At 47.5% G+C, this 57,671-nt stretch carries 54 protein-coding genes and 1 tRNA gene (2 of these 55 only partly in view); 9 read left to right on the top strand and 46 right to left on the bottom strand.

Annotated features, from left to right (window positions below; genetic code table 11):
• The 4 genes in view from BO18_RS01235 to tsaD are tightly spaced (at most 1 nt apart) and all read left to right on the top strand, a layout consistent with a single transcriptional unit that may run on beyond the window.
• Positions 1-431 carry the end of a peptidase U32 family protein gene (locus BO18_RS01235; protein WP_034442575.1) on the top strand. 1,948 nt of this gene lie to the left of the window's left edge, so the window shows 431 of its 2,379 coding nt (coding positions 1,949-2,379); its start codon lies off the left edge, out of view; the stop codon is at positions 429-431.
• On the top strand, positions 424-921 hold the full coding sequence (dut, locus tag BO18_RS01230; RefSeq protein WP_034442572.1) for a dUTP diphosphatase: 498 nt from the start codon (positions 424-426) through the stop codon (positions 919-921). Before BO18_RS01235 ends, dut begins: the two co-directional genes overlap by 8 nt.
• A complete protein-coding gene (locus tag BO18_RS32235) occupies positions 922-1,950 on the top strand; it encodes an alpha/beta hydrolase (protein WP_051688409.1) in 1,029 nt (342 codons plus the stop codon).
• Position 1,951: 1 nt separating this feature from the next.
• Positions 1,952-2,968, top strand: a complete 1,017-nt coding sequence (tsaD, locus tag BO18_RS01220) for a tRNA (adenosine(37)-N6)-threonylcarbamoyltransferase complex transferase subunit TsaD (protein ID WP_034442570.1) — start codon at positions 1,952-1,954, stop codon at positions 2,966-2,968.
• Between the two features lie 20 nt (positions 2,969-2,988).
• Here the strand turns inward: tsaD and BO18_RS01215 are convergent, their stop codons facing one another.
• Positions 2,989-3,948, bottom strand: coding sequence for an N-acetylmuramoyl-L-alanine amidase family protein (locus BO18_RS01215; RefSeq protein WP_051688408.1), 960 nt, complete (start codon positions 3,946-3,948; stop codon positions 2,989-2,991).
• A 138-nt stretch (positions 3,949-4,086) separates the two neighbouring features.
• Between BO18_RS01215 and smpB the strand changes: the two genes are divergently transcribed.
• Together smpB and BO18_RS01205 are read left to right on the top strand one after the other, a co-directional pair.
• Positions 4,087-4,560 carry an SsrA-binding protein SmpB gene (smpB, locus tag BO18_RS01210; RefSeq protein ID WP_034442566.1) on the top strand — a complete coding sequence of 158 codons (474 nt, stop codon included), beginning with the start codon at positions 4,087-4,089 and terminating at the stop codon, positions 4,558-4,560.
• Positions 4,561-4,647: 87 nt separating this feature from the next.
• Entirely contained in the window at positions 4,648-5,223 is a 576-nt protein-coding gene (locus BO18_RS01205; RefSeq protein ID WP_034442563.1) for a VanZ family protein, read from the top strand.
• A 383-nt stretch (positions 5,224-5,606) separates the two neighbouring features.
• Here the strand turns inward: BO18_RS01205 and BO18_RS32230 are convergent, their stop codons facing one another.
• The 24 genes from BO18_RS32230 to BO18_RS01090 all read right to left on the bottom strand — a co-directional run bounded on the left by BO18_RS32230 (position 5,607) and on the right by BO18_RS01090 (position 30,133).
• Positions 5,607-7,067, bottom strand: coding sequence for a PP2C family protein-serine/threonine phosphatase (locus tag BO18_RS32230; protein ID WP_051688407.1), 1,461 nt, complete (start codon positions 7,065-7,067; stop codon positions 5,607-5,609).
• 190 nt (positions 7,068-7,257) lie between these two features.
• Positions 7,258-8,538: an O-acetylhomoserine aminocarboxypropyltransferase/cysteine synthase family protein gene (locus tag BO18_RS01195; protein WP_034442560.1), complete on the bottom strand. Its 1,281-nt coding sequence runs from the start codon at positions 8,536-8,538 to the stop codon at positions 7,258-7,260.
• A 21-nt stretch (positions 8,539-8,559) separates the two neighbouring features.
• The gene (locus tag BO18_RS01190) at positions 8,560-9,927 is read right to left on the bottom strand and encodes a TldD/PmbA family protein (protein ID WP_034442559.1); all 1,368 of its coding nucleotides are present in this window, start codon (positions 9,925-9,927) and stop codon (positions 8,560-8,562) included.
• A 14-nt stretch (positions 9,928-9,941) separates the two neighbouring features.
• Entirely contained in the window at positions 9,942-11,327 is a 1,386-nt protein-coding gene (locus tag BO18_RS01185; RefSeq protein ID WP_034442557.1) for a TldD/PmbA family protein, read from the bottom strand.
• Between the two features lie 136 nt (positions 11,328-11,463).
• Positions 11,464-13,173: an AMP-dependent synthetase/ligase gene (locus BO18_RS01180; protein WP_034442555.1), complete on the bottom strand. Its 1,710-nt coding sequence runs from the start codon at positions 13,171-13,173 to the stop codon at positions 11,464-11,466.
• Between the two features lie 3 nt (positions 13,174-13,176).
• Complete coding sequence (locus tag BO18_RS01175; RefSeq protein ID WP_034442552.1) at positions 13,177-14,025, bottom strand: orotate phosphoribosyltransferase; 849 nt, start codon at positions 14,023-14,025, stop codon at positions 13,177-13,179.
• A gap of 30 nt (positions 14,026-14,055) precedes the next feature.
• Positions 14,056-14,970 carry a dihydroorotate dehydrogenase gene (locus BO18_RS01170; RefSeq protein WP_034442550.1) on the bottom strand — a complete coding sequence of 305 codons (915 nt, stop codon included), beginning with the start codon at positions 14,968-14,970 and terminating at the stop codon, positions 14,056-14,058.
• Entirely contained in the window at positions 14,970-15,740 is a 771-nt protein-coding gene (locus BO18_RS01165; protein ID WP_051688406.1) for a dihydroorotate dehydrogenase electron transfer subunit, read from the bottom strand. Before BO18_RS01165 ends, BO18_RS01170 begins: the two co-directional genes overlap by 1 nt.
• Positions 15,740-16,699 (bottom strand): orotidine-5'-phosphate decarboxylase, encoded by a 960-nt coding sequence (gene pyrF, locus BO18_RS01160; protein WP_034442546.1) that lies wholly within the window; start codon positions 16,697-16,699, stop codon positions 15,740-15,742. Before pyrF ends, BO18_RS01165 begins: the two co-directional genes overlap by 1 nt.
• Positions 16,683-17,942, bottom strand: coding sequence for a dihydroorotase (locus BO18_RS01155; RefSeq protein ID WP_034442544.1), 1,260 nt, complete (start codon positions 17,940-17,942; stop codon positions 16,683-16,685). Before BO18_RS01155 ends, pyrF begins: the two co-directional genes overlap by 17 nt.
• The gene (locus BO18_RS01150; protein ID WP_034442541.1) at positions 17,939-18,868 is read right to left on the bottom strand and encodes an aspartate carbamoyltransferase catalytic subunit; all 930 of its coding nucleotides are present in this window, start codon (positions 18,866-18,868) and stop codon (positions 17,939-17,941) included. Before BO18_RS01150 ends, BO18_RS01155 begins: the two co-directional genes overlap by 4 nt.
• Positions 18,869-18,870: 2 nt before the next feature.
• A complete protein-coding gene (locus BO18_RS36250) occupies positions 18,871-19,050 on the bottom strand; it encodes a hypothetical protein (RefSeq protein WP_330379368.1) in 180 nt (59 codons plus the stop codon).
• Between the two features lie 56 nt (positions 19,051-19,106).
• Positions 19,107-19,418 (bottom strand): bifunctional pyr operon transcriptional regulator/uracil phosphoribosyltransferase PyrR, encoded by a 312-nt coding sequence (locus tag BO18_RS36245; protein ID WP_330379367.1) that lies wholly within the window; start codon positions 19,416-19,418, stop codon positions 19,107-19,109.
• Positions 19,419-19,608: 190 nt separating this feature from the next.
• The gene (locus tag BO18_RS01140; protein ID WP_051688405.1) at positions 19,609-20,535 is read right to left on the bottom strand and encodes an alpha/beta hydrolase; all 927 of its coding nucleotides are present in this window, start codon (positions 20,533-20,535) and stop codon (positions 19,609-19,611) included.
• Between the two features lie 96 nt (positions 20,536-20,631).
• Positions 20,632-22,413 (bottom strand): adenine deaminase, encoded by a 1,782-nt coding sequence (gene ade / locus BO18_RS01135; protein ID WP_034442538.1) that lies wholly within the window; start codon positions 22,411-22,413, stop codon positions 20,632-20,634.
• Between the two features lie 181 nt (positions 22,414-22,594).
• Positions 22,595-23,698 carry a DUF5067 domain-containing protein gene (locus BO18_RS01130; RefSeq protein ID WP_034442535.1) on the bottom strand — a complete coding sequence of 368 codons (1,104 nt, stop codon included), beginning with the start codon at positions 23,696-23,698 and terminating at the stop codon, positions 22,595-22,597.
• A 210-nt stretch (positions 23,699-23,908) separates the two neighbouring features.
• The gene (locus tag BO18_RS01125; RefSeq protein WP_034442533.1) at positions 23,909-24,544 is read right to left on the bottom strand and encodes a class I SAM-dependent methyltransferase; all 636 of its coding nucleotides are present in this window, start codon (positions 24,542-24,544) and stop codon (positions 23,909-23,911) included.
• 78 nt (positions 24,545-24,622) lie between these two features.
• Positions 24,623-25,534: an ABC transporter permease gene (locus tag BO18_RS01120; protein WP_034442530.1), complete on the bottom strand. Its 912-nt coding sequence runs from the start codon at positions 25,532-25,534 to the stop codon at positions 24,623-24,625.
• Positions 25,534-26,436 carry an ABC transporter ATP-binding protein gene (locus BO18_RS01115; protein WP_034442527.1) on the bottom strand — a complete coding sequence of 301 codons (903 nt, stop codon included), beginning with the start codon at positions 26,434-26,436 and terminating at the stop codon, positions 25,534-25,536. Before BO18_RS01115 ends, BO18_RS01120 begins: the two co-directional genes overlap by 1 nt.
• Positions 26,437-26,995: 559 nt before the next feature.
• On the bottom strand, positions 26,996-27,436 hold the full coding sequence (locus tag BO18_RS01110; RefSeq protein WP_034442524.1) for a DUF3021 domain-containing protein: 441 nt from the start codon (positions 27,434-27,436) through the stop codon (positions 26,996-26,998).
• Complete coding sequence (locus BO18_RS01105; protein ID WP_034442520.1) at positions 27,433-27,867, bottom strand: LytTR family DNA-binding domain-containing protein; 435 nt, start codon at positions 27,865-27,867, stop codon at positions 27,433-27,435. The genes BO18_RS01110 and BO18_RS01105 overlap by 4 nt, the downstream gene beginning before the upstream one ends.
• A 149-nt stretch (positions 27,868-28,016) precedes the next feature.
• Positions 28,017-28,101 (bottom strand) — tRNA-Leu (locus tag BO18_RS01100).
• Between the two features lie 118 nt (positions 28,102-28,219).
• Positions 28,220-29,278 (bottom strand): alpha/beta hydrolase, encoded by a 1,059-nt coding sequence (locus BO18_RS01095; protein WP_051688404.1) that lies wholly within the window; start codon positions 29,276-29,278, stop codon positions 28,220-28,222.
• Between the two features lie 57 nt (positions 29,279-29,335).
• Positions 29,336-30,133 (bottom strand): alpha/beta fold hydrolase, encoded by a 798-nt coding sequence (locus BO18_RS01090; RefSeq protein WP_034442517.1) that lies wholly within the window; start codon positions 30,131-30,133, stop codon positions 29,336-29,338.
• 208 nt (positions 30,134-30,341) lie between these two features.
• Between BO18_RS01090 and pckA the strand changes: the two genes are divergently transcribed.
• From pckA to BO18_RS01075, 3 genes are all read left to right on the top strand, one after another.
• Complete coding sequence (gene pckA, locus BO18_RS01085; RefSeq protein WP_034442515.1) at positions 30,342-31,955, top strand: phosphoenolpyruvate carboxykinase (ATP); 1,614 nt, start codon at positions 30,342-30,344, stop codon at positions 31,953-31,955.
• Between the two features lie 152 nt (positions 31,956-32,107).
• On the top strand, positions 32,108-32,674 hold the full coding sequence (locus tag BO18_RS32225; RefSeq protein WP_051688403.1) for a TetR/AcrR family transcriptional regulator: 567 nt from the start codon (positions 32,108-32,110) through the stop codon (positions 32,672-32,674).
• A 164-nt stretch (positions 32,675-32,838) separates the two neighbouring features.
• The gene (locus tag BO18_RS01075; RefSeq protein WP_034442513.1) at positions 32,839-33,414 is read left to right on the top strand and encodes a TetR-like C-terminal domain-containing protein; all 576 of its coding nucleotides are present in this window, start codon (positions 32,839-32,841) and stop codon (positions 33,412-33,414) included.
• A 186-nt stretch (positions 33,415-33,600) separates the two neighbouring features.
• Here BO18_RS01075 and BO18_RS01070 read toward each other — a convergent pair whose 3' ends face one another.
• From BO18_RS01070 to BO18_RS00965, 21 genes are all read right to left on the bottom strand, one after another.
• A complete protein-coding gene (locus tag BO18_RS01070; RefSeq protein WP_034442511.1) occupies positions 33,601-34,047 on the bottom strand; it encodes a hypothetical protein in 447 nt (148 codons plus the stop codon).
• Positions 34,048-34,637: 590 nt separating this feature from the next.
• A complete protein-coding gene (locus tag BO18_RS01065) occupies positions 34,638-37,163 on the bottom strand; it encodes an AMP-binding protein (protein WP_034442508.1) in 2,526 nt (841 codons plus the stop codon).
• 325 nt (positions 37,164-37,488) lie between these two features.
• Positions 37,489-39,111 (bottom strand): DAK2 domain-containing protein, encoded by a 1,623-nt coding sequence (locus BO18_RS01060; RefSeq protein ID WP_034442506.1) that lies wholly within the window; start codon positions 39,109-39,111, stop codon positions 37,489-37,491.
• Between the two features lie 37 nt (positions 39,112-39,148).
• Positions 39,149-40,033, bottom strand: a complete 885-nt coding sequence (locus tag BO18_RS01055) for a DegV family protein (RefSeq protein ID WP_034442503.1) — start codon at positions 40,031-40,033, stop codon at positions 39,149-39,151.
• 4 nt (positions 40,034-40,037) lie between these two features.
• Complete coding sequence (locus BO18_RS01050; protein WP_034442500.1) at positions 40,038-41,009, bottom strand: alpha/beta hydrolase; 972 nt, start codon at positions 41,007-41,009, stop codon at positions 40,038-40,040.
• Positions 41,009-41,938, bottom strand: a complete 930-nt coding sequence (locus tag BO18_RS01045) for a DegV family protein (protein ID WP_051688402.1) — start codon at positions 41,936-41,938, stop codon at positions 41,009-41,011. Before BO18_RS01045 ends, BO18_RS01050 begins: the two co-directional genes overlap by 1 nt.
• 24 nt (positions 41,939-41,962) lie before the next feature.
• Positions 41,963-42,211 carry an acyl carrier protein gene (locus BO18_RS01040; RefSeq protein ID WP_034442497.1) on the bottom strand — a complete coding sequence of 83 codons (249 nt, stop codon included), beginning with the start codon at positions 42,209-42,211 and terminating at the stop codon, positions 41,963-41,965.
• 5 nt (positions 42,212-42,216) lie between these two features.
• Positions 42,217-43,611, bottom strand: coding sequence for a lysophospholipid acyltransferase family protein (locus BO18_RS01035; protein ID WP_034442494.1), 1,395 nt, complete (start codon positions 43,609-43,611; stop codon positions 42,217-42,219).
• Complete coding sequence (locus tag BO18_RS01030; protein WP_034442491.1) at positions 43,611-45,557, bottom strand: AMP-binding protein; 1,947 nt, start codon at positions 45,555-45,557, stop codon at positions 43,611-43,613. Before BO18_RS01030 ends, BO18_RS01035 begins: the two co-directional genes overlap by 1 nt.
• A gap of 6 nt (positions 45,558-45,563) precedes the next feature.
• On the bottom strand, positions 45,564-46,667 hold the full coding sequence (locus BO18_RS01025) for an alpha/beta hydrolase (RefSeq protein ID WP_034442488.1): 1,104 nt from the start codon (positions 46,665-46,667) through the stop codon (positions 45,564-45,566).
• A 3-nt stretch (positions 46,668-46,670) separates the two neighbouring features.
• Positions 46,671-47,681: a glycosyltransferase family 2 protein gene (locus BO18_RS01020; RefSeq protein ID WP_034442485.1), complete on the bottom strand. Its 1,011-nt coding sequence runs from the start codon at positions 47,679-47,681 to the stop codon at positions 46,671-46,673.
• Between the two features lie 251 nt (positions 47,682-47,932).
• Complete coding sequence (locus tag BO18_RS01015) at positions 47,933-48,232, bottom strand: hypothetical protein (protein WP_185752309.1); 300 nt, start codon at positions 48,230-48,232, stop codon at positions 47,933-47,935.
• 118 nt (positions 48,233-48,350) lie between these two features.
• Positions 48,351-49,154, bottom strand: coding sequence for a PD-(D/E)XK nuclease family transposase (locus tag BO18_RS01010; RefSeq protein WP_034442482.1), 804 nt, complete (start codon positions 49,152-49,154; stop codon positions 48,351-48,353).
• A gap of 468 nt (positions 49,155-49,622) precedes the next feature.
• Positions 49,623-51,293 (bottom strand): ABC transporter ATP-binding protein, encoded by a 1,671-nt coding sequence (locus tag BO18_RS01000; RefSeq protein WP_034442475.1) that lies wholly within the window; start codon positions 51,291-51,293, stop codon positions 49,623-49,625.
• Between the two features lie 15 nt (positions 51,294-51,308).
• Entirely contained in the window at positions 51,309-52,388 is a 1,080-nt protein-coding gene (locus BO18_RS00995) for a Coenzyme F420 hydrogenase/dehydrogenase, beta subunit C-terminal domain (RefSeq protein WP_051688400.1), read from the bottom strand.
• Positions 52,381-53,430 carry a polysaccharide pyruvyl transferase family protein gene (locus tag BO18_RS00990; RefSeq protein ID WP_034442473.1) on the bottom strand — a complete coding sequence of 350 codons (1,050 nt, stop codon included), beginning with the start codon at positions 53,428-53,430 and terminating at the stop codon, positions 52,381-52,383. The genes BO18_RS00995 and BO18_RS00990 overlap by 8 nt, the downstream gene beginning before the upstream one ends.
• Positions 53,427-54,281: a glycosyltransferase family 2 protein gene (locus tag BO18_RS00985; RefSeq protein ID WP_034442470.1), complete on the bottom strand. Its 855-nt coding sequence runs from the start codon at positions 54,279-54,281 to the stop codon at positions 53,427-53,429. Before BO18_RS00985 ends, BO18_RS00990 begins: the two co-directional genes overlap by 4 nt.
• Positions 54,278-54,949, bottom strand: a complete 672-nt coding sequence (locus tag BO18_RS00980) for a glycosyltransferase family 2 protein (protein WP_051688399.1) — start codon at positions 54,947-54,949, stop codon at positions 54,278-54,280. The genes BO18_RS00985 and BO18_RS00980 overlap by 4 nt, the downstream gene beginning before the upstream one ends.
• A complete protein-coding gene (locus tag BO18_RS32220) occupies positions 54,942-55,652 on the bottom strand; it encodes a glycosyltransferase family 2 protein (RefSeq protein WP_051688398.1) in 711 nt (236 codons plus the stop codon). Before BO18_RS32220 ends, BO18_RS00980 begins: the two co-directional genes overlap by 8 nt.
• Positions 55,649-57,598, bottom strand: a complete 1,950-nt coding sequence (locus BO18_RS00970; protein WP_034442467.1) for a hypothetical protein — start codon at positions 57,596-57,598, stop codon at positions 55,649-55,651. The genes BO18_RS32220 and BO18_RS00970 overlap by 4 nt, the downstream gene beginning before the upstream one ends.
• 16 nt (positions 57,599-57,614) lie before the next feature.
• Positions 57,615-57,671, bottom strand: the final stretch of a protein-coding gene (locus tag BO18_RS00965; protein WP_051688397.1) for a PqqD family protein. Its footprint extends 372 nt past the window's final position; only the last 57 of its 429 coding nucleotides appear in the window; the start codon falls outside the window, past its right edge; its stop codon occupies positions 57,615-57,617.

Genomic DNA, 57,671 nt, shown 5'->3' with positions numbered 1-57,671 from the left:
GCAGTAAATCGCTTGCTCACGCATTAGAATATGCCGACGCGGTAATGCCTTCATATGAAGTCAACGTTGATGATCTCGTAAACAACTGCAGAGATCTTTTGGAAAAGGTTAAGTTCGAAGATAAAAGACCTGTCCTGATAGTTCATACTGAAGGTCTCATCCCGTGGATGCAGTCCGATTTCTGCGCGGCAGGGAGGAACAAGAGACCGTGTAATTTCTGCGCTTCCCAGTCCGTTTTCGAAATGAAGATGCGAAGAGACGGGGAGGGGACAGCTCTTAAGGTTATACCCCATCCGGTCGATTGTTCCTGTTCCATATACGGAAAACCGAAGAATCCCGTAGATGAGATCATCGCACAGGAGATCGCCGATCTCGGATTTGACGTCATCTGCAATTACACAATACTGCCCGGAGGACAGATAAATGGCTGAAATTTTCATCGAGAAGTGCAGGGAAGACGCAAAGCTTCCTCAATATGCCCATGACGGCGATGCCGGTATGGATCTTTATGCGGCAGAAGAAGTGGTGATAGAACCCGGCAGATCCGCACTCGTTCCTGTCGGAATTAAACTTGCAATCCCTTACGGCTATGAAGTACAGATTAGGCCCAGGAGCGGAGTGTCTCTTAAGACGCCTCTGCGCATACCGAACAGCCCCGGAACAATCGACTGCGGTTACAGGGATGAGGTCAACGTAATCGTTTACAATGCTTCTATGATGCACGAGGAAGGCATTGAAGCAGAGCCTTTGACGCTCGATCAGAAAGGCTGCGTCCACGGAACATATAAGATCCGCAAAGGCGACCGCATCGCGCAGATGGTCGTAGCAAAGGTCGAATACTGCAAGTTCGTCGAGACAGATAACGTAAAAGACATCGGCGAAGACAGAGGCGGCGGATTCGGTTCGAGCGGAGTTAACTGAATGAGCAACGGTTTTGTCAGTTTCAGCGGGAATTCTTCAGGCAAAAAGAGTTCTTTCGTAATGAGGTTCGCATTGGTATTCAGTATCCTTGCGCTCATCATCATCTCTTTTATCGCCCTTACCGTTTTCTCGTCAAACAGATTAATGAGCTTAAAAGGTTATGAAGTTACCAACGTGCCTTCAAACATCCTTCCGTCTTACAGTACGACGAGTTTCCAGTCTGCTGACGGACAGACGTCACTCCAGGGGTGGTTTTTCAAGACCAAGAATCCTATATCCACGATTATAGTCGTGCATAACGCCGGTTCCAACAGACTTCAGTTCGGCGTCGAAATGATCGACATGATCGAAGGTTGGCTTGAAAACGGCTACAACGTATTCATGTTCGATCAGCGCAACTGCGGCACATCGGGCGGCGATATCTGCACCTACGGATATCTTGAATGGCAGGATGTATTGGGCGCTATCGCGATCGTAAAGCAGATCTCCGTTACTACCGACGTTATCCTCTACGGTATTGGCACAGGCTGCACGTCATCCATCATCGCTTACACCAGTCTGCCGCCCGCAAATGCAAGCGAGCAGACGCTTTCTTCGTACAGCCAGAGGATAAGGAATCTCGGTTTCGACAGATCTTATGTTATCGGCATGATCCTTGATTCGCCCGCAAAGGAATCCGATGACTATATCAAGCCTGAAGTCATTCAGAGCGAGCCTCTTGGTTTCATCACGCAGTTTTCTGTTCCATATGCGATCAGGGTCTCTTCAAGTGCGACTAATGTCAGTCTTGCCGCAGAGATCGCCAGGCTTCCCATACCTGTTCTTATCCTTTACGGCGGACACGATACCTTTATCGGAGCAGACAAGATAGACCAGATAATCACCGAGCGCAGCAGATTAAACTCCAGCATCACGAGGAGCATAATGGTATCAGGCGCCGGTTATCTTGAGGAATACAGCATAAACAAGAATCAGTATATCGACACGGTTACTGATTTCCTTAATTCATTCTATATGGTGGATGACTGATATGGAAAACGGCAAAGACATACTTATACTCGGCATTGAGAGTTCATGCGATGAGACTGCGGCATCCGTTGTAAAGAACGGACGCGTAATATTGAGCAACTGCATCGCTTCACAGGCTGATTTCCATGAGGAGTACGGCGGTGTCGTTCCCGAACTCGCATCACGCATGCATGTCGATGCAGTCTATCCGACGGTCCAAAAAGCGCTTTCCGATGCAGGTGTGGCTCTTTCTGACATAGATGCCGTTGCTGTTACTTATGGCCCGGGTCTTGTCGGCGCATTGCTCGTAGGGCTTTCGTGCGCGAAAGGTCTTTGCGAAGTGTCAGGCAAGCCTCTTGTAGGCGTAAATCATCTGAAGGGACACATTGCGGCTAATTATCTCTGCTTTGAAGAGCTCGAGCCTCCTTTCCTGTGCCTCTGTGTCAGCGGCGGCAATTCCATGATCGTAAGAGTAGACGATTATACAGACATGACCGTTCTTGGCCGTACCAGGGATGATGCGGCAGGGGAGGCCATAGACAAGATTGCTCGTGTTATTGGACTTGGTTATCCGGGCGGTCCGAAGATGGACAAGGCAGGACAGGGAGGAGATACGTCCCGTTATGTCTTCTCGAAAACCCATATGGGCGATACGCTTGATTTCTCTTTCTCGGGTCTCAAGACATCAGCACTCAACCTGATCAACGGTTTGAGACAGAAGGGTGAAGAGATAGACATAAAGGATTTCACAGCATCTTATCAGCATGCGATCGCGGAAGCCCTGTTAAAGAATACCATGACTGCTGTTGAGCAGACGGGAATAAAGAAACTCTGCCTTGCAGGAGGCGTATCGGCCAATTCGTTCTTACGCGCCGCATTCGACAAAGAAGCTAAGAAGAAGGGTATCAAACTCTATTATCCGGCTCTTCAGTACTGCACGGACAATGCCGCCATGATCGCATCCTGCGGTTACTATGAATTCATGAATGGAAAAAGGGACACGCTCGATCTTAATGCGTATCCCTCTTTGCAGATGTGATCTGATTTAAGACTTAAAGATCAGTCTTCGAATTTGGTGAAGTCGTCACAATATGTATAGTAACTTCCTGAGACCGGTATTTCTCCGACCGCTTTATCTATAAGTTTTTGAGTGTCTTCAAAGATAGACCATGTGTCATATCTGATATCCCAGAAAACAAAAGCATTCTCAACATATCCCGTATGCTGCTTTCCTGTACCGGATTCGGTAAATACCCAATAGACATTACACCAGCCATAAGAATAAGGAACTCTTTTTGATATGCCGTCAGAACCGATCTTGCAGTTCTTTACTGTTGTGTTGGTAGCCATGGCGCCCGAAGAATAGAAGTAGTAGAATTCATCGTCGATAAACTGCCAGTCGGTAGCCATCGCGCCCTTTTTACCGAAGTAATACCATGAGCTTCCGATCTTCTTCCAGCCTGTCTGCATAGCTCCTGATGTTCCGAAATAGTACCAGGTGCTGCCGATCTTCTTCCAGTCTTTCTGCATTGCGCCCGAAGTGCCGAAATAGTACCACTTGCCGCCGATCTCTTTCCAGCCCGTCTGCATTGCTCCCGATGTTCCGAAATAATACCAGGAGCTTCCGACCTGCTGCCATCCTTTAGCCATTGATCCGTTGGCTTTAAAGTAGTACCATTTGCCGCCATCCTGCTTCCAGTCAGAAGAGAGCATGTTGCCTGAAGGCGTAAAGAAATACCAGCTGCCGCCTATCTGTTTCCAGCCTGTGGTCATCGCTCCGGAAGAAGCAAAATAATACCATTTGCCTGCCAGTTCCAACCATCCGGTTACCATCTTGCCTGTGTCCGGATCAAGATAGTACCATCTGGATCCGTCCCGGATCCAACTAGTTGCTTTTTCGTCATTCTCATAGTAGTAATAGTCGTTGCCTTCCTTTATCCATCCCTGTTTGACTGCAGGTGCAGAAGGGGCCGAGAGGATGAGCGAACCGAGAATGACTGCTGCGATTGCTTTGAGCATAAATATCCCTCCCAAAAGATTATTTGGATCTATTCCACTTTTAAAGAATATCATTATTTTTTTACTTATTGAAGCGACAAGCAGTAAGGATTCAGTTAAGATTTGCAAAAAACAAGTTTGCAGCTAAAATATACGATTATGGCAATTAAAAAAGGTATAAAGATAATAGCAGAGAACAGAAAAGCCTATCACGATTACTTCATCGAGGAGAGGTTTGAAGCCGGCGTGGCTCTGTCCGGAACTGAAGTTAAGAGCTTAAGGGCAGGGAAGGTGAACCTCAAGGATTCCTACGTACAGGTAAAAGACGGGGAGATGTGGCTCATAGGCGTTCACATCAGCCCTTATGAGAACGGCAACAGGTTCAATCTCGATCCCGAACGCAACAGAAAGCTCCTGATGCATAAGAAGGAGATAATAAGGCTTTATTCGACCGTCAAGCAGGACGGTCTTACGCTCGTGCCCACGAAATGCTATTTCAAGGACAGCAAGGTCAAGTTTGAGATAGGTCTCGCAAGGGGTAAAAAGGATTACGATAAGCGTGAAGTCATGGCAAAGAAAGAAGCAAGCCGCGACATCGACAGAGCAATGAAGAATGCCAAGAAATACGGATAAACATACAATTATTCCAAGTATTGGACTCGCGGCAACGCTTCATAAATTATATAATTAGAAAAAACAGGGGAACCAGAAGGGAAGACGATGGTAGAGAGAATCAAGGAAAGGGCACATGCAAAAGAGATATCGATCAGATATGTCTTTTTGACGATCGTATTCTGGATTCTTACGATTGGTTGGATCATTGTGATCTTTAACCTGTCAGCTGATACTGCCGCTGAATCGTCCGAACTGTCACACGCAATACTCGAATACCTTAATGAGATATTCAACACTAACGTGATGGATGATGCGATGCTCAGGAATGTGGCACATGCATCCGAGTTTGCCCTGCTTACTGTTTTATCCTATATGGCTCTGTCTTCAACTAATAAGATCTCAAACAAGACATCTTATGCAGAGAGTCCCGTTAAGCTCTTAAGATCAGACAACGAGATGAATATCATCTTTACATTATGGTTCTCGATCCTCAACTCAATCTTTGATGAATATCATCAGTTATTCGTCATCGGACGTGACGGATCCATCCAGGATGTTCTGATCGACATGATCGGAATCGTTCTCGTACTTGTAATCGTCAGAGTCGTTTTCTCGATCTATCTCAGAACCAAGGGCCGGACCGAAGTTGTCTATACCGGTTTTTCAAGCAGCGAAAAATAAGAAGAGGGTTTTCAGCCTGTCATACGTTTTTCCGTTTTTTCTTTATATCTAATTCGGTATAATTACAATTTTGGTGAATTGGGAAGAGGTTTAAAATAGGAATACGTAAGATTCATCGGTTTCAGATATTCTGATACACAGGTTTTTCCGAAAATATAATCAGTTCATATCGGATGATCAGTTTATTATTGATTCGTAATTAACATCATAAATGATCAGGCCGTCCCAAGTGATCCCGGGACGGCCTTACATTTTTTAATCAGTTTGTATCAGCTCAGCTAAAATTCGAAATTTCGCGTCCGTTCGGATTCATGCATACGCCATTCTTGTCGAAGTCATAATATTTTCCGTCGATATATTGGCTTGATAATGACAGAAAAAGATCAATCAATATGTCCCTTATATTCGAGGCAGAGCATTGTAAGATCGTCAAACTGAGGAGCATCTTTGACGAAGTCTTTTACGATCGAATCTATGTGATTGATTATCTCCTTCGGAGATCCCGTTTCCTTCATACGGAGTGAATGAACGAGCCTTTCGGTGCCGAATAATTCGTTTGCCGAATTAGTTGCTTCGGGAACGCCGTCCGTGTAAATAAAGAGTTTTGCACCCGGTTCCATCTGAAGCTCGTAGGATCTGTATTTCGAGCCTTCCATGGCGCCTAAAACGATACCATGCTTATCTTTTATCATTTCAAAGCTGCCGGCGGCTTTCTTCAGCACCGGGTATTCATGACCGGCATTGGCTGCTTCGAGGATTCCTGTCTCAAGATCCAGACAGCCATACCATACGGTGACGAACATCTCTTCATGGTTGTTTGTGCAAAGCTGATTGTTTACATATTTTAGGACATCTGCCGGTCTGTTGCCCATCATTGCGATGTTCTGGATGAGGATCTTTGAGACCATCATGAACAGCGCTGCGGGAACGCCTTTTCCTGATACATCAGCCATTACTATGCCGAGATGGGTATCGTCGAGCAGGAAGAAATCGTAGAAGTCGCCGCCGACTTCCTTTGCGGGGTTCATCGATGCGAAGATATTAAAATCATCTCGTTCAGGGAAAGCCGGAAAGATATTGGGAAGCGTCTCTGCCTGGATCCTTGTAGCCATTGAAAGTTCGGTGTCCAAACGATCTTTTTCCTTCTGCTGATTCTCGTATTTTTCGGTCTGTATCCGGATGATTACAAAATACAGATATGCAGCAGAAATGACTGTCGCAAGGATAACGAACTGTATCTGCTGGAATCCCAGCTGGAGTGCTATTGCAGCCAATGGGGACAAAAGATAGAGCCATAGAGCGGATGCCAGTTTTTTGTTTATCTTATTCCTGTATCTGATGAGCAGGAATACATTCTGTATGAGCATCAGGATGTGCATTATATTTGACATCGCATAACCGCGTGAACGGTGATAGACATTCATCTCATCGAAGTAGTAATAGAAATCCGTAAACTGATCTATTAAAAGTCCCAGAGTGTGTACAGTGATCAGTACAAGAAAGATAATGTTTATCAGCTTTCCGTTCTTCCCCGGAGCCGCGATAAAGAGGATCAGGAGTGAGAGCATGTAGATCATGAGGCCGGAGACGAAGAACTCTATGAATGTTACAGCGCGGATACTGATGGAAACTGCCGTTCCCGTATGATTTTCAAGAAGCATGCGAATGAAATGCATCGAAATGTATATGTTGATCAGGGTAAAGAAGATCTGGAAGTATTTCTTCACTTCCTTCCGGATGTGCATTCCCGAACCGACATGCAGGATGCTCAGGCTGCAGATACCGATCCCGGCTGCAATGAAGAATATATTGATCAGATTGGAAACGCTCAGATCGATACTCATAGGCACACCGTCCTTCCCTTTTGTTTATAGGAAAATAATACCAATGAATAAAAATATATTGGTTAAGGAATGATAACGTTTTTTTGAATAATCGGTCCGCCCTGAAAACCTGCTCAAGCTGTTCTGCAAAAAAAGGTGTCCCGGCAGTAATGCCTGAGACACCTTGAAAAAACGCTATTTGCCGGTAAGATCAGCCGATCTTGTCCAAAGCCTGCTTGAGGTCAGCGATGATGTCATCAGGATCTTCCATACCAACGGAGAATCTGATGAGATCGCTGGGGATGCCTGCTTCTGCGAGCTGCTCATCCGTGAGCTGTCTGTGTGTATGAGAAGCGGGATGTAAGAGCAATGTCTTGCAGTCAGCAACGTGTGTGGCTATGGTAGCGAACTCGAGTGAATCCATGAACTTGATGGATGCTTCCCTTCCTCCCTTTACACCGAAACACATAACACCGCATGTTCCCTTAGGGCAATACTTCTTAGCGAGTTCATGCTGTGAATCGCTCTCAAGTCCGGGATACTTTACCCATGCGATACGGTCGTCAGAAGCCAGGAATTCAGCAACCTTCTGTGCATTTGCGCAGTGACGTGCCATACGTACGGGAAGTGACTCAAGGCCGATCTGAATGTAGTAAGCATTCTGGGGTGACTGGATAGAACCGAAGTCTCTCATGAGCTGGGCTGTAGCCTTTGTGATGTAAGCTGCCTTACCGAACTTTGTTGCATATGTAAGACCGTGATAAGACTCATCGGGTGTGCAAAGACCGGGGAACTTGTCAGCATGAGCCATCCAGTCGAAGTTGCCTGAATCGATGATGGCGCCGCCGACAGATGAACCGTGGCCGTCGATATACTTTGTTGTTGAGTGTGTAACGATATCGCATCCGAATTCGATAGGACGGCAGTTTACGGGTGTTGCAAAAGTGTTGTCTATGATGAGCGGGATACCGTTGTTGTGTGCAAGAGCAGCGAACTTCTCGATATCGAGGATGTCGACCGTAGGATTTGTAATGGTCTCGCCGAAGATACACTTTGTATTAGGTCTGATGTATTTCTGGAGTTCTTCAAGAGGAAGTGTCTGGTCTACGAATGTGCACTCGATGCCCATCTTCTTGAATGTGACGCCGAAAAGATTATATGTGCCGCCGTAGATGTTTGCGGATGCGATGAAGTGGTCGCCAGCTTCGCAGATGTTGAATACTGCAAAGAAGTTTGCTGCCTGGCCGGAGCATGTGAGCATTCCTGCAAAACCGCCTTCCATTGCGCAGAGCTTGGAAGCTACGAAATCATTTGTGGGATTCTGAAGTCTGGTATAGAAATATCCTGAAGCCTCGAGATCGAAGAGCTTACCCATGTCTTCAGATGTTGCATATTTCCATGTCGTGCTCTGATAGATAGGTACCTGTCTCGGTTCGCCGTTGCCCGGATTGTATCCGCCGTGAAGTGCGATAGTGTCTACTGAATTTCCCATTTCCTGATCCTTCTTTCGTGATTATTCTTCTTCACCGGATATAGCCAGTGAATCAACCAATACCGACGGCGTAAAGAACTCGCCCTCGCCGGACGGCAGGTTAATTATATCATTTCCGACGGAAATAATAGATTTTATTACTTCATAGAAGTTGCCTGCCACAGTTATCTGCTCTACAGGTCTTCCCTGCTTTCCGTTTTCGATAAGATAGCCTTCGCAAAGGAGCGAGAAATCGCCGCTGATGGCGTTAACGCCTGCGTGAAGTCCCGACAGATCGGTGAGGATGATGCCTTCGCCTGCCTCTTCGAGAAGCTCTTCAAAACTCTTCTCCCCTGCTTCTACAACGAGATTTGTCGGCATCTCGGAAACTGCGCTGCCGCCGCGGAAACCGTTACCCGTTGAGGTTTTCCCTGCTTTATATGCTGACTTGAGGTCGTAGAGAGCCGTTGCGAAAACACCTTTGTCGATTATAGCTTTGGAAGTGGTAAGCACGCCTTCGTCATCGAAAGGGATCTTTGTCAAAGCCGCATCATACATAGGCTCTTCCTTTACAGTAAATACGGAAGAAGCAATGGTCTCCCCTTCTTTATCGGCAAGAAGCGAAAGGCCTCTCTGCATCGTTGTTGCGAGGAAGTTGCCGAAGAATACCATAAAGAACTGCTGGAAAGCTTCGCTCTTTAATACAACCTTGTAATTGCCTGATTTACAGGACTTGGCGCCCATCTTGCCGATCAGGTTTTCCTTGAATTTCTTAAGGAACTTATCGAGATCGAAATCATCAATGTCCCTGCCTATCCAGTAATGTCCGCCGCTCTTGACGCTCCCGTCGGCATCCGTTGCCCTGGCAGAGGCCATGATGGAGATGCCGTCGGAATCCCTGTAAGAATGAAGGCCCTTTGAATTGATTATGAGGTAAGGCCCCGTGCTGCAGCTGATGGTAAGGTAATCGACGGCGTCGATCCTCTCATCAAGAGCCAGGATAGCCTTTTCGAGCTTAAGACCGAGCTCGGAAAAGCTCTTATATGTGTTTTTCGCGTATGCTTCAGTGACCTGTGAAAAATATAGGTCCTTGTTGTTCTCGTCGCAGTAGATGAACTGGGGATCCTCGTCGTTTAAGACTTCGCAGTTCTCCATGGCGGACTTCAAAAGGAAATCGATGGATGAGTCGTCTAAGATGTTTGTCGAGCAGTATCCCATCTGGCCGTTCTTAAGACCTCTGAAAGACAATGCGCTCGTAGCGCTGTTTTCGTAGCTCGATACTTCACCGTTTAATATGTCGATGCTCATGGAGCCTTCGGTGGCATAGGATGCTTCGCATTCCTCAAAGCCGTATTCCTGACCGGCCTTGACGAGTTTTTCCATAAATAACTCAGCAGTTTTAATGTCCATATCATTGCCCTCCCTTAAGAATCTCTTCCGCCGACGAGTATCGAAGATACCCTGATCGTAGGCTGGCCGACTGTAACGGGAACGGAACCTGACATGGATCCGCACATTCCTGCGGAGAGCTTTAAGTCGTTGCCGACCATGTCGATATTCTTTAAGATCTCCTGGCCCTTACCGATGAGCGTAGCTCCTCTTACGGGCTCTGCGATCTTGCCGTCTCTTACCATGAACGCTTCGTTGACGGCGAAATTGAAATCTCCCGTCGAAGTATCAACGGAACCGCCGCCCATCTGCGTGCAGTAGAGACCGTACTCTGTGTTAGCGATGATGTCCTTGGGATCGGATTCGCCGTTGCAGATATAAGTGTTGCTCATTCTGGATGTAGGAGCGTAAGAATAATTCTGACGTCTGGAGCATCCGGTGGGAGCACAGTTCATACGTCTCGCACCGAGCTCGTCAACAAGGTAGTTCTTTAAGATGCCGTTCTCGATGAGAAGCAGATCGGAGGAACTGTTGCCCTCGTCATCAGTCGCATATGAACCCCATTCACCGTCGATCAACGCATTGTCTCTTGCGCTTACGATGGGTGATGCGATCTGCTGGCCGAGTTTATCGGTGAAGTAGGAATTCTTGATGCCAACGGAAGTTGCCTCAAGAGCATGGCCGCATGCTTCGTGGAATATAACACCGCCGAATCCGTTGCCAAGGATGACTGACATCTTTGCAGAAGGCGCATAACCGGCGTTTACCATGCGGATAGCGGTGTCGCAGCATTCCCTGGTCTTGTCGATGAGCGGATATTCGTTGATGAACTCATAGCCTCTCATTGTACCGGGAGCCACCCTGCCGCTCTGTTTCTCATTGTCTTTGGTCGCGATGGCTTCAACAGAGAGCCTGATCCTGCTGGTCGTATCCTCGGAATTCACTCCTCTGGTGTTGATGACCTTTGCCGTGCGCTTATTGCAGGCGATCGCTGATGCTGCCTGTGTAATGAGCGGACTGTATGAGAGCGCGTAATCGGAAGACTTGCGCAGGAAATCAACCATCTCCATTTTCGAAACGGACATCGGGTCGATTTCGATGGTCGACTTGGTGGTGGAACATAGTGCCTTTAAAGCCTCTATCCTTCCTTTGTCCTGTCCCTTGATGGCTGCGGCTGCCTCTCTTGCGAGCTTTAACAATACTTCGATATCGTTATCGCTCGAGTAAACATAAACCGAATTGGTTCCTGCCAGAAGTCTTATTCCCGTACCGGAATCAAAACCTGTTGCGGCTCTGATTACCTGGCCGTTCAAAAGGCTTACCGACTTTGATTCGGTAACTTCCTGGAATACTTCGGCAAAGTCTGCCGTTGTGGACATTGCTTCTTCCAATATCCTCAGGCAATCACTGTCGTTAAACATAAGCACCTCTTTCTAAAAACAAGAAAAGAGGATTTATTGGAATTCTCCTCTTTTCGTAAGAGTTATATTTCTTTGTGAGCGATTCCGCACAAGCGAAGCGCGGAGGACCCAGCGAACAAAGATATATAACTCGCAATCAATAACGTTTTATCTTCTTAGATGTGTTCTTTTCGAACTCAGTCATTCTCAATACTGTCTTCTTGATCTTCTTGTAGCTTTCAAGCTTTTCGTTTGTCTCGGCTACAACAGTCTTAAGAATGTCCATGATGACTTCTTCAGAGGGATCGGAATCAAGACCGAACTTCGACTTGATCTCATCGAGATCCGGGAAGATCGTGGCCGTGATGACGATATCGTCCTTGACCTCATCGTTGACGCCTGATACGACTGACTCTGCAACGTAAGGACTTAATGAGAGCAGATACTCGATCTCTTCAGGGAATACGTTCTTACCGTTCTTGGCGATGATGACGTTCTTCTTTCTGCCCGTGATGATGCAGAAACCGTCCTCGTCGATATAGCCCAAGTCACCTGTGTGATAGTAACCGTCCTGATCCAGTGCGAGAGCTGTATTCTCGGGATCGTTATAGTATCCGAGGAAGTTGTTGTCACCTTTCGAAATGAATTCGCCGATGCCGTCAGCGTCGGGATTAAGGATCTTAACATCGCAACCCGGGAGCGGAAGTCCTGCTGCATGGTTCTTGAAGAACTTGTCTCGGTTCAGGGCGAGGATCGGAGCGCACTCCGTAAGACCGTAGCCCTGTACGCACTTAAAACCGATGCTCTGGAAGAATGTGAGGATCTCGGGATTAACAGGCGCGCCGCCCAGGATGATGAGTCTCATCCTTCCGCCGAATACGTCATGGATCTGCTTGAAGAGCTTTCTTCTCATGCTGTTCGGAAGATGCAGAGTGTTGGCGAGCTTGATACCCTTTTCGAGCTTCTTTGCCTTCTCGGGATCGGCCTTAACGCCCTTCATGATCTTCTTGTAGAAGAGTTCGAGCATGACGGGAACCATGAGGATACATGTCGGCTTAACTTCCTGGATGTTCTGCGCGATGTACTTGAGACCTTCGCAGATGGCGACCGTCGTGCCTCTGTAGACCTGGCCTAAGAATCCGCATGTGCATTCATATGTGTGATGCAGCGGGAGTACTGAGAGCCATACGTCGGATCTGTCGATGTAGAGCATCGAGAACATGGACATGAGGTTCTTGCAGATGTTCTTCTGGCAGAGCATTACTGCCTTTGATTTGGCTGTAGTGCCTGACGTAAAGAGCAGGATCGTCATCTCTTCGGGGTCGATCGTTGCCTCTGTAAAGGTCTTGTCGCCCTGTTCGAGTTTCTTTTCGCCGATCTTGAGGCAGTCCTGATAGTAAAGGAATCTGTCGTCATCGATCTTATCCATGCAGATCCAATATTTGCAGGTCTCAACCTTGCCGTATACCTGATTGACGATGGAAAGCTTTGACTTGGAGAAAAGAAGAATGTCTACCTCTGCCCTGTTGAGCATATTGAGGACGTCATCTACCGGAAGTTCTTTATCGAGCGGAACGACGCATCCTGTGCCGTTCGTTGTTGCGAGATAGGATGTGTACCATTCGTATCTGGTCTCGGAAAAGATCGCGATCCTCGCGCCCTTCTTAACGGTGCTCATGAAATAAGTTCCGAGAGAGTCGATATCGTGATCGTACTTTTCAGTGGAGATCGGGACATACTCTCCGCCCTTATGCTCCTTTACAAGGAATACGGGGTTTTCCGGAAACTCGTGAAGTCTCTTCTTAATTACGTCTCTGAGATCATGGATCTCGGTGACTTCATATAAACCTGAATAAGGGTCTTTCATAGATCAGCAGAATCCTTTCTCTATAGCTAATTCGGCACGTTCCTTGTTCTTGCCGCCCTTTGCGATCTCATTTGCGACAAAGTCGGGGTGTGCCTTTATGAATGCAGTCATGTAATCAGCGGGAGATTCGAGGAAATGGAGGATCATCTCCTTCTGTGCCTCGTTAATGATACCATTTGCGGTCGCCTCATCAAAAAGCGCCTTGTCTATGCCGGTAAGTGCATGGAGCTCAACACCTAAGTTCTTCAGCACTTCCCTGCCGCTCTGGCATCTGTCGACGACAGCGACCGTATCAGTGATCTCTGAACCGATGCCTCTGATAACGGGTATCCAGGCTCTCTCATAAGAAGATGCTTCGGTAATGAGATCCGCGATGTGGAGCGCCTTCTTGCCTTTAAGGTCGATATCAAGTGAATCGACAGCTCCTTCTTCGATCTTTTCGGAATATACGAAATTCATGTCCTTGAAGATCGTGAGATGGGGCTTACCTAAAAGATATGCAGGCATCATGGAGAAGAAATAGTCCCTTCTCTCACCGCCGGAGATATAGTCAAAATCGAGCTTTGATGCTGCTTCGGCGAGTTTGTCCGAAACCATCTTGAAAGTGCCGCCCTTATTGTAGTAAGCGAGCATCATGTCGAAGATCTCCTCGGGAGCAGTAAGTCTGTCGGAAGCGATCGCCTGTTCGATCCTCTTGAGGACTTCGCCTGCGGCTGCTTCATTCTCCAAAAGAAAATGAGTATTGATGAAGAATGGTCCCAAACGGCCTGACGTATACCAGAAAGGCTGATCTTCAGGTGCGACCCTGATGGCGTTCGTGGCAAACAGTGCTTCGATTATGGTGTTTTCCATGCTGTCTATCTCCTTATCTTTTTATCAACATCACCAGCGCTGCAAAGTGCCGGTAAGGTCTTTTAATGCTATGTTGTTGTCTTCGCAGTACTTCTCAAGATCGGACGTGAGATCAACGGGAAGCGCGGGATGCACAAGGCATGCCGTACCGACTTCGACCGCGGAAGCTCCGGCGATCATGAACTCGATGACGTCCTTGTAGTCTGCGATACCGCCGCAGCCTACGATCGGAATATCAAGCACCTGGCTGCACTCAGCCACCATGCGGATGGCAACGGGTTTAACCGCGGGGCCGGAATATCCGCCCGTATTATTAGTAAGTACCGGTCTTCTGGTCCTGATGTCGATCCTCATACCCATGAGCGTGTTGATGAGAACAACGGCATCAGCGCCGCCTGCCTGTGCTGCAAGAGCAGTCGCCTTGATATCAGTGACATTGGGTGTCAGCTTGATCCAGATCGGCAGATCCGTAAGCTTCCTGAGTTCGGAAGTGATATATCTGATGGCAGAAGGATCGCTTCCTATGGTCATGCAGCCTTCCTTGACGTTTGGGCATGACAGGTTTATCTCCAGTGCATCGATCTTTTCTTTGTGGGGATCAAGCTTTTTGACCATTTCGATATAGTCTTCATAGCTGTGACCGGCGACGTTGACGATAACGGCCGCACCGGAATCTCTCATGAAGTCCAGGTCGTTTTCAATGAAATAATCAACTCCGGGATTCTGAAGTCCGACCGAATTGAGCATACCCGAATCGCACTCAGCGACTCTTACGCCGGGATTGCCGGCTCTGGGCTTTATGGTAAGTCCCTTGGACGAGATGCCGCCGAGTATCTTAAGGTCATAGTATTCGGAAAGTTCACGTCCGAAGTTGCAGGTTCCCGAAGCAAGTATCAGGGGGCTCTTGAGGTTTACGCTTCCGACATTAACAGATAATGCGTTCATTACCAGACCACCTCCCTGCTGTCGAAAACGGGACCTTCCTTGCAGCATCTGACATTCTTGAAGCCGTCCGGACCGTCGTCTTTGACTTTGACCGTGCAGCAGAGGCAGATGCCCGCGCCGCAGGCCATGCGCTGTTCCATAGAAACAAGGCACTTCATGTTCTTTTCGCCTGCCCATGCGCCGACAGCCTTCATCATGGGGATGGGGCCGACGCAGCAAACGAGCGTATTTGAAGGATCCTTGATCTCAAGCGTATCAAGGCCTGCTATTACCGTACCCTTGATCCCTGTGTCACCGCTGTCTGTGGTAAGCACATATCCGGGCTTATTGAGGATTACCTGTGAAGCGTTACGGAAACCTTCGCATACTGTAACGTTCTTGCCGAGAGACGTGAGAGTCTCGTAAGCGAAGTTGATCGGGAAAACACCCGTGCCGCCGCCCGTAAGGATGATGTTGTCATATCCTTCGAAATCAAAGCCGTTTCCTAAAGGTCCGAGGCAGTCGGCTGTAAGGCCGGGTTCGAATTTTGCGATCTCGGAGGTGCCTTTTCCGACGATCTTTACGCCGATATAAAAGATCCCGTTAGCTTTATCGACACTGGCAATGCCGAACGGTCTTTTAAGGAATACCGTTCCTGCCGAGATGTTTACAAACTGTCCGGGAATAGCAGAACTTGCTATCCCGGGACATTCGAACCCGAGATAACAAGTATCGCTGTTTAAATATTCTTTTGTGACTAATCTGATCTTATATTCTTGTTTCTGCGCCATTACTGTATTACATACTTACGATGCAGGATCGCCTCGTTAAGTTTATCCTTCATGTTCTCTGCTTCATATCTTGCGGCCTTGCCGAAGTCCTCAGGCTTGAAGAAATCAGGTCTTGCCTGCCATGCAGTCATGATGCTCCTGGAAGCGTTTACGATACCGCCCTTTCCGTTGGGAGTGAATCCTGCGACAGCTGCGTCAGCGCCCGCACCCTGCGCACCGTAACCGGGAACGAGGATGAATGCGTTGGGCATCTCCTTACGGAGCTGTACAGCCTGCTCGGGCCATGTGGCACCGACTACTGCGCCTACGGATGAGAAGCCTTCCTCACCGATCATTTCTTCGCCCCATTCGGAAACCTTTGAAGCGACTGCCTCATATAACTTGCGTCCGTCAGAGAGTTCAAGATCCTGGAAATCTCCTGCTGAAGGATTGGATGTTCTTACGAGGCAGAAGACGCCCTTTCCGTCGCGTTTTGCAACGTCGATAAAAGGCTTAACGCCGTCGATGCCGAGATAGCAGTTTACCGTGCAGGCATCAAATCCGCTCATTGCCATCGAATCGCCTAAGAGAAGGTCTGTCTTACCGATGACTGCCTCAGCGTAAGCGGTAGCGGTGGAACCGATGTCGTTTCTCTTGCAGTCACCTATTACGAGCATGCCCTTTCTCTGGGCATATCTTGCAGTGAGGAGCATCGTCTTGATCGAATCAACGCCGTACATCTCATAATAAGCGTATTGGAGCTTTACAGCGGGAACGATGTCACATGTCTGGTCGATTATCTCTTTGTTGAAGAGCCAGATAGCCTTGGCCGTGGCTTTTGTGGGTTCCTCCGGGAAGAGCTGCTCGGCATATTCCTTAAGATGTTGGGGAATGTAATCGAGCTTGGGATCGAGACCGATAACCGAAGGGTTCTGCATCTCATCGATCTTTCTTACCAGGCAATCAGCAAAGTTTCTCATACGTGACTTTTCCTCCCATTATTGTAAGTATGGTTTCACCATATAATTTCCAACCGTCATACGGCGTGTTTCTTGATTTGGAGAGCATCTTTTCCTTGTCGAAAACGAACTCGTTCTCAAGATCGAACACCGCGAGATCCGCATCATCTCCGACATTCATGCCGCCCCTTCCGAGCTTTAAGATATTGGAAGGACCGTAGCACATCAGTTCGATGAGGCGCTCCAGAGTTATCTCTCCTGTTTTTACAAGATAAGTGTACCCCAAAGCGAAGGCAGTCTCAAACCCTAATATACCATTCAAAGCGACAGAAAACTCGCACACTTTCTCGTCAGCATGATGAGGTGCATTATCTGTGGCGATCGCATCGATAGTTCCGTCCTTGAGGCCTTCGATGATCGCAAGCCTGTGTTCTTCTGTCCTGAGCGGCGGATGCATCTTGAAATTCGTGTCATAATCCGCGCACTTGTCATCAGTCAGTGTGAAGTAATGAGGGCATGTCTCGCATGTGACCTTTACTCCCCTGGCCTTGGCTTCCCTTATCATGCGGACGCCGCCCTTTGTGCTGACGTGGCAGATGTGTACGGGAATGTCCAGATATTCCGAGAGGATTATGTCTCTGGCAATCATTATGTCCTCAGCTGCAGTAGGAATGCCCCTGATGCCGATCGAGGTCGATACGACGCCTTCGTTCATCGCGCCTTCCGAAAGGCTCTCATCCTCGCAGTGATTGAGTACCGGAAGATCGAAGTCAGAAGAATACTCCATAACCTTTCTCATTATGCCGGCGTTCTTTATGGGGTGACCATCGTCAGATACGGCAACGATGCCTGCTTCCTTCATGAGTCCCATCTCGGAGATGAGCTCACCGTTTATGCCTTTGGTAGCGGCACCGATCGGATAGACTCTGCAGTTGTCCGCTTCCTTTGCCTTCTTGATGATTCCGCTGATTACAGCCGCATTATCTGCCGTAGGATTTGTGTTCGGCATGCAGCAGATAGAAGTATATCCGCCCTTAGCTGCACTAGCCGTACCCGTTGCTATGGTCTCTTTGTATTCTCCGCCGGGTTCTCTTAAGTGGCAGTGCATGTCGACCAGACCGGGAGTTACTGTAGCGCCCTTAAGATCGATCACTCTGTCTGCCTTATCTTCGGCGAATTCATTGGCAAACTTGCCGTCTTCTATAAATACCTTCGAAGCCTTATCGTCTCCGAAAACTTTGCAGTTAGTTAAGATGATTCTCACAGTTGGTTCCTCCTTGCCATGAGCAGGTACAGAACTGCCATTCTGACTGCGACGCCGTTAGTTACCTGTTCATTGATCACCGACTGGTCGCAGTCGTAGACTGCCGTCGGAAGCTCGACTCCGTGGTTGCACGGACCCGGGTGCATCAGGAATGCATCGGGCTTTGCGAGTGCGAGCATCTCGGGTGTGATAGCGTAGAATTTCGCATATTCCGCGATCGAGGGGAAGAGCGATTTCTGCTGTCTCTCGAGCTGGACACGGAGTCCCATTACGGCGTCAGCATCCTTGATGCAGTCTGCAACGCTGTCGGCGATCCTGACGCCCATGTTCTCGATACCTATCGGCATCATGGTCTTAGGACCGTATACGCTGACCTTCGCGCCGAGCTTTGATAAGCCGATAGCGTTGGATCTAACTACTCTCGAGTGATAGATGTCGCCGCAGATCGCGATGTTCTTGCCTTCGAACGTGTCGAATCTCTCATACATCGTGAGCATGTCCAGGAGTGCCTGTGTCGGATGCTCGTTCATGCCGTCGCCTGCGTTTACGACAGATGCCTTAAGGTAAGGTGCAATGAAATGAGGCGCGCCGGACTGGTTGTGTCTCATGATTATTATGTCCGTACCCATCATGTCTATCGTGCGTGCGGTATCAAGGAGCGATTCGCCCTTGTTTACCGAGCTGCCAGATGTCGAGATGTTCGCGGATGCCGAGCCCATGTATTTCGATGCGAGCTCGAAAGAAAGCCTCGTTCTAGTAGAGTTCTCATAGAAGAGCGTTACGACCGACTTTCCCTGAAGGTGCGATGTCTTCTTGTTTGCGGACGCGATGACGAGCTTCATCGTCTTTGCCGTGTCCAGGATCTCCATGATCTCTTCCGCGGTAAGCTGCTTCATGCCGAGGAGATCTTTGCTCTTAAGTCCCATTATCATTCCTCCTCTTTAAGCAGTATTACTCTGTCCTGACCGTCAACTTCCTTGACTTCAACGTCGATGTGCTCGGTTATCGCGGTCGGAACGTTCTTGCCGACATAGTCAGCTCTGAACGGGAGCTGTCTGTGGCCTCTGTCTATAAGGATGGCGAGCTGTATGTTTGCGGGCCTTCCCATATCGAAAATGTTCTCTATCGCGGCTCTTGTGGTCCTGCCGGTAAAGAGAACATCATCTACAGGATTATCTTTTTGTCATTTACATCGAAAGGGATGTCTGTGCCGTTAACGACCGGGTGAGCCGAGAGCATCGAGAGGTCATCCCTGTAGAAGGTGATGTCGAGGATCCCCATCGGAACCTTAACGCCCTCAATCTCTTCCAAAAGCTTGCGAAGTCTCATCGCGAGGGGTACTCCCCTCTTCTGGATCCCTATGATAGCGACATTATCAAGTCCGTCGTTGTGCTCGACGATCTCGTGGGAGATCCTGATGAGAGCACGGGACATTGCCGCTTCATCCATCAATTCGTGACCGGGAATCAATACCATAAAAAAACTCCTTCCTCGTAGAATATGGCTGTGCGCCACCGTCCGGCTAGAGAAGGAATCCGTAAATAAATCAATATTAACAGCTACTTACGGCCTCGCCGGACCGTTTAAAGTTTTGCTGTATGAATTCTATATTTTTAGTCCCCGAAAAGCAACAGCAAATGTCGAACTAATTGAGGCAAAAAAAGAGTTACGCGATGAACCCGGTCTTACTCAGAAAATCCCTGATATAACCCGTGTATTTCTCGAATCCTGCCGTATATCTGCTCATCGCATGACCTGCGCCCTCAACATATATCAGTTCTGTGTAAGCCCCGTTCATCGAAGCGGCTTCCTTGAGTTTTTCACTGTGATACGGCAGGATCAACGAATCGGCGGTTCCGTGTATAAACAGGATCGGTATGTTCTTATTCTTTTTAAGGTGCTCAACAGCACAGGTTTCCTTCATGTCGACATGATATATGAGTTTTGACGCGAGATTTATGCAGGGCACGATGAAAGCCATATGAAGGCGTCTGTAGCCGTCATAAACGACATCGTAGCATCTTGTAAAGCCGCAGTCCGCAACGATGAAATCGATCTTCGGATCAAATCTTACTACCGAACAGACAGTCGAGCTTCCCATCGATTCGCCGTGAAGTCCCAGAATCTTAAGGTCTTTGTACCTGTCGCGCGTATCTTCGATGACATATTTGAGGTCTTCGGATTCATAGTTTCCCAATGTGTATATGGTCTTCTCGTTAAGTCCGTGGGTCCTGGCATCGTAGATTATGCATGAGAAACCGAGCTTTATGTATGAATTCACGTATTTGACTGCACCGTAGCGGCACGAAGTATGGCCGTGGCAGATTATCACGTACTTCCCCGTTCCTCTGGTCACGTCATTTTCGACGAACATGGCGTGAAGTATGTAGCCGTCCTTGCCCCTGATCTCGTATTCCGTCTTGTCATAGGAATCGAAATCGAGCCACAGGCCCCTTTCTTTGTTCCACGCCATCTCTTTTTCGAGCGTCATTGTCCTTGGCTTTAAAGACAGCTTCGCATTGCGCCATGAGAATATGACAACTGATACGAGCAGGAATAAGACAATGGCTGAAACCGTAATAATCCAGGGCATCTGAAGACTCCTTAATAAAAACTATCCGTATTTTAACATCAGTCTGCCCGCAAACTGAAATCATTAACGCATGTACCGGAAGTTATGGCTGACTGTTCAGTCAAACAGTACCGGTACGATGCTCTGAGTAACAACGTCAACGACGCCTTTTGTCAGGATCCTGAGTCTCGGTATTACCGGAAGCGCCGCAAAAGAGAGCGTCATAAACGGGTCGATGCCTTCGGATACGCCAAGTTTCCTGGCCTGTACCTTCATGTTAGTAAGCATTGCGTTAACGTCATCGATCTTCGTATTTGTCATAAGACCGCCTATGGGCAGCGGCAGTACTGACAGGACTTTTCCGTCCGCCGCGATGGCGATGCCGCCTTCTATATCGCGGACGACGTTGGCGGCAAGTGCCATATCGGCGTCATTGGTTCCCGCAACTATCAGATTGTGCGAATCATGGGCGACGCTCGAAGCAATTGCGCCGTACTGAAGGCCGTATCCGTTAAGGAATCCGATGCCTATGTGTCCCGTATCCTTATGCCTCTCGATGAGAGCGACCTTGATTATGTCCTTATCGGTCTCGACACCGGGTGCTTTTACGAAATGCTTGAACTCGGCTTCTTTATTATCGAGATTTGACGGTACGATGAGTTCTTCTGTCAGAAGTTCGCCCGGGAGCAGCTTTATAACACGTTTGTTTGCGCCCTTTTCCTTAAGCGAAAAGTCTTCGGGGGTGAGTTCTTTCAGATTAAAACTGTGTAATACTCTGCCGTATTTCTCATCATCGCAGGAAACATGAGGGATCTCAACCGTAAGAGCACCGTTCTCGGCTACAAGGATGCCGCTCTTGAACACCTTTTCGACCTCAAACTTAGCAAGATCGGACACGATGATAAGATCGGCGATATATCCCGGCGCAATGGCTCCCCTGTCTCTCATGCCGAAATAAGATGCGGCATTATAACTTGCCATCTTTACGGCATTGTAAGGGCTCTTCCCCGCCTTGACGGCTTCCTTGATTATAAAGTCGATATGACCTGAATCGCAAAGTGTCTCGGGATGTATGTCATCGGTTACGAGCATGCATCTGTCAGTATATTTGTCGTCGAACAAAGGCAGCAGAGCCTGAAGATTTCTTGCCGCCGTGCCTTCCCTTATCATTATCCACTGGCCAAGAGTCAGCTTTTCGAGCGCTTCTTCAAATGTGGAACACTCATGGTCAGAAGCGACGCCTGCCGCAACATAAGCATTCAGGTCACGGCCCGTAAGTCCGGGCGCGTGTCCGTCGACGATCCTTTTATGAGTCAGAGCGCTCTCGATCTTTGAGATTATCGCGGGATCGTTCCTGATGGTCGCGTACGAATCCATCAGTTCGGCAAGACCGAGGATACGCTCGCACTTATAGAACTTGTCGAGTTCAACAGCACCTAAAGTTGCTCCGGCTTCGTCCAAAGGAGTAGAGGGAACGCATGAAGGCAGCATGTAGAACACGTCCAGAGGCAGGTTCTTGCTGCAGGTTATCATGTAGGCCAGGCCGTCTTCCCCCGCCACATTCGCTATCTCATGCGGATCTGTTACTACCGCCGTCGTGCCGTGCGGGATTACCGCTTTTGCAAACTCTTCGGGCGACAGCATCGTGCTCTCAATATGAATGTGAGCATCTATAAGACCGGGACAGATTATCTTCCCTTCCGCATCTATCACTTCCTCGCCGTCATAAGAGCCGATACCTGCAATGTATCCGTCAAATATGGCAATATCGCCGCTCATGAGTTCTTTGGTAAATACGTTTAATATCTTTCCGTTCTTTATGACAAGGTCCGCTTTTTTCTCTCCGCAGGCCACCGAGATCAGTTCATTTATCTGCTTATCCAAATCAAGATCCTCCATAAATCTGTCAAAAACACCTTATGGATTCATTATAAGGAACGGATAAAACGATTTATCAAACGCTTCGTTATATATCTGTTAACTAAAGTTAACGTTATGTTTCAAAGAAACTTGCCGAAAAAGTGATGGGGCTGTCCCGTAACCGGAACAGCCCCGTTGGCCAAAAAATTATTAAGATAGATTACTGAGGTATCTCTACGTCATAAACGACGTCAACGAAAACATCCTGAGTCATGAAATCCCTAAATACGATCTCGATCGGGCTGTCGGAACGGAGCTTGTAGTAAGCTGTGTATGTGATCGTGTCTCCGTCAGCGATCTTCTCATACTGAGGAAGCTCCTGCTGGGTCTTTCCTTCATCTTCGGAACCCTTCGGGCTGCCTGTCGTATTGAGCGAGATGCCGTCCTGGAAAACAAAGCAGCTGCCTGAAGCGACCATGAATCCGCTGTCTTCCTTGCCGGATGTGTTTGTGAATGTATAGGAAATGCCGATGACATTGTGCTCAACGATGTTGCTGTCACGGTCAAGATCGGTGCCTTTGAAGATGCCTGTAACGTCATTAACCTTGATGGAGAACTTGCCGCTGGGAGAATCACCCTCAGTAAGTCCGCCCTGGCCGAATGCCGGATTGGGAACCTTTGTTACCTCGAAATCCTCATGGCGGATGTCAGGCATCTCCCAGTTGGGATCTACGTCAAAGTACTGGTAATCGCCGCTGGAAGCGCCGACACCGACAGTAACGATGTCCTTATTGCCCTTGATAGTAGAAAAAGTAGCCATGCCGCGGAGCGTCGTGTCTTTCTGGAGATAGAGCCAGATATTGTCGTTAAAATCCATGTTGCTGAACTTGGAATTCGATGAAGGGCTGAATTTCTGCTCCTCTCCGTTCTGCGTAGCTGTCCAGTAGATGGCATTTACCTTGGTGAACCTGTCACTTAATGAAGTGAAGTCATAGTAAACATTGAGAATGTCGTAATCGTACTTGTCGCCTGTATCAAAATACTCGTAACCGATTACTTCAAGTTCGAACTTGTCGTCAAATACGAACTTTTCGGGCAGAGAAAACTTTGACCCCTCGTCAGCTGTCTCTTCCGAACTCTCTTCTGTGGCTTCTGTTGCCTCTGTGGCATCGGTCTCAGAAGCTGCTGCAGTAGTCTCGCTTGCCTCTGTCTCCTCTGCTTCAGTTGTTGTCTCTTCTGTCTTGTTGCAGGCCGTAACTGATGCGAGCATCATTGCTGCGGTCATGCCGGCACAGAGAACTTTAGTAAGATCAATCTTTTTCATAAAATCCTCCCTGATCTTTGAATCACCGTATTATATCGCTGAGTTCTTATCGCAAAGCCGGTTTTAAATTTTCCAATTTCACACAAATTGGCTCAGGGTAACTTCAAAAAGATTATTGAAACTTGCAATCTTTAATGTTTTCAGACAAATGATATACAAATTGTCTAATTATACGCAATAAAGGCAGTCGAAAAAGGTGTCAGGATGAACTCAGATAACGTTATCGGCATTGGTAAAATCCATCTTTATCAATGCTTTTCCGTTTGGAAGGTCAAATCTCTGCTTAGAGGCTTTCATATAGCCGATCTTGCCCATGTATTCGCTGAAAGTCTTCTCATCCATCTGGTGATGGACCTCATCGAGCCTGTCAAACGCATGGAGATACGGTGATTCCGATACCCAGGCCTTTTCATCGGTATTTATCTGGATAACGCACGATGCAACTTTAGGTTCAACCCTCTTAATGACTTCGCAGAAAACATCAAGGCCGATATATTCGACCAACAGGTTTGCAATGACAAGCTCGGCCTTTGGCAGTTTTTCCGCCTCATTTATTAGATCTATCTTCAGACATTTGAGAATGCCACAGAGTTCCGGATACCTTGCTTCGGTCTGCTTCAGGTAATCTTCGTTGATATCAACGCCGTATACGACATCGAAAACATCCTTACTGACATGCTCAAGGCCGTTCCCGCCTGCAACACCTAATACCATTGCTGATTTGAACGGGAAGGCCTCAAACTGTATCTTCATGATCTCATTAAGCACCTGAAGCTGCTGAACGGAGTCCAGGCTCATGTGATTCTCATAATCTGAGAGGCTGATGTCATTCCATGGGTTATCCATCTTGTATATCTCCCGCATTTTAGCGGGATTATACCATTATTATCTGTAATCCATATATGATATGCATCCGCCGACAGATCATCTTCTTTTATAAGTCTTGTTATAGACTACAGTCATCGCAGCGACGCAGATCAGCGCAATGATGCAGATATACATTACCGAAGCGGAGTTTCCGAAAGAATAACCGAACGACTTTGCGTTGAAACTGAAAGTCTCCTTCATAGCCGCGATAAACGCACCGTTATCAAGCCCGCCGATCGATGAATCGATGTTTTCGGCAAGTCCGCTTAAGAGGACATTACGGAACATTGATGTGATATGGCAAGCCGGGAAAAGATTGCAGAAGGACTGAACGCCGTCCGAAAACTGCGACAACGGAATATAAGCGCCTATAATGAATCCTGCTGCGGCACTTAATATGCCGAAGAAAGCGGTACTCGTCGAAGAAGACTTGAACATCAGCATCAAGACCATGAAAAGCGCCGTTGATGATACGCATCCGAGAAGGACTGTTCCGTATGCCGCTAAGACAGAGCCTGCACTAATATGCGGATCGCCCATAAAACTGAGAACGGCAAGTCCTGCGGTAAGAATTAATGATGTAATAATAAAAGCGCATATTGAGGATGCGGTGAAATACGAGAGCACAATCTTCCAGCGCTTCATAGGCGTAGCGCAGATGTCGCTGTCCACACCGGCTTCCTTATCCTTTACTATCGTCTGAAGGCATGTGTAAGGCACCGTGATTATCGCCGAACCCAGAATGCCCGACAGCAGTATTCCGTTTGCGAACATGTCGATGTCATTTGCAGAGACTATGTTTTCGAGACCTTTCATCGAGCCTGTTAGTGCGTCAACGAACGTGCCTTTGAGGAAAAGGATGTAGAGCAGAAAAAAGATTATCGATGTAAGGAGTGAGAATAAAACCGCCAAGAAATCTTTGAAATAAATGAGCATGTTGCGTCTTGTAAATCCAATAAAGTCCTTCATTATGCGAGCTCCTTTCCTGTAAGGTTGAGGAATACGTCATCCATCGTACCTTTGATCAATTCGTAGTCTCTTATCTCTTCCCTGTTCTCGAAAATGAATTCGGTCAGGTTGTCGTCTGTCTCAATGCTGTAATGGTCCGCATCGTATACGAAATTCCTGCTGATCCTCGTGATGAGCGCTTCAGCGTTTGCGCTTTTTGCCGTATACCAAACGAGCCTTGAATGAGCATATCTCGTCTTGAGTTCGGCTGGTGTTCCGTTTGTCACGATCCTTCCTTTGTCGAGTATCACGACGTGGTCGGCATCCCTGGTCTCTTCCATATAGTGAGTCGTAAGGAATATCGTCATGCCGTACTCTCTTCTGAGGTAATTGATGTAATCCCATACGAGCTTTCTTGACTTCGGATCAAGCCCCGTCGTCGGTTCGTCGAGGAACAGTATCTTAGGGTTGTTGATGAGCGCCCTCATGATGTCCACTCTTCTTCTTTGACCGCCTGAGAGCTTCTCGTATTTCCTGTCCCAGATATCCTTCATCTCAAAGCTCTCTGAAAAGGGTTCAAGTCTTTTCATTACTTCTTTTCGTGAAAGCCCGTAGTATGAGCCTCTGGTAAGAAGGTTTTCTTTTACGGTCAGCTTCTTATCCAGTACAGAATTCTGAAAAACGATGCCGTTGACCTTTCTGATCTCATCGTCTTCCCTTCCGAGTTCATGGCCGCATATAAATGCCGTGCCTGCAGTCTTTTGAAGGATGGTCGTCAGCATGTTTATCGTTGTTGATTTGCCGGCTCCGTTTTCTCCCAGGAAAGCGAACATCTCGCCCTCTTCGACTTCGAATGAGATACCGTCAACCGCGGTATGCTCTTTGTACTTCTTGGTCAGTTCTTTAACTTCGATTATTTTCATTGTCATTTCCTCCTGATGAGGCAACAATAACGCTTTTGATTTTCGGGAAAAAGGGCTTTGCTACCAAGTTGCGGAAATGGCTTACCAAGTTGCGGAAAAGTTTGTTTTTAGGGGAGCTCTGGGATACAACGGGCGAGCTGTACCACTTAGGTTCGAGCGATGTACGAAATAACTATGTCGGCACAAGCAATTGTGATCCACGCTTTTTAGAGGGTATAGCTCACGGCGGACCATTGACGGGTAGGTAACCAATCCACGTATATCAGAGTGGCCAAGGCCGAGAACTGATACTCCATAGCTCTTCTAAGGTGTTTTCAGATACAACTTATATCGTTTTTGATAACTTTTTCTCGAAAACGATATCTTGACCTTCCGGCTGATATCGTTTTTGATCATTATTCCCGGAAAACGATATCTTGACCTTCCGGCTGATATCGTTTTTGAAAACTTTTCCCGGAAAACGATATCTTAACCTTCCGGTTGATATCGTTTTTGATAGCTTTTTCTCGAAAACGATATTTTGGTTCTTGCAGATTATCTGAAACCAATTTCCGGCAACCTACTCCTCGTCCCTTATGTCATCCAGCGCCTTATTGATCTTGTTATCATCGCGCTTATGGAACCAGAGCGATACGGCCCAAACAAAGGCATAGACCAGGAAGAATATAACGGTTATGAAGATGAAGCCGTCTATGTGAACGTACCACTTGAATATGAAGCCGAAAATGCTGACGATAGCATAAAGACCAATGAAGTGAAGGACAAGCTTCAGCATAAAATGAGATTTCTTTCTCTCGTCCTCAGTAAAAAGGAACAGCGTCGGAACAGAGCACAACGCTCCTGTAAGAATAACCGAAAGGAGCTGAAGCCAAGTGAGATTGAAACTCGCGAGATCGTCGCCCATTACCGCATAGACAATGCCTTCGATCAGGATGCCGACAAAGATCGCAAATGATATCGTCATGGTCTGTTCAAGCCATAACTTCAATTTGTTCATCATATCCCGAGCCTCCTTTTAACTTCCTTTACATAACCTCTCGAAATAACCACGACTTCGTCGTTGAGCAGCGTCGCGTCGATGCGGCCGCTGATCTGCGACTTGACCGTGCGCACCTTCTTTAGATTAATTATCATCGACTTGGAGCAACGCATGAAATAACCGCCCAGAAGGGTCTCTAGCTCATAAAGCCTGTATTTGCAGTCGTAGCAGCCCTGTTTGGTATAGACGAAAGTCTTCTTGTCGACGGATTCTATATAGTAAACCGCAGAAGCCTTGATGATGTAGACTTTGTCATCCTTACTCACCGCAAAGCTCTTCGAGTCGCCTTCCAAAAGCTCTATGGCTCCGGAGATCTCGTCGGTGATCTCGACCGCTTTTATCACGGCCTGTTCTTCCTCTTTGCTGTTGACCTTTTCGAAAAGGACCTGCATCAAAAACTCCTGCAAATAAGTATTTCGAAATGATTATAGCAAAAATGCCGCCCCAGGGTTGAATTACAAGCGGAAAATCGATGGTACAAAAACAAAAGAATTCAAAAAAAACACCGCGATCCTATAAGAACCGCGGTGCTACATGTAACTGGTGGGGCTGGTGGGACTTGAACCCACACGATTTATGGTCGGCAGATTTTGAGTCTGCTGCGTCTGCCATTCCGCCACAACCCCGTGTGCGTTGATTATTATATTAAAGCGGTATTTCTTTGTCAATTTGGCAAAGAAAGCTATACTTCACGCACTTCTCACAAGATTACGGCAAGCCAACGCAAGAAATCATCGAATAAAACTAGGCGACCTCTTCTGTCTCGTCTATCGCTGCAATAAGATCTTCAGGGAAACCTTCAGGGTATTCGCTTTCCGCCTCTTCCGTTAAAACGCCGGCAGATTCAAGGAACGAAGAAATATGGTCACGGTATGCGTCAAGACCGGCGACCTGTCTGGAACGGGCATGCTTGGCGCCCGGAACCAGCCAGAGTTCCGTATAACAATACTTCTGAGCTTCGTTATACATGTCGAGGCTGTTATCGACATCGATCCAGTCGTCATCTTCACCGTGAACGAAAAGGATCGGTACGTTCTTACCCTTAAGAGCGTCGATACCGCTGACTTCGGCATCATCTATTCCATAAAGCAGCTTAAAACCGATATCGGCACAGGTTCCGAAAGGATAAAGATACATGTCGTTATACATGTCGTGGACCATATACTTAAGGCTCTCAAAACCGCAGTCGGCCACGATGAAATCGATCTTGTCGGTGTATCTCAATGCATTCAACGATGTCGAAGTGCCCATTGATTCGCCCTGAAGTCCAAGTATCTCAACGTCTCCGTAACGGTTGTATGTGTCTTCGATAAGGCAGTTCAGGTCCTTTGCCTCAAGACCGCCCATCGTGCAGATGGCCTTGGCATTTTCGCCGTGTGCCCTGAGATCATAAGTGATGACGGTAAATCCGAGTTCCGCGTAAGCGTCACAATATTTGGAAGCCGACATCTTGTTTGACGTATGTCCGTGCGAATAGATAACGTATTTTCCTGTGCCGACCGTCCAGGGACAGAAAACGCGGGTGACATGAAGCTCATAACCCTCGAAACCCTGAACGGTATAGTCTTCCGTCGCATAACTGCCGAAATCGTCCCAGACATTGTTCTCCTTCATCTCTGCTTCCACCTGATCGTATGTGTTGCGCTTCGGGTGGGTAATGGATGTCGATGTTCCGATAGCCGCGCCCAAAAGATTGAGCACAATGAATATTGCAAGCGATATCAGAACGATCTTAACGACTTTCTTCTTGGTAACCTTCTTCTTAGGACCTTTTTTCTTTGAACTCTTTTTGTTAGTAGCCATAAAAACACCCCATATATTTATTCGTGTGTATTATATCGGAAATAATATCAATTCATATTATAAAATTCCCGAAAAGAACTCGTTTGCCTTTTCGCGGAACTTGACCGTCTCATCGTAAACTGCATGTCCTTCCCCTTCAAAGACATACATTTCGCTGTTCTTTATAGCGGAAAGTTCCTTAGGCGTCTCTGACCCCAACACCATATCCTTATCCCCGAACATTATGAGAACAGGGCATTTGACGTCTCCAAGACGTCCGCTGACATCGTATTCGTTCATTTTTGCTGTCAGAACGGCGAGCCTTTCAAAATCAGCGTCAGTAATGCCTTTCATGGAACCGCAGATCGCATCACCATAAAGCTCAGCAAAAGACGGCGAATATACTCCGTTAACAAAAGCTTCGATAAGACCGTCCTCATCTTTGGCAGCTGCCAGGGCATTCCATTCACGGATAACAGCCCGGGAAGTATCATCGAGCCTTGAACATGTTGAGCCCAGGACCATGCATCTTATAAGGTCGGGACGCATAACAGCCGATGTCAGGGCGATCATGCCGCCCTGCGAAATGCCGTAAACTGAAATATCCTTAAGTCCCAGAGCCTCAAAGGCCTTTATCTGGTCATTGGCCATGTCCGCAACGGTATAGTCATCAGGAAGATCTGCCCGCCTGTCAAATACATACACATCAAATCCCTCTCCGAAAAGCGAGAGCGCGTCAGCGACGGCATCTTTATAGAGCAGGATGCTCTTTACCGAAAGTCCGGGGACAACCGCCAGAGGCTTTTCCCCCTTGCCGAACCTGAAATATTCCATCTCCATGCCGTCTTTTGCGATCCGTCCGGTCTCAACTGCCATTTTTCAGGGCTCCTTTTTTCGAAATATTAATAAATAATATATCAATTTGCTAAGTGAAAATCATTATGCCCTTACGCCGGCCCAAAAACGCTGCAAACAGACAAAACTCATTCAAAACTGACCCAAAAACCAAAAATATTTAAATACTATTTTCAACCCTAAGCGGTATAATTACTTTGTTAAATTTTAAGGAAAGAGGTTACCGATTATGGCAAACATTGATTTGACAAAGTACGGCATTACAGGCACGACTGAGATCGTCTACAACCCTTCTTATGAGCTTCTCTTCGAAGAAGAGACAAAGGAAGGTCTTACAGGTTATGAGGTTGGTCAGCTCACAGAGCTCGACACGATCAACGTTATGACAGGTATCTTTACAGGCCGTTCCCCTAAAGATAAGTACATCGTTATGGATGAGAACTCCAAGGATACCGTTTGGTGGACAACAGACGAGTACAAGAACGACAACCACCCTATGACAGAAGCTACATGGGCAGTTGTTAAGGACATCGCTCAGAAAGAGCTCTCTGGCAAGAGACTTTTCGTTATTGACGCTTTCTGCGGCGCTAACAAGGATTCCAGAATGGCTATCCGTTTCATCGTTGAGGTTGCTTGGCAGGCTCACTTCGTAAAGAACATGTTCATCGTTCCTTCTGACGAGGAACTCGCTTCTTTCGAACCTGACTTCGTTATCTACAACGCTTCCAAGGCTAAGATCGAGAACTTCTCAGAGCTCGGCCTCAACTCCGAGACATGCGCTGCTTTCAACATCACATCCCGTGAGCAGGTTATCATCAACACATGGTACGGCGGTGAGATGAAGAAGGGTATGTTCTCCATGATGAACTACTACCTCCCTCTCAAGGGCATCGCTTCAATGCACTGCTCCGCTAACACAGACATGGAAGGTAAGCACACAGCAATCTTCTTCGGTCTTTCCGGTACAGGTAAAACAACACTTTCCACAGATCCTAAGAGACTCCTCATCGGTGATGACGAGCACGGTTGGGACGACAACGGCGTCTTCAATTTCGAGGGCGGCTGCTATGCTAAGGTTATCAACCTCTCCAAGGAGAATGAGCCTGACATCTACAACGCAATCAAGAGAAATGCTCTTCTCGAGAATGTTACTGTAGACGCTGAAGGCAAGATCGACTTCGCAGACAAGTCAGTTACAGAGAATACACGTGTTTCCTATCCTATCGACCACATCGAGAAGATCGCTAAGAACGTTAACAAGATCTCTGCAGGTCCTGCAGCTGAGAACGTAATCTTCCTTTCTGCTGACGCTTTCGGCGTACTCCCTCCTGTTTCCATCCTCACACCTGAGCAGACAAAGTACTACTTCCTCTCAGGCTTCACAGCTAAGCTTGCTGGTACAGAGCGTGGAATCACAGAGCCTACACCTACATTCTCTGCTTGCTTCGGTCAGGCATTCCTTGAGCTCCACCCTACAAAGTATGCTGAAGAGCTCGTAAAGAAGATGGAGAAGTCCGGCGCTAAAGCTTACCTCGTTAACACAGGTTGGAACGGCACAGGCAAGAGAATCTCTATCCCTGATACACGTGGAATTATCGATGCTATCCTCGACGGCTCCATCAAGTCTGCTCCTACAAAGAAGATCCCTTACTTCGATTTCGAAGTACCTACAGAGCTTCCCGGCGTATCCACAGAGATCCTCGATCCCCGTGATACTTACGCTGATGCAGCTGAGTGGGACAAGAAGGCACAGGATCTTGCAGGCAGATTCATCAAGAACTTCAAGAAGTATGAGACAAACGAAGCCGGTAAGGCACTCGTAGAGGCTGGTCCTAAGCTCTGATACTTACTCAGTTCAGATTAGATTTATCAAGAGGTTGTCCGGTTGGGCAACCTCTTTTCTTTAATTTATATCGGATTTAAAACTTCAGGAAGATAATGAAATATTTAGTGGTATAGTATAAATATCAAGATATATTTATTTTGGGCAGGATTATGAGAAAAACAAACGACATCAGAGTCGTCAGGACTCAAAAAGCACTTTTAGAAGCACTGGACCAACTGATAAAAACCAAGAAGCTCTCTTGCGTTTCGATAACCGAACTCTGTTCAGCAGCTGATATAAACCGTAATACTTTCTATTACCACTATAACAACATTAATGATCTTATTACCGAAAACAAACAGATACTGGAAGCTGAACTTAACGAAGTGCTCGATGTAAACAATACAAGGAGCCGCACCACAATAAACGAGATATGCAAGGTATTAAAGCGTCATCCTTTATTTTTATCTATACTTGTCTCCCCTAATTGTGACGTTGATCTGTTCGAAGAGATCTTCGGTATCGCTTCTGAAAAAGCCAGGATACAGATCGACAGACATAAAGATATCACTTCTGCCAGTGACTTATATTCAACATATTATTGCAATGCCGGATGCAATGCTGTATTAAGTGCATGGATCCGCAGCGGAATGAAAGAATCGCCGGACGAAGTTGCTGAAATTATCTCTTTATCTTCAAGAAAAGGCCCGATCTCGGTTCTTTTCCCTGAAGATTGATATTTCCTTTTTTGAGACTAAAGTCTGTTCAGGTGAATCTATTTCGAGAAATTCACCTGTTTTTTAACGCGTTTTTAATTCTTTGTATCTTTAATATATTTCCGGACTTTTTAAATAAAACATGTGCTATAAATTAAGTATATTTTAGATTTAGGACAACGCTCATGAAAAGATCAACAGACGTAAGAGTCGTCAGGACACAGATCGCATTACTCGAATCACTTGAGGAACTTCTTAAGACCAAGAAGCTCTCCTGTATCACGATCACTGAGCTGTGCAGTCTGGCCAAGATAAACCGCAACACATTCTATTATCACTATAACAACATCTTTGAGCTCCTTGATGAGCACAAGATGATTATGATCGATGACATTACTTCCATACTTGAAGAAAACAAAAAGCTGGATAGAGACAGTCTCATTAAACTCTGCAAGAGCATCAGACGTCATCCCCACTTCCTCAATATCATTATCTCACCAAACTGCGATCTGGATTTTTTCAATGAGATCTTTAAATTCGCAACCCAGATAACTTCCATCTCTGCCGAAAAGACGAAAAAGGATCTGACACCGCGCGACCAGTTGCTCTGCGCATACAACAATGCCGGTGCCAATGAGATCCTCCGCGTATGGATCATGAACGGGATGAAGGAATCTCCTGAAGAAGTCGCCGATGTCATTTGGGAAGTTTCAAAGCGCGGTGTATTCACGATGCTCTTCCCCGGCGAAAGATTTAACTAGAACCTTTATTAATTGTTTCCTGCATAGATAAAGCCGGTCGTTTTCCTTCTAGCGGCCGGCTTTATTGTTTTTTAGTTTTCGAAATGAATGCCTGAAGCGGTTATCTGATATGTCTTCCCCTGACTGGTCACCTGGAAGAGTTGCCAGTGCATATTTTAGAGAAAGATCACGCGTGTCATAAAAATATCAGTCGTCGTTCCCCAATGCATTCCAGATCATCGTGACAAGGATGACAACGGCAGCAAATATCAGCATAAAGAAACCTGCGCCGTCTTCAACCTTGTATTCCATCGTAGATTTTGAGCCTAATGCATTGAGAAATGAACCAGTGATACGCAATACCGCAGCGGCGCTCTCCCTGTTGATGGCGATGTTGACCACCGTGGATATCGTGACACCGATATTGATCAGAGATGCTATGACATACCCCTTCTTCAACCCGACGATCGTAGCACCTATAACAAATAAGTCGAGTACCAGGATTGCGATGCCGTAAATCGGATAAGCACTGAAAAGCGAGATATTACCGCCCTCTACAGTCTCGTAGTTCAACTGGATAACATAGCACGGGATAAATACCGCAGCAGCCGAGCAGAGACAAGCTAAGATCAAAAAGATCCTTCTTACATTCATATAACAACCTCCCTTATTCTGCTTTATTCGTATTCCGCCGAATAAAATAAACTTGATAAAGTGTACCATTGTTTATTTGGCTTGTGAATAGAAAACACCGCATCTTTGACTTTCTCAGAAGCAGCTTCAAAACCACGGCTAAAAACACGGTACAAGCCTAGTTTTTAGCCGAGTTTTCAAATCTGCAAAAACCAGGCTAAAAGTCCGGCTACTGCCGAGGTTTTAGCCGAGGTTTACTTCATCTTTCTGAAGCCTGGCTAAGGCGCAGTTTTGCAGGTCATGCAAATGAGCAGAAAAATCGGCAATAATGCGGCGCTGCCGAATCGTTTGCCGTATTTTTCGAGCATTATGAAGGAAAAATCTTGCAAAAGTAAGGCATAGCCGAATCTTTGCCGATTTTTTCAGATGCCGCATTCATATTTCAAATATCAGATGCCGCATTCATATTTCAAAATCCGGCAGCACTTAAATTCTGATGAACAAACTATTCCAAAACAAACCTGGGCATATTCTCTTCTGCACACATAACAAAAGGTGCTGCCCCTTTTGAGACAGCACCCTGGATAATTGAATTTACTTATATCAGCAGATCAGGCCGTAACTATCTTGCTCGCGCCCTCGAGGCCGTGTCTTTCAACTGCCTCTTCCCTCATCTTGTACTTGAGGATCTTGCCTGCTGCATTCATCGGGAATGAGTCGACGAAGTCAACATATCTCGGAACCTTGTGCTTTGCCATGTGTGTCATGACATATTCCTTGATCTCCTCTTCGGAGGACTCTTCACCGGGCTTCAGGATGACGCATGCCATGATCTCTTCGCCATAGTCGGCATCAGGAACGCCGATTACCTGGACGTCCTGGATCTTGGGATGTGTATAGAGGAAGTCTTCGATCTCCTTAGGGTAGATGTTCTCGCCGCCGCGGATGATCATGTCCTTGATACGTCCGGTGATCTTGTAGTAACCGTCTTCGGGTCTTCTGAGAGCGAGGTCACCGGAGTGGAGCCAGCCTTCCTCGTCGATGGCTGCAGCTGTTGCTTCGGGCATCTTGTAGTAGCCCTTCATGATATTGTAGCCTCTTGCGCAGAACTCGCCGGGCACACCGTCAGGAAGCTCTTCGCCTGTCTCGGGATCGACGATCTTTGTCTCGACGCCGAAGATGGAAGGTCCAACGGTATTGACTCTCTGCTCGATGGTGTCAGTAGTCTTACTCATTGTCGTTGCAGGAGATGCTTCCGTCTGACCGTATGTGATAACGATCTCGGGCATGTGCATCTTCTCGATAACTTCTTCCATCGTCTTGATCGGGCAAGGTGAACCTGCCATGATGCCTGTTCTCATGTGCGAAAAGTCGGTCTTCGGGAAGTTCTCGTGACCAAGCATTGCGATGAACATCGTGGGAACGCCGTGGAAGCAGGTGATCTTCTCCTGGTTGATGCAGTTCAGACCCTTTCTGGGAGAGAATGCGGTAATAGGAGACATCGTAACTGCGTGTGTTACTGAAGCGGTCATTGCAAGTACCATGCCGAAGCAGTGGAACATCGGAACCTGGATCATCATGCGGTCGAAGGATGACAGATCCATGCAGTCACCGATTGCCTTACCGTTATTTACAACGTTGTAGTGTGTGAGCATAACGCCCTTGGGGAATCCCGTCGTGCCGGATGTGTACTGCATGTTGCAGACATCGTGCTTGTCGATCGTGCGGCGGATCTTCTCTACTTCGCTGACGTTGACATTCTCTGCGAGCGCCGGGAGATCTTCCCAGTGGAAGCATCCGGGAACACGAGATTCACATGTGATTACGTTCTTTAATACAGGAAGTCTTGCTGCTTCGAGCTTGCCGGGTTCAGTGTCCTTCAGTTCAGGGCAGATCTCGTTGATTATCTGGATGTAATCGGAATCCTTGTACTTGTCGATCATTACGAGCGTACAAGTGTCGGACTGTCTGAGCAAGTACTCGATCTCGTGGATCTTGTAAGCCGTGTTTACTGTAACGAGTACGCAGCCGATCTTTGTTGCGGCCCAGAATGTCAGGTACCACTGGGGAACGTTGGTTGCCCAGATAGCGATGTGGTCTCCCTTCTTGCAGCCCATTGCGAGGAATGCGCGTGCCAGGTTGTCGACGTCGTTCCTGAACTCGGGATATGTTCTCGTATAATCGAGTTCTGTATATCTGAAAGCATACTGGTTCGGGAAGAGTTCGCAGATCTTGTCCAAAACATCCGGGAATGTCAGGTCGATCAGAGTCTCCTTGGGCCAGGGATAGTAACCTGTTCCCCTGTTGTCCAGGTGGAGTTCCGTCTTCTGCTTAGGCTTGTATGTCTCCATGTAGCCAGCGAAATGAGGAACTACGATACCCGCGCTTACGAGGTCTTTTGACCATCTGTAGACCCACTCGAGAGAAACGTAGCCGAGATAGTCGATGGACTGGAGAGCATCGAACATCTCCTTTAACGGCATGTCGCCTGTTCCCATGAGCTTATATGAGACCTTGCCGTCAACCATGACGGAGTCCTTAACGTGAACATGCTTGATGTATTCGCCGAGATTATTGACTGTCTCAGTCGGATTCTCACCCATGAATCTGTAAGGATGATGCATGTCCCAGAGAGCAGCGACCTTGCGGTTGCCGATCGTATCGAGGAGCTTCTTGAGTCTCTTGGTGTCTGCATAAACGCCGTTTGTCTCGATGAGGAGCGTTACGTTGTATTCCTCAGCGAAAGGAATGAGCTCTCTCATGATGGAGATGACTACTTCGTCGTCGATCTCCTTTTCGGGAGCGGGGTTCCTGTCGCCCAATACTCTGATGAAAGACGTGCCGAGCTTGGAAGCGAGCACGATATATGCCTTGATCTCTGCAATGGCCTTATCCTTGGTCTCAAGATTATTGACCGGCTCACCGGATGAGAGACACGGGATCTTAAGGTTCAGCTCCTTGAGCTTGGCGACGGTCTTGGGAAGCTCTGCATCAGTAAACGGAGGAGCCTTGACCGAGAAGATATCATTGCCGAGGCCTCTGATCTCAATACCGTTGAAATTGAAGTCCTTGGCCATGGAATAGATCTCCTGCCAGGAGAAGTCGGGACATGCGAGAGTCGAAAAACAAGTTAACATTTTTATTACCTCTTTTATTAAACAACCTTTGAATTATATAGGTTTATGGTCTTTTTGTAAAACATTCGCGTGATTTTCGGCCCTCCGCGAAAAGCCGGACAGATTAATAAGGCTGACTAGCAGCCTAGCAAATTTAGCAAAATGTTAAGGGATGAGCCTGCGGCTTCAAATGGTCCGGCGAAAGTGATAGAGAGGTCAGGACATACTGACGACGCTCTATAAGCGCCGTCTGTTAAGACGTCATTAAGATTGTCCCCTCCAAAGAGGTCTAAGATGATCTTCTCCATCTTTCATCTCAAAACCTGACCTTTTTCTATTTCGCGTTTTACGAAAACGCAATAACGTAATTATATATATTTTGTCCGCCTAAGCAAGAGAAAATCTCTGCCTGGGGGCAAGATTCCTTTATTAAATCTGTCATACCGTCAGCGATGGCCTTATCATCGTTGTTTCCGGCAAACACCATGACCGATTCGCAGTCAGCTGCCGAAGGGACTGTGGGAATGAACTTTGTAAGGCATTCCTTAAGATCAGAGGATGCGCATGTGATAAAGTCGTCATCCAAAACACCGATGTAATCGCCTGTATTTACGGAGATGCCGTTATAGACGCCCGTCTTGTCTGCCTTGGCGATGAGACCTGTGTGAACGCCCGAGAGAGCTTCGTTCATGGTCTTCTCGATCTCTTCAACTGACGCGGAAGGATCGATCAGAGAAAGTGCGAGATAGCCTTCTGCCAGGGACTTTGTAGGAACGATGTGGATCTTGCAGTCCTTCATGACTTCTTTAACCTTCTCGGCCGTCATGATGATGTTCTTGTTATTGGGCAGGATTATTATGTGCTTTGCGGACGCGTCGTTGCATGTCTCGCAGAGGCTCATGACCGATACGTTGTCGGACTGTCCGCCCTTTGCGATCTCGGTTACGCCCATTTCCTTAAAAAGATCGGCAAAACCGTCTCCGTCAGCTACGGCAACGATGGCAACATCCTTTTTGCCTGCGAAAACAGTCTCGTTATGCTGTATCGTCATGTTCTCTATCTTGAGCTTAACGAACTCGCCGTATCTGTGATAGTAAGCCATAACTGACTCAGGCTTTAATGTGTGGATGTGGACCTTTACCTGGTTGCCGTCTTTTACGAGAACGAGGGAGTTACCGAAGTCTCTCATGTCGGATCTTACTAGCGTTTCGTTGAATGAATCGATCTTGTCATCGTCGATCTGGATGATCATCTCGGTGCAGTAACCGAATTCCGCAAGACCTTCACCGCCCATTCCTTCTGCGGGTGCAGCTCCGGCAGGTACCGTCGCGACTGATGCGAACTCTGAAAGGTCGATGTCAAAAGAATCATCCAGAGCTTCGAGCATACCTGTTACGAGGCATACAAAGCCCATCGCGCCGGAATCCAGAACGTTGTATTCCTTAAGAACCGGAAGAAGTTCGGGTGTGTGCTTTAAGGATTCCTTTGCGCCTTCGACGATATCCGTCATGAACTGTTCGGTGGTCGTTTCCTCATCGAGATTATCCTCGGCATTCTCCTGTGCCTCGCGGCATACTGTCAGGAATGTGCCTTCAACTGGTTCTGCAACTGAGTTATATGCACTCTCGGTTCCTGCAAGGAATCCGGCATAGAGAGTTCCCGCGTTTACTTCGTCGAAATCCTTGAACGCTCTTAGGAAACCCTTGAGCCACTGTGAAAGGATTACACCGGAATTACCCTGTGAATTCATCAGGGCGCCCGTATAGAGCTTATCGAAATCTGATGACTCCAGTTCCCTGTCGCCGATCTCGAGCAGGACCTGCAGAACGCCGCTCATCGTCTTGTCCATATTTGTGCCCGTATCACCGTCAGGGATCGGGAAGACGTTCATGTCGTTTAATTCCTGCTTGTTATCAAGTATCTTCTTGGCACCGCCAATAAGCATTTTCTTTAAGACCGATAATTCCATGTATCCTTTACTCTTCCTGTTGTTATTCGTTATATGTTCAGACCTGCTCAGTCTTCGACTTTCCGAAGTAGTTGCAGATCAGCGTGCCGGGGCCTACAGAGACACCGACGATGGGGCCTATAACGTATTTTTTGACGTTGACGCCCTTTATCTTTGACTTTATCTCCATTTCGAGCTGTTCGGCATCGAAAAAGCAGTCGGCATGACCGATCCATACTGTCTGTTTCTCAGGTGACACGATATAGTTCGAAACATGATCGGCGATCTCGGTAAATGAGGATTTTCTACCCTTCACCTTTTTGACCGCCAGGTTCTGGCCTTTTGAGTCAGATATGATGATCGGCTTGACCGCAAAGAGGTTGCCGAAGAAAGCCGACGAAGCCGTTACCCTGCCCGCTTCCTTGAGATAAGACAAAGTCTCGGTCGTTGCGCACTGGTTATAGAAGAACTTGTTGTCTTCGAGCCATTCGCCGCACTCCTCGACTGTCTTGCCCTGGTCACGCATCTTCGCGCATTCGATCGCCAGCATTCCCTGCGCCATTCCGCTGATGAGTGAATCTATGCAGATGACCTTGCGGTCAGGGAACTCCTCGCGGAGCTCGTCCCTTACGATATAAGCGGTCTTGACCGAAGACGAGAGCGCCGAAGAACATGCGATGTAGATGATATCCTTTCCTTCGCTTAAGTGTGCTCTCATCTTGTCGGTAAAGTTCTTTACAGATACCTGTGCAGTCCTGTATTTGACGTCGTTCCTCATCGTTTCGTAGAACGCGTGGGCACCGATATCATTCCAGTCGAGAGAAGCCTGATAAGTCTTCTCTTCCGTGGAAAACTCCATCTCAAAATAATCGATGGAATACTCCTGTCTCAATTCCGGAGTCAGATCTGATGTTGAATCGGTAAGAACGTCAAATGTTGCCATGTCACTATAACACCTCGTTTATGAAGTCAGTAACCGCCTTGTCGTATCCTTCAAGATTCCTGATCCTTAAGTGGGAGTGTGCTCCCTCGTCGAACCAGACCATCTTTTTATTCTTAGAACCCGATACCTCATTGATCCTGTCGAAATACTTCGGCAGAGATGAGACGTCCTGTCTTCCGCAGATCATGAGCTGCGGTACTTCAACGTTCCTGATGGCTTTTATCGGAGTGTTGCCGAAAATGTCGATCCCGGCAAGCTTCTTAAAGAGAAGTCCCATCTGGAAACATACCGGAAATGAAGGCTTTCCGAGGTTTCTTGTCCTCTGGCAGAGAACGTTGTAGAACGAGATGAAAGGTCCTTCAAGAACGATGGCGTCGACCAGCGGGTTATGTTCGGAGGCCACATAGATGGCGGCTACCGAGCCGATGCAGATGCCGTGGATGACGAAGTGGTCGATCCCAAACTGCTCGTGAACAACTTTGAGCCATGAGGCAACGTCCTTTCCTTCGAGCATTCCCGCGCCGGTGTATCTTCCTTCGCTGAGGCCTGCGGCTCTCGGATCAACGACTATGATGTTGAACTTGTTCTTTTGATAAAGATCGGCGAAATAGTAACAGTATTTGCAAGTCTCGGCTCTGCCGGCCATTATGAGGCATGCCCTGTCGTACCCGAAGTCGAAATACTCGCCCTTCATCTTAAGACCGTCAAAAGCGGTCATCTCGATCTCCTTCATGTATGCGGCATTCTCGGTGCCCCACTTCATTCCGGTATCGAACATGACCGTGTGCTCGGCATTCTCGGGCGCGCTGTTTCCTCTCGCCCACTTATCCTTTGTTTCCCTGATGAACATGTTCGTATATTGCTTTTTGGCTATCTTCATGCAGTAAATCCACATGAAGATAAACCCGCCGCCTATGATGACGACAAGAGCAATTATGATTATCAGCGGCAAAGGATTAAAACCTGAGTTAGTCATTATAACTTAGCCTTGATCTCCTCTAAGATCTTGGTCTCCTCAACGAGTCCTTCGGAGATCTCCTTACCCATGTAGAAAGCAACTACCATGCCGGGGCCGATCGAAGAACCGTTAGCCATGCAGACTGTTGTGGGGATGATCTCCTCGGGATGGAACTCCTCACGGATGAGGTCCTGAAGCTGGAGCCACTGTGCCTTACGGAATGTGTGTGAAACGAAGATCCTCTTGGGGTTGGGCTCGATGGTAGCCTTCATGTATTCGATCATGGCAGCAAAGAGCTTCTTGTAGCCTGTTACTTTGGTGATGATCTGGTTCATGCCGTCTCTGTTGAACTCAGCGATAGGCTTGATGTTGATGAGAGATCCCATGAATGCGGATACGTTGGAGCAGCGTCCCATCTTGGCGAGGAACTTGAGGTCGTCAACCGTACCTGTCTGGTGGCATCTGTGCTTGTTCTCTTCGAGCCACTGAGCAACTTCTTCAATGGACTTGCCTTCCTTCTTCATATCACCTGCGAGCGAGCAGAGAAGTCCGTCACCGCCTGAATAACGGAGAGAGTCGACAACGATGATCTTTCTGTCGGGATACTTCTCCTGAAGGTTTGAAGCAGCCTTGCGGCATGCGTCATAAGTATTTGAAAGAGCGTGGGAAAGTGAGATGTTAAGGATATCTTTTCCCTGCTTGAGATACTTCTCGAAAAAAGCCTCCTGAATCTCAATGTTCTTGATTCCCGTTGTGTACATGGAATCCTTTGACATTGAAGTATAGAAGTCCTGAGGTGAGATATTCTCCCAGTCAAGCGTGGAATCTTCTGTGTGTCCGTCCGGGAATGTGATGTTTCCGGGAAGGTAATCATCGATTCCGAATCTCTCTCTAAGATCCTTTGTAAGGTCTGTGGAGCTGTCTGTGAGAATTACATAATCAGCCATTTCTGTTTCTCCTTATATAAATAATTATTTTGAAGACTTAATCATTGTAATAACATCGCCGACGGTCCTTGGCGTGTAGTCACCGTCAACCGGCAATGTTACCTTCAGCCTGCTCTCGATGTTCATGAGCATCACCTCGGAAGAGCGATCGTCTAATCCGAGTTCGGTGAGTTCAGAATCGGGAGTGATGTATTCGAGAGGGACATCAAAAGTCCTGTTCATGGTCTTATGTGTATCCGCAATAATGGAATACAGTTCCGGGATCATATCCATCTGTCCTACTTTCCCCCTGCCCTCGCGTTACGTGCCTCTTCGATCTCGCTGGAGATCTTGGCAAGATTAGCCTTCATCTCTGCCCTGATCTTCTTGATGTAGCTGTTCATCTGAGGCTTTGTTTCCGATATAGCCTGACGCCTGAGTTCATAGAGCTTTTCACGCATTATTTCATTGGCTTTATCGTACGATTCATTATCTGTTACAAGCCCTTCTTTGTCAAATTCTATGGGGTCTCCGACAACAAAGCACGTGGGCTTAAACAACTTATATGAAGTATGGATATAAACAGGTACGACGGGACGCTTTGTATAGATCGAAAGCATCGCAGGTCCCTTCATGAAATCAAGGAACTCATCGTCGTAATTCATGTGTCCTTCCGGGAAGATAATGAAAGGTTCGTGATTCTTTAAGCCATCCATCATTGTCTTTAAGGATTCCCAGTCAAATCCGGATCTGTCGAGAAGTACGCATCCCATGGCCTTTTCAAAGAATCCCCATGACTTGTTTACTTCTGCAACGTCCTTTGCGGCAAGGCTTCTGCAGTATACCCGGCGGAAAACGTAATAAAGCAATGCAGAGTCGATCCACCATGAGTGGTTTGCGACAATGACCATTCCCTTATCCATATATCTTGTTCCGCGTGCAAGATCACCATTATATGTGATCTTTGTTCTCATAAGGATCTTGATTCCGGGCCATGCGGTCGTCTTCATAAAGTTATAAAGGAACCCTGCATACTTCGGTCGCTTGAGCTTCTTGCCGTCAGCTATCATGAAGTTTCTTAAATAGAACTGTCTGTATTCCTCTGTCCTGTCCTGAAGGTCCTTAGTGAAAGCATTTGCCCTGTCCTGCAGGTTTTCGAGATCGTCCCTGGTCATGTAGGTATCGGGATACATGTAGCTTCCGATGAACATCAGGTCGCGCTTTCCCGGACCGATCCTTCCGTTATGGAAAACGGGAACGATAGGAACTCCCGCGCTCAGGGAAATGAGCGCTGCAGCCTGCTTGTATTCCAAAAGCTTTCCTTCTGTCTCAATGTGGCCTTCCGGGAAGATCAGGATGGAATGGCCCTTGTTTATCTGCTCGACGGCCTGATTGACCGCGTCCATGTTACCCGTTACCGCATCGACCTTTATGACGCCCATCGCCTTCATGAAGAACGTGAGGACGGGGCTGTAGTTATAAAACTGCGAACCAACGAGCACGTATTTCCTTCTGCCCGGGAACGCCAAAAGCGCCTCGACATAATCAAGGAAAGCTGTGTGGTTCATTGCTATGACCACGGGTCCTTTGTATTTTTCCTTCTTGTCTTTGCGCAGATAGATCTTCTTTATCGGAAAGAGGATCAATGCAGGGATTATGCTGTTGATGTAAAGGAGCCATCTGATAAGGAACATTATTCTCTGGTCTCCTTGCTCTGCTCGATCAGGTAATCGGCGATCGCCATGGGTGTGATCAGAGGCGTTTCCGTCATGTTGATCTGTCTGCCAGTGGCTTCAGATACTTTCGAGAGAAGCTCGACATACTGCATCGAATCTCCGCCGAGAGAAATGAAATTAGATGTATCAGTAATCTCGGAACGGTCTTTGTTCAGGACTTCAGCGAAAACGTCGCACACTTTGCCGATGAGCTCGGTATACTCAGCGCTTCTCGTACGTGAGACCTCCTCGTCAGTAGGTCTCGTGCATTCGGTTGCAAAGAGCTCAGATTTCTCGAGCTTCTCAGCAAGAACCTTACGGTCAATGCCCTTAAAGTTCTCGGGCATGTTGCCGATGAGATTTAATACCCTGACCGGTCTTTCTGACATCGTGAGAGTATCTATCGAATTGAATACGGCTTTAAGCGAGGATGCCTTCTCGAAAGCGCCCATCGTGCCGTCGTCAGCGAGAACGAGACACATGATCTTCTCTTCGCATCCGGGGAGCTTTGCGTTGATCATGGCTTCCTGAGTGAATGCTCCCTTGTCGATCCTGGACTCGATCTCTTCAGGTGAGATATTCTCGCCGTTGGGTCCGATGATGACGTCGTCCAGACGGCCTATTATGTGAAGTCTTCCCGTCTCGTCGATATTAACGAGGTCGTTCGTTGGATAGTAATCTTCATTGAACTCCGTAAACTTTCCATCTACATAGATGCCGTTCATCGTGTGATCCTTCGGGATCAGGAGCTCGCCTTCATCGCTGATCTTATAAGCGACATTGCTGAAGATCTTACCTGTGCTCGTGCCGTTCCTGAACTGGGCTTTTCTTGAGAGTTCGACGCTTAAGACGCCGCACTCGGTAAGGCCGTAGCCTGCATAGATGGAATAACCCAGACCGTTAAGGACTTCCAGAGTCCTGGGCGAGATGAATCCGCCGCCGGAGATAAGGAATGTAGCCCTCTCTCCCAAAAGCTGTCTTCTAACTTTCTTGAAAATGACCTTACGTACAAAGACAGGTCCTAAGAGCGGGAAAATGTTCTGAAGCTTATTCGAAAACTTTATAGCCTTGTTGAACTTCTCTGTCTTACCCTGCTTTGCTACTTCCCTCTCAAGCGATGCTACTGTCTTGTTCCAGACAAGCGGGATCGCGAAGAAATGCGTGACGCCGATGCGCTTACAGACGTACTGGATGCTCTGGGCGTCGTATTTCGGAAGGAAAACAAATCCTCTTCCGAAGAACATGAACCACATCAAAGTCGCGATGAGACCGAAGATGTGATAGAAAGGCAGGAATGCCAGATTATGTATGTCGAGCTTGGCATTATACTGTATCGACTGGTTTGTCTTAACGATATCGCCGCTCATCTCGACCTGAAGGCAGATCGTCTTTCCACTGTGCGATATGATCTTCGGCTTTGATGTAGAGCCTGAAGTGATGAGAATTATCTCATCTGCCCAGTTGACCATGGACTTGTCGAACTTCACGCCCTTGCCTGCTTCGAGGAGTTCCTTTACGGAAACTGCGCGGTTTACTCTAACGTCTTCCGAGACGACGAAAACGGGATCCATGTCCTTGATGATGTCGTTCGTGATGCCGATGTTATGTCTTGTGTTAAGAAGGATCGGCCTGAAGCCTGCCTGCAAAAGTCCCCAGAAAAGAGCGACCCAGTCAGCGGAGTTTTCGAGAAATATGCCGACGAAATTATTGTTTCCGCCCTTGCCGTACGTGACGGCTGCCTTTGTGAACTCATCGACTCTCTCGTAAAGTTCGTAATAAGACATCTGACGGATCTGTCCGTCTTCGAGCCACTCTCCGAATCTCTCGCTCGTAAATCTGTTCTTGATTATCGTGTATATCGACTCAAACGTCTGCGGCGCGTTTTTCAGCGCTTCTATGTTTTCAGTAACAATTGAAGAGACCATTATCCCTTATATTCCCCAAACCTTTCTTACTTGATCGCACATCTCGAGTATCGACGCCTGTGCCTGAGGCAGGATGCCGAAATAATCGAGGAAAGCGTGTGAGACACCCATGTATCTGATGTGCTCATTAGGAACTCCGGCTTTGTCCAAAAGTGTTGAATAGTATTCGGCCTGGATGCGGAGTCCGTCATATTCTGCCGTAAACACGCCCGTATAAGGCATTACACTCAGATCGGCATATATCGGACTGATGTCGGGATTGCGCTTAACTTCCTCATATCTTCCGCCTGAATAAGCCATGAGGATATTAGCCATGAGCTCGTTGTTTCCTTTGCCGTCGGCACGTCCCAGCTGCAGACGGGACTCGATAAGTTCCCTCTGCTCGTCAGCGATGTTGTACATGTCGAGACTCCAGTCGTAGAGAGCATCCTGTGAGTAAAGATCAACACAGGGATAGAAGAGGCCTGCATAGCTGATCTTTGCTTCCGACTTGTTATCGAGGATAGCCGCGAGCGCGAGATTTGCTCCTGCGGAGTCGCCGAAAAGTCCAATCTTTTCTCTATCTATGTTCAGCGCATCGGCGTTCTCATAGACGTATGCAATAACGCCGCAGATGTCTTCGATGGCAGCAGGATAAACATTCTCGGGAGCGAGGCTGTATTCGACGTTAAATACCATGCATCCGAGGTTTTCTGCCGTATATCTGCAGGGTTCCTTGTAGAACTCCGCTTTTGAAGCCATAAAAGAACCGCCGTGTATGTATATCATGACGGGCAGTTTTCCCGTTAACTCAGCAAGCTTATAAGAAAAGACCTTGATGTTCCTGCCGTTGACTTCTACTTCAAAGGAATCCTCATCGATAGCCTTAGTGCACATATCCTGACAGTAAGTCTTTGTCGTCTGACGGAGTCCCTCGACCGAGAACTTCATGGGGATGGATTTCTGGAAAGCATAGATCGCGCTCCTGATGAAGAACTCCCTCGGATCCATCTTCCCTTCAAAGTCACCCGCATCCGGAACGGGATGCGCTACGACATCGCGGCCGTATGCTTCTACAAGACCGCCCGATGTCACTATGCTCTCAACCAGTTCAAATTTGCATTTTTCCATAGATCAAACCTTTCCCAGTATTCCTGATCTGCCAAACACATAGCTTAGCACTAAAATAACGATTAGAGACAAGACGCCGCCCAGGAACATAAACCATCCCTGATAGTAGAACAGAAGCATGATCAGCGTCGCGATGCAGTACTTGATGGAACAAGTGATGTAGTAGATGACGCTGATCTTCTGCCTGTGCCTGATACCGGCCGAAAAAACGTTTAGCACGGCGTGCATCGCCGTTACCCAAACGTATATGCCTATGAGCCAATAGTAAAAGTGCGGAATGCCGAACCATACTATGACCGAAACAGTAAGCGTATAGAGCGTATAAAGCAGCGCCGAGATAAGACCATAAGCCCATAAAGATTTCTGTATCCTTATGGTATCCTTTATCGGTCTGAAATGAGTATTCTTGTTGTTGTTCTCGTAAATGGTCTTTATGTCGATGCCGGTGACCTTCATGCCCTCTTTGTGAGCGGTCGCGAGAACGTTGAGCTCATACTCGTATTTGTTGCCCGGAATGTCCTGGAGCCACATGCAGAGCCTTGTAGGAAACCCTCTGAGACCTGACTGGTTATCTCTCAGATAAACGCCCGTAACGATCGTATAAACGATCTTGGACATGTCGTTGCCGATCCTGGACTTGATCGGGATCTTTTCCGAAAGGTCCCTCATGCCGAGAACGATACCGTCGGTCTTCCTCGTCAGATGTGCCACACGCTCGATATCCTCGATCGCATGCTGTCCGTCTGAGTCAGCCGTGACGATATAATCGACCTCGTCGCTCAAATTGTTGCCGATATACTCAAATCCGCGCTTAAGGGCATAACCCTTGCCCTTGTTGATCTTGTATCCGATGACGTCGGCATAGACAGCCGCACGCTTAAAGAATTCGTCGCATCTTTCAAGGCTTCCGTCATTAACGGCAACGACCTTGAATCCTCGGCGGTTGAGTTCCTCCACGAGGCGCAGGAACTTCGCGTCAGGATTATAAACAGGCAAAAGCACAGCAGTCTTCATCTGGCAGAAACTTCCTTACACCTTCCTCTTAAACCCGAAGCACATATGGGTCCAAGCATAAACTAACAGCATATTCTACTATATTTATTTAAATTAATAAATAAAAATGCACGTTCTGTATATTAAAGCTACACTTCATCTCAGAAAAACATTCAATCAGAGAAGAATAATTAACGTTCTTTTTCCTGCTGACAAAAACAAAGGACCTCTTATAAGATCCTTTGCAAGAATAATCATTTTGTATATACAGTTTATGCTGTCTGCGCTTCTGCAAGTTCCCTTACTTTATCGAGAGGGAGACCTAAAAATTCTGCTATATCTTCAAGAGAAAGCTTTCCAGACTCGATCATCTTTTTAGCATACTCAATCGTCGCTTCCGAGACGGCTTCGTTCCTCATATCTTCTAAAGAATCAAACATACGCTCAACTCCTTTCTCAGACTCCTTGAAGTATCTGACTTTTTCAGATAATTCCTTGTAGTTCATGTCTTTTGCTTCCGTGCAGAAGAAGTCGCTCATGAGCTTGGCTAGTGCCGTGTCAGATCCTTTCATCGCACCGTTCACATATATGATATGCTCTCCATCATTGAAAGGCAATTCGAAGTCAGATTCAAAACAAAGGACCTCTGACGAGATCCTTTGAATGTAATCGTTTATTTGTAGTTAGTGCTTATGCGGTTTTTGCTTCTGCAAGCTCTTTTACTTTATCGAGGGGGAGCCCGGAATAAGAAGCAATGTCCTCCAAAGAAAGTTTTCCGCCTGCGATCATCTTAAGAGCAGTTTGAGTATTTGCTTCTAGTATAGCCTGGTTTCTCAAATCTTCTAATGAATCAAACATACGCTCAACTCCTTTCTCAGATTCCTTAAAGTATCTGACCTTTTCAGATAAAGCCGCATAGTTCATGTCTTTTGCTTCCGTGCAGAAGAAATCACTCATGAGCTTGGCTAGTGCCGTGTCAGATCCTTTCATTGCACCGTTCACATATATGATATGCTCTCCGTCATTGAAAGGCAAATAATCGCCTTCGACTATATGTCTCTCTATGTGATAAATTGGCTTGTTCAAACCTAAGACATCATTCTCCGTAATGAAGATAACATAGCTCTCACGAATGCCCTGCCAAGACTCGCCTTGTGCCAGCATATTTGAATCGAGCATGCTCGAGTGGTATCGTGCGCGCTTTCTGTCTGCTCCAGCGTCTGCACGCTGGACTTCAACGTTGTAAAGTGCTCCTTCTTTGTCTGTTGCAAGTATGTCGAGCCAGACATCGCGTCCCTTAAGGTTCTTCATTATCTTCTGAGCCTTAACCTCTGTTACCGTGAGGTCGTCCCTGTCGAGTATGATGCTCAAGAGGAGCTGTGCGCCCTCGATGTTGCCGTCGAAGCAGACAGTCATGAAGACGTCGTCGATGAGCCTCAAACCTCTGATCCTCTGCATGATCTCCTGGTAGTGCTGATCATTGTAATCTGTCATAAAAGAAACCTCCTTAAACATTTGATTTTCAAGAGCATAACATAGAGACACTTCCAATAATGGGACTATCATAATTAGAACAAACAAAATTGCGCGCTATGATAAAACACAAAAACGGATTGGCCGCAAAAGTGAACTTTGAGGTAGCACCTGCAGGCCTGTCAGTAAAGGCGCGGCTTGACGCCTTGGCTTGCGCCAGCCTTGACTGCCAAGCCTTATGCAGGTGCTTTAAAAGTTTACAAGAGGCGGTGCCGCCTCCTGCATCAAAGATGCCTTGTCGGATCTTGCAAATAGATTTTTCTGTTTCTCGGCGACAAAGTACGACAAGGAACCGACATGAAAACACTAAAGTTTCCTTACAAAAACCGACAATACCGACACAGTATTACGTAAACCGGCAGGGAATCATACAAACAAACGACAAAAAATCTGAAATAACCGACACGCAAATAGGGGCCGGAACATAGTCTATTTGCTGTGAAAATCTATCCTCTGATTGCAGATATTTAAGGCTGCCGGACGGTGTGTGATTATGAGCACCGTTCTGTCAGTCATAGCCTTGAGATTATCCAGGAGCATGCTCTCGGTCGATTCATCCAGTGCGCTCGTCGATTCGTCGAGCATGAGTATCGGGCGGTTGCTGCAGATGGCTCGTGCGATGGCGATCCTCTGCATCTGCCCTTCAGACAGGCCGGAACCTCTTTCGCCAAGCGGAGTATCAAGGCCTTTAGGCAGTTCTTTAACGAAGTCTTCGGCGCAGGCAATGCGCAGAGAATTCCAGATGGCTTCGTCATCAAAAGACTTATCGCCGAAGGATACAACTTCACGTATGGTACCACTGAACAGCAGGTTTTCCTGGGGAACGTAAGCAAAGAGCGAGCGCCATTCAGGCGTGAGTGGCGTTTTCGAGCCGTTCTTGCCAACAATGGATACCTCACCTTTATCGAGTTTGTAAAGCCCCATCAGGATGTTCATGCAGGTACTCTTTCCGCATCCGGATTCGCCCGTGAATGCGACATAATCGCCTTTATTTATCGTCAGTGAGAAATCATCAAGCACGTTGTCGTCGTCATCGTAATGGAAATATGCATTCTCGATGCAGATGGCGGTCATGTCCTCGTGATAGTAACGGTTTGCTTCAGTAGCGGGAACAGCCTCGCCCTGAAGATCGGGTTCGAACTTCTCGATCTCCATCATACGCTCGGCACTGGCGACCATATTGAAGAACTGAGGAAGTCCGTGTGACACTTCTGCCATCGGATAATCGACCTGGCGCACGAGCTGCAGGATAGCGAGCATGGTACCGTATGTCATAAGTCCGTCGTAGATCCTTATGCCGCAGATCAAGACTGCAATGTAATAACCGACGCGGACGATGCCGTAGATCCCTGTGGCGCATGTTGCGACGAATCTGGCTCTCCTTAACCGCGCCGATACGATCTTATCGAGCTTTTTGTCTGCAATCGCGGTCATCTCATTTTCTTTGGTAAACGTCCTGATGACAGGCATTCCGCTCAATGACTCCGTGAAGAAACTGTAAGCCTCACCTTCGTAGCCCTGTACTTCCTTGTGATAGTTCTTGAGCCTCGTCCTCAGGAACAAAGACAATCCGACCATGAAAGCGCCAAGCGGAACTATTATCCATGCGACGCCCGGCATTATGAGGAACAGTGATACGACGGCGCAGACGAGCTGTACGATGAGGCCGGCAGTGCTCGGGATTATCGTGGTGATAGCATTGGCAATGACCGCAGAATCGGAATTGATCCTGGTCATCCACTCACCCGTATGCACCTTTACGACGTCAGGATAAGAGCGGCGCAAAAGTTCGCCGAACGCGCGCTCCCTTAAATGCTTGGTTATCTTTGCTGTAGGTTTCTCGACGAAGTACTGAGCGCACCAGTAGAGCACAATGGCAAGAACGATGAGGCAGCAGACAAACACAGCGCTCGTAACGAGCTTATCCATATCGTGCGCTACTGCGGCATCGACGATATTGCGCAGAAGGAACGCGAAAACCACGCCTTCGGCGCCCTGAAGGATCTTAACTATGAACAGAAATAAAAGATCGCCCATGGCGGATCTGGACCTTTGGAAGATCCATTTAAGAGTAGATTTTTTAACCTTCTTCTCTTTCATCCTTCAAATCCGCCTTTAAGAACCGTATTTCTTGAGTATCGCAGCGATATCGCAGATCCCGTCGGGACCTTTTGCAGCGATATCCTTCATCAAAAAACGCCTGAGCATTCCTGCTTTTGCGGGAGTCTCGAGCGCGGGCTGTTTAACGTGTTCCCTGTCAGTCTCAAGTATAACAGCACTTTCCTTCATCGAAAGGATCATCTGATATGATCTGGCAGAACCCGTTATAACTAGCGATGTTCCCCTGCCGTCGGCAAGTTCGGGGAAGGCTTTTTCGACGCCCCAGAAATCGCCTATGACAAAATCGAAAGTCTTGTCTATCGTCGCATAAGGACACTGATAGCATGAAGGCCTCAATGACAGTTCTTTTGCATATATCCTGCTGAAAGGATCTGACAGATACTGAACGGCCGTTTCGCTGCCGCCGACAGTGTAAGCGACCGTGTGCGCGTCGTCTGCTCTGCGCTTGTCACGTGAGCAATAAGACGTCAGAGGTCCGTTCTTTTCGAGGAACTTCACATAGTCTTTCCAGAGCGCGGGAGATCCTACACCTCTGCAAACCAATGCCGCATAGTATATGGATGAATCTTCACCGAAAAAGCTGCGCACGGCATCGCACTGGCACGGAGTTCCCGTGAACAGGACGGGACGCCCGTCTTTAACAGCCGAAGAGATCTGATCGTAGCAGTTACCCAGAGAACTCTGTACATACTTTGGTTTTCTCATCGGAGCAATGTCTTCGGATACGATGTGAACGACATTAAAATCCTCATCGTAAACAGCTCCGCAGACAACACCGCCAATCTTAAGGATAGCGTCAGCAATGAGCGAGAACGCGCCTCCAGAAGTACTCTTGTAAAGAACATCTTCAGACAAGGTCCGCACTGCGAAGAAATGCTGCTCACACGGAGAAACGCTTTTTCGAGCGGGACAGACATCTACACAGTTTCCGCATTCCGTGCAGAGGGAAGCGTCGATAACAGGATATGCAAAACCTTCCGCATCGGCCACCATCTTTATGGCACCCGAAGGACAACAGGCGCTGCAGGCTTCACAGCCGAAGCATTTCGATCTGTCGGAAAACAGTTCAGGCATTTTCGATAATATCCTTAAGATAATCCATGGAAGACTTTCTGGAATCACAGATGCGCGATTCAAATTCATCGGAAGGACAAGCCTGGAGTTCACCTGCAAGAGACTTGTCCATGCCGAACTTCCATAAAAGGTCTTCTATCCTGCCGTTACGTTTCCCCAGCTCATCTTGGAGCATGTTGATGCACAAAGGCCTTCCGAATATGAGCGAGAACGCACATCCGTGGAACGAATTGGTGAACGTTCCCGATGAATGTGAAACGAGTGATACCCAGTCGTTTACGGTGACACCGCTCCAGGCCGGGAACCCGAGCTGAGGCATGAATGCAGCCGTGATGACCTTAAGTTCCTTTCCGTCTGCGGCTGCAGCATCTTTCGCTTTCTTATGAAGTCCTGCATCGTACTTAACGAGGAACAGGAGATAGTAATCTTCAGCAGGCGCGGGCGATGCGACCTCAAGCCAATCCCCGCGTGACAACAATAATGTCGGATCCAGTGACACGACGGCATCTTCCCTGCCGCATAAAGATTTCACGATATCAAGTCCGGAAGCTTCGCGGACGGATATCTTATTGAACTTCGACAGAGCCTTGCCGGCATAATCCCTGACCTTCTCCGGGAACTCTTCGGCTCCGAAACTGGCGGCATATGAATTCATCTGCGAAGGCTCGGCAAAAGGCAGAAAATAACGCTCGTCGACTTCGGGTATCCTCAGATTCCATATCTGGTCGGAACCTGCGATAAAGCAGTCGAAGTCTGACGCGATGGTCTTGTAATCATCTTTGGTATAGGGCTTTGAGCACGTAAGGTACTGCTCCCTGAAAGCCTTGAAATGGGCGGATCTCACTTCTCCCTCAGCAACTATCTTTTTCGCGAACACGGCCGCGGGACCTGTCAGCGGATAGCTGTTCTGCTTAAGTGTCTGAGGGAGCGAAACGAACTCGCTGTCGGCACCTAAAGAGAAAAGCGTCTGCTGCAGCGCATATGCCTGCAGGACCGCACCGAAATTATCGGATTCATGAAATGTTACTATTCCTGCTTTCAAGACTCGCCCATCTCCTTTTTGACTCTCATTACCATAGAATACCTTAATTGCTCGATATTTTTCTTCTTTATTTCTTCTATCACCTGTTTGTACTTTTCCTGATCGACATCGCAGTATGGAAGTATCCTTAAGAACAGGTCGTTAAAGCCGTTGATGCGTTCCAGAGTCTGGGTATAACTCCTGCTCTGGCTCGAATGACCTGCTTTTCTCTGATAATAGTGATGAAGGACTTCGGGAACAAAACCGCAAACAGACCTTGAGGCCGGAGGCAATAAAAGCTGAAGGTTCTGGCCTTCGGCTGACAAAGGTATCCCGCGGTCAGGATAGCATGAATCGAAAAGAGACATCCTGATCATATAGCATCCCGCAAAACAGTAAGTCGTCTGCCATAGAAGCTGATCGAATATATCCTGTTCCTTGCGGTCCTCTTCCTTTGTGCTGCTCCTTATTACGGTCTCATTATCACCGTCATATACAAGTCCGTCGTTGCGCACCATGCCGGCATAAGGGTGTTCTTTTAACCAGAGCACCTTCTTTTCGATGTTTCCGGGAAACATGTAATCGTCGGAATCGCACCAGGTCAGGTATTCGCCTTTCGTAAGTTTAAGGGCATCGTTTATTGCCGATGCCTGGCCTTTATGTTCAGAAGCAATGAGCGACACAGAAATACCGCGCTCTTCAAACCTGTCCATATAAGACTTTATGACCTCAACAGAACCGTCAGAAGAACCGTCGTCACAAAGGATCAGCTCCAAATGCTCCCAGGTCTGCGCAAGAACGCTTTCAAGAAAACGCGGCAGATACTTTTCCGAGTTATAGACAGGAACGAGGAGCGAGACGAGATCTGTCATTTATTGCCCATCCTCTTGCGAAGGAGAGCCGCATAGTTCTTCATCTCTTCCCTGCGGTCGGTCCTGCCCGTGTTGGTCATGTGAATGCGGCGCCTTAAGACAGTATCTACTATCTGAACGGTCTTCATGCCGCTCGAGCGGAGTCTTACCATCCAGTCGACGGTCTCGCCGCTCGTCATGGAAGAATCGAAAAGTCCGACCTCGTCAAATACGGAACGCGCAATCAGAGATGCGCCCGGCAGGATGCCAGCGTAAGGTTCAGTGCGGATCTTGATCTTTACACGTTCTTCTTCGGGCATGTCGGGCGAATAGAAATCAACCGTCATTCCGAATGAGGCAATGACGGAATCATCGGATATAAAAGGCTCAAGGAGTTTTGCAAGCGACCCTGCGGCGCTGACGTCATCGGCATCGAGCATGAAGATAAGATCTCCGGAAGCTTCCTTTATGCCTCTGTTCCTTGCATTTGCCGCTCTCAGTCTGTCCTGGTGCAGCACCTTGCAGCCGAGGCTTTCCGCTATCTCACACGAACGGTCTGTCGAACCGTCGTCTATTACTATGATCTCGACTTCCCCGTCCCAGCCCTGTTCAAGAACAGAGCCGACGGCTTCTGCGATATATTTCTCCGCATTATAAACGGGTATTACAACTGACAGTTTCTTACTCATTCTTATCTCCAAGTCCGCTCTTTATCTGATTGGCTTTCCTGATGGCGTCGGCCATAAGGGACAACATCTCCTTCTGTCCGGGAGTCTGATGGGACAGCGTGATGTTGGCGCCGTGTATCCGTCTTCTATATAGTACCTCAGGGATCTCATGTGACAAGTCGAGACCCGCAAACTGAAGGCGTTTCAACCACTCGGTGTCTTCGCCGTATGTATATTTCTCATCGAAAAGTCCGTATTTTTCAAAAACATTCCTGCTGATCAGAGCGCTCGCCAGATACGGATAAGACAGGTTTTCCATTACCTTCTTTTGCCTTTCAGTAAGTGAATCTAAAGGTATATCCGTAAAGTTCTCATAGTGCGAGAAAACTATCTGACAGTTTTCGTTGTCACTTATATAACGCACCTGCTTTTCGAGCTTTGAAGGAACCCAGATATCATCAGCATCAAGGAATGCCACATAATCGCCCTTTGCTTCCTTAACCGCAAGATTGCGCGCGGAAGCTATGCCTTTATGCTCCGAAGCAACACAACGGACAGAAGAAAAAGATGATACGATCTCACCGGTCTTATCAGTCGAACCGTCGTTGACGACAATGATCTCAAACGGAGAATAAGTCTGCGCCAAAACGCTCCCTACAGTCTCTTTTATGAACTCTTCGGCCTGGTAGGCAACGATCAGAACTGAAACTCTGATACCGTTCATGAATCTTCTTCTCCTGATTGCTTCAGAAGTTCATCCCTGTGCTTTTCAGCCACAGTGCGCGCAGCCGATATCATCGCACCGATCTGCTCGGCGCGCTTGGTGATCAGTCCTTTTTCCTTAAGCAGCACATAGCATTCACCGCAGTATTCGTGTTTATTCTCGGCAATCGTCCTGCCGATGTATGTGTCCGTGTTCTTATGGAAATCATCAAGATCAAAGACCGCACCGAAACCATCGAGCTTACCCAGCGCATATAGTGCGGTAATCGTGGGAAGACACTTTCCGCATGTACCGCAGTTGGTGCTCCTTCTGGCATAGATGCAAGGATGCAGATGCTTTCTTGCATTCCCGGAATCAGCCAGGTAGGACAGCTTTTCGATACGGGTGAGCTGCGCTCCCGATGAATGGAACCTTGTCCTGTCCAGATCGAAACATTTCAAAAGGAACGGTTCGTAGTATTCACAGACCTCAGCGGTGTACGAAAAGTTGACATACTCGATCGACGAGGAAAGACAGAATACTCCGAAGAGTTTCTGCAAAGAGACAACCGAAGCAACCAATCTGTATACGACAACCGAGACATAGACTTCTTCAGGTAATATCTTATCGAGATTCGTATCGATGCAAACGACGGGAATGCCGGTATCTTTACCTATTCCGTTCTCTATACGTGAAGCCATCATCTTCAGGGTCTTACTGTTATCGTCGCTCTCGAGCGTTCCGCAGTTGGCGACCATAAGATGTGTCAGCCTGTGGCCGTCGATGTCCGTCTTCAGCAGCTTTTCAATGGTGTACATGCTGTCCACGCCGCATGTGCAGCCTGTCGTGACGGCACCGGCGTTTTCCTTTATATCGGCAATTTTGTCGGCGAAGATCTCAACAAACTTAAAGCTGTCCATGTTCGAAGAGCATGCGGGGATAAGAAATCTCCTGATCTGGTAAAGAAGCCTTTTCGAGACAGGAGCTTGGCATACGATGTTGCGTCCTTCCCTCATCGCTTTAGGAAGGAAAGCTATGACAAAAGGATCAAGCCTGTCATCAGCTAAGTAATCTCCATACTCATCAGACACTTCGAACCAAACGGGTTTGACGACCCTATCGATCTTAACGTAAGCTTTAAGCCTCGTTTTTCCGTCAGATCTTAAGATGAAAGGCTTACCGATAAGTATGTCCCGTGACGACTTTTCGGGTGCGGGACCTGCTTTGAAGCTCTCACCGGGATCCAGATAAAAGACCGTCTGCTCAGTGCGAAAACTGCCCGTAGCAAGTATAGCGAACCACTCTTCCCTGTTGACATTGAAGGTCGAATCCCACCCTCCGGAAAAAGGGATCAGTTCCCTGTGAAAACTGAAAGAACCTGTCACTTTCTGCAATATAAGGACGGAAGATAAGAACCTTAAATATTCCGTGTGCGGATCGGATTCCGGGAACAGTTCATCGATGTTCGAATCGATGAAAGCATACATAGTTTCCCTGCTTTCGCAGTCAGCGCAGACTTTTTCGAAAGTCTCCCTGTCCTTATATTTTCCGAACCTGGATATGATGTAAAAATCAGCGAAACGGGCTTTATCATTTAACGAATATGAACATGAACTGGCACTTGAATGAGGAAAGTACTCATAATCATGTACAGACGGGATATCGATGCTTATCTCCTGAAAACCGTCAAATGCCATGCTCATGGTGGGAATGAGATGTTCTCTGAACTGATATAAAAGAGATGCAGATATGGGAGTTTCCGAAGTAATGGACAAACCACGCTTCATTGCTTCAGGCAAAAGGACGCCTGCAAAAGCGTCGCAGCGTTCCGTAAGCAAAAAGCCTCCCGGAAGTCCGGTTAACGAGAACCAGAGCTTGAACGAACGGTCACCGAACCTGATATCGGAACAAAGACGGCTGTCAGAAGAACCTCTCTCGATATAGGGCCGGCCGATCGTGATGTCCAAGGAAATATCCCCCTGATTATTTATTGTCGTCGCCTTCACCCATTACAGGCCAGCCCGCATCAACGTCAACGTC

Source organism: Butyrivibrio sp. AE2032 (genome assembly GCF_000702965.1).
This window is presented reverse-complemented; position numbering and strand designations above follow the sequence as displayed.

Bases quoted from the DNA above. Each gene is read 5' to 3' on its own strand.
- dut (WP_034442572.1), top strand. From the start codon at position 424: ATGGCTGAAATTTTCATCGAGAAGTGCAGGGAAGACGCAAAGCTTCCT.
- BO18_RS32235 (WP_051688409.1), top strand. From the start codon at position 922: ATGAGCAACGGTTTTGTCAGTTTCAGCGGGAATTCTTCAGGCAAAAAG.
- tsaD (WP_034442570.1), top strand. From the start codon at position 1,952: ATGGAAAACGGCAAAGACATACTTATACTCGGCATTGAGAGTTCATGC.
- BO18_RS01215 (WP_051688408.1), bottom strand. From the start codon at position 3,948: ATGCTCAAAGCAATCGCAGCAGTCATTCTCGGTTCGCTCATCCTCTCG.
- smpB (WP_034442566.1), top strand. From the start codon at position 4,087: ATGGCAATTAAAAAAGGTATAAAGATAATAGCAGAGAACAGAAAAGCC.
- BO18_RS01205 (WP_034442563.1), top strand. From the start codon at position 4,648: ATGGTAGAGAGAATCAAGGAAAGGGCACATGCAAAAGAGATATCGATC.
- BO18_RS32230 (WP_051688407.1), bottom strand. From the start codon at position 7,067: ATGAGTATCGATCTGAGCGTTTCCAATCTGATCAATATATTCTTCATT.
- BO18_RS01195 (WP_034442560.1), bottom strand. From the start codon at position 8,538: ATGGGAAATTCAGTAGACACTATCGCACTTCACGGCGGATACAATCCG.
- BO18_RS01190 (WP_034442559.1), bottom strand. From the start codon at position 9,927: ATGGACATTAAAACTGCTGAGTTATTTATGGAAAAACTCGTCAAGGCC.
- BO18_RS01185 (WP_034442557.1), bottom strand. From the start codon at position 11,327: ATGTTTAACGACAGTGATTGCCTGAGGATATTGGAAGAAGCAATGTCC.
- BO18_RS01180 (WP_034442555.1), bottom strand. From the start codon at position 13,173: ATGAAAGACCCTTATTCAGGTTTATATGAAGTCACCGAGATCCATGAT.
- BO18_RS01175 (WP_034442552.1), bottom strand. From the start codon at position 14,025: ATGGAAAACACCATAATCGAAGCACTGTTTGCCACGAACGCCATCAGG.
- BO18_RS01170 (WP_034442550.1), bottom strand. From the start codon at position 14,970: ATGAACGCATTATCTGTTAATGTCGGAAGCGTAAACCTCAAGAGCCCC.
- BO18_RS01165 (WP_051688406.1), bottom strand. From the start codon at position 15,740: ATGGCGCAGAAACAAGAATATAAGATCAGATTAGTCACAAAAGAATAT.
- pyrF (WP_034442546.1), bottom strand. From the start codon at position 16,699: ATGAGAAACTTTGCTGATTGCCTGGTAAGAAAGATCGATGAGATGCAG.
- BO18_RS01150 (WP_034442541.1), bottom strand. From the start codon at position 18,868: ATGGGACTTAAGAGCAAAGATCTCCTCGGCATGAAGCAGCTTACCGCG.
- BO18_RS36250 (WP_330379368.1), bottom strand. From the start codon at position 19,050: ATGGGAAGGCCCGCAAACATACAGCTCGCCATCCTTATAGACAGAGGC.
- BO18_RS36245 (WP_330379367.1), bottom strand. From the start codon at position 19,418: ATGGTATTGATTCCCGGTCACGAATTGATGGATGAAGCGGCAATGTCC.
- BO18_RS01140 (WP_051688405.1), bottom strand. From the start codon at position 20,535: ATGCCCTGGATTATTACGGTTTCAGCCATTGTCTTATTCCTGCTCGTA.
- ade (WP_034442538.1), bottom strand. From the start codon at position 22,413: ATGGAGGATCTTGATTTGGATAAGCAGATAAATGAACTGATCTCGGTG.
- BO18_RS01130 (WP_034442535.1), bottom strand. From the start codon at position 23,698: ATGAAAAAGATTGATCTTACTAAAGTTCTCTGTGCCGGCATGACCGCA.
- BO18_RS01125 (WP_034442533.1), bottom strand. From the start codon at position 24,544: ATGGATAACCCATGGAATGACATCAGCCTCTCAGATTATGAGAATCAC.
- BO18_RS01120 (WP_034442530.1), bottom strand. From the start codon at position 25,534: ATGAAGGACTTTATTGGATTTACAAGACGCAACATGCTCATTTATTTC.
- BO18_RS01115 (WP_034442527.1), bottom strand. From the start codon at position 26,436: ATGAAAATAATCGAAGTTAAAGAACTGACCAAGAAGTACAAAGAGCAT.
- BO18_RS01110 (WP_034442524.1), bottom strand. From the start codon at position 27,436: ATGATGAACAAATTGAAGTTATGGCTTGAACAGACCATGACGATATCA.
- BO18_RS01105 (WP_034442520.1), bottom strand. From the start codon at position 27,867: ATGCAGGTCCTTTTCGAAAAGGTCAACAGCAAAGAGGAAGAACAGGCC.
- BO18_RS01095 (WP_051688404.1), bottom strand. From the start codon at position 29,278: ATGGCTACTAACAAAAAGAGTTCAAAGAAAAAAGGTCCTAAGAAGAAG.
- BO18_RS01090 (WP_034442517.1), bottom strand. From the start codon at position 30,133: ATGGCAGTTGAGACCGGACGGATCGCAAAAGACGGCATGGAGATGGAA.
- pckA (WP_034442515.1), top strand. From the start codon at position 30,342: ATGGCAAACATTGATTTGACAAAGTACGGCATTACAGGCACGACTGAG.
- BO18_RS32225 (WP_051688403.1), top strand. From the start codon at position 32,108: ATGAGAAAAACAAACGACATCAGAGTCGTCAGGACTCAAAAAGCACTT.
- BO18_RS01075 (WP_034442513.1), top strand. From the start codon at position 32,839: ATGAAAAGATCAACAGACGTAAGAGTCGTCAGGACACAGATCGCATTA.
- BO18_RS01070 (WP_034442511.1), bottom strand. From the start codon at position 34,047: ATGAATGTAAGAAGGATCTTTTTGATCTTAGCTTGTCTCTGCTCGGCT.
- BO18_RS01065 (WP_034442508.1), bottom strand. From the start codon at position 37,163: ATGTTAACTTGTTTTTCGACTCTCGCATGTCCCGACTTCTCCTGGCAG.
- BO18_RS01060 (WP_034442506.1), bottom strand. From the start codon at position 39,111: ATGGAATTATCGGTCTTAAAGAAAATGCTTATTGGCGGTGCCAAGAAG.
- BO18_RS01055 (WP_034442503.1), bottom strand. From the start codon at position 40,033: ATGGCAACATTTGACGTTCTTACCGATTCAACATCAGATCTGACTCCG.
- BO18_RS01050 (WP_034442500.1), bottom strand. From the start codon at position 41,009: ATGACTAACTCAGGTTTTAATCCTTTGCCGCTGATAATCATAATTGCT.
- BO18_RS01045 (WP_051688402.1), bottom strand. From the start codon at position 41,938: ATGGCTGATTATGTAATTCTCACAGACAGCTCCACAGACCTTACAAAG.
- BO18_RS01040 (WP_034442497.1), bottom strand. From the start codon at position 42,211: ATGGATATGATCCCGGAACTGTATTCCATTATTGCGGATACACATAAG.
- BO18_RS01035 (WP_034442494.1), bottom strand. From the start codon at position 43,611: ATGTTCCTTATCAGATGGCTCCTTTACATCAACAGCATAATCCCTGCA.
- BO18_RS01030 (WP_034442491.1), bottom strand. From the start codon at position 45,557: ATGGTCTCTTCAATTGTTACTGAAAACATAGAAGCGCTGAAAAACGCG.
- BO18_RS01025 (WP_034442488.1), bottom strand. From the start codon at position 46,667: ATGGAAAAATGCAAATTTGAACTGGTTGAGAGCATAGTGACATCGGGC.
- BO18_RS01020 (WP_034442485.1), bottom strand. From the start codon at position 47,681: ATGAAGACTGCTGTGCTTTTGCCTGTTTATAATCCTGACGCGAAGTTC.
- BO18_RS01015 (WP_185752309.1), bottom strand. From the start codon at position 48,232: ATGAAAGGATCTGACACGGCACTAGCCAAGCTCATGAGCGACTTCTTC.
- BO18_RS01010 (WP_034442482.1), bottom strand. From the start codon at position 49,154: ATGACAGATTACAATGATCAGCACTACCAGGAGATCATGCAGAGGATC.
- BO18_RS01000 (WP_034442475.1), bottom strand. From the start codon at position 51,293: ATGAAAGAGAAGAAGGTTAAAAAATCTACTCTTAAATGGATCTTCCAA.
- BO18_RS00995 (WP_051688400.1), bottom strand. From the start codon at position 52,388: ATGCCTGAACTGTTTTCCGACAGATCGAAATGCTTCGGCTGTGAAGCC.
- BO18_RS00985 (WP_034442470.1), bottom strand. From the start codon at position 54,281: ATGACAGATCTCGTCTCGCTCCTCGTTCCTGTCTATAACTCGGAAAAG.
- BO18_RS00980 (WP_051688399.1), bottom strand. From the start codon at position 54,949: ATGAGTAAGAAACTGTCAGTTGTAATACCCGTTTATAATGCGGAGAAA.
- BO18_RS32220 (WP_051688398.1), bottom strand. From the start codon at position 55,652: ATGAACGGTATCAGAGTTTCAGTTCTGATCGTTGCCTACCAGGCCGAA.